This is a genomic window from Streptomyces sp. NPDC041129 (assembly GCF_055592265.1).
Window position 1 is genome coordinate 1 of record NZ_JBVIYV010000002.1, and the last position, 55,456, is coordinate 55,456.

54 protein-coding genes (1 of these 54 cut by a window edge) are annotated in these 55,456 nt (G+C 71.8%); 34 read left to right on the forward strand and 20 right to left on the reverse strand.

The genetic code is table 11. The features are described 5' to 3' along the window. The first annotated feature begins 112 nt into the window (after positions 1-112). The 9 genes from ACZ6B1_RS08100 to ACZ6B1_RS08140 all read left to right on the forward strand — a co-directional run bounded on the left by ACZ6B1_RS08100 (position 113) and on the right by ACZ6B1_RS08140 (position 7,857). On the forward strand, positions 113-757 hold the full coding sequence (locus ACZ6B1_RS08100) for an HAD family hydrolase (RefSeq protein ID WP_468776089.1): 645 nt from the start codon (positions 113-115) through the stop codon (positions 755-757). A gap of 93 nt (positions 758-850) precedes the next feature. Beyond that, on the forward strand, positions 851-1,591 hold the full coding sequence (locus ACZ6B1_RS08105; protein WP_468776090.1) for a VC0807 family protein: 741 nt from the start codon (positions 851-853) through the stop codon (positions 1,589-1,591). Positions 1,592-1,671: 80 nt separating this feature from the next. After that, on the forward strand, positions 1,672-2,886 hold the full coding sequence (locus ACZ6B1_RS08110) for an MFS transporter (RefSeq protein ID WP_468776091.1): 1,215 nt from the start codon (positions 1,672-1,674) through the stop codon (positions 2,884-2,886). Then, positions 2,837-4,009, forward strand: a complete 1,173-nt coding sequence (locus ACZ6B1_RS08115) for an acetoin utilization protein AcuC (RefSeq protein WP_468776093.1) — start codon at positions 2,837-2,839, stop codon at positions 4,007-4,009. Before ACZ6B1_RS08110 ends, ACZ6B1_RS08115 begins: the two co-directional genes overlap by 50 nt. 85 nt (positions 4,010-4,094) lie before the next feature. Continuing rightward, positions 4,095-4,910 (forward strand): phosphatase, encoded by an 816-nt coding sequence (locus ACZ6B1_RS08120; protein WP_468776095.1) that lies wholly within the window; start codon positions 4,095-4,097, stop codon positions 4,908-4,910. Between the two features lie 129 nt (positions 4,911-5,039). Next, positions 5,040-5,252: a helix-turn-helix domain-containing protein gene (locus ACZ6B1_RS08125; RefSeq protein ID WP_159045100.1), complete on the forward strand. Its 213-nt coding sequence runs from the start codon at positions 5,040-5,042 to the stop codon at positions 5,250-5,252. 133 nt (positions 5,253-5,385) lie between these two features. Further along, positions 5,386-5,484, forward strand: a complete 99-nt coding sequence (locus ACZ6B1_RS08130; RefSeq protein ID WP_003948845.1) for a 30S ribosomal protein bS22 — start codon at positions 5,386-5,388, stop codon at positions 5,482-5,484. Positions 5,485-5,725: 241 nt separating this feature from the next. Next, a complete protein-coding gene (locus ACZ6B1_RS08135) occupies positions 5,726-6,787 on the forward strand; it encodes an NAD-dependent epimerase/dehydratase family protein (RefSeq protein WP_468776097.1) in 1,062 nt (353 codons plus the stop codon). Positions 6,788-6,801: 14 nt separating this feature from the next. After that, complete coding sequence (locus ACZ6B1_RS08140; protein ID WP_468776100.1) at positions 6,802-7,857, forward strand: lysophospholipid acyltransferase family protein; 1,056 nt, start codon at positions 6,802-6,804, stop codon at positions 7,855-7,857. Positions 7,858-7,953: 96 nt separating this feature from the next. Here the strand turns inward: ACZ6B1_RS08140 and ACZ6B1_RS08145 are convergent, their stop codons facing one another. From ACZ6B1_RS08145 to ACZ6B1_RS08155, 3 genes are all read right to left on the reverse strand, one after another. Next, positions 7,954-9,180 (reverse strand): DUF5667 domain-containing protein, encoded by a 1,227-nt coding sequence (locus ACZ6B1_RS08145; RefSeq protein WP_468776102.1) that lies wholly within the window; start codon positions 9,178-9,180, stop codon positions 7,954-7,956. Between the two features lie 234 nt (positions 9,181-9,414). Continuing rightward, complete coding sequence (locus ACZ6B1_RS08150; protein ID WP_468776104.1) at positions 9,415-10,194, reverse strand: ECF subfamily RNA polymerase sigma factor, BldN family; 780 nt, start codon at positions 10,192-10,194, stop codon at positions 9,415-9,417. Positions 10,195-10,496: 302 nt separating this feature from the next. Continuing rightward, a complete protein-coding gene (locus ACZ6B1_RS08155; protein ID WP_468776106.1) occupies positions 10,497-11,417 on the reverse strand; it encodes an HAD family hydrolase in 921 nt (306 codons plus the stop codon). Between the two features lie 94 nt (positions 11,418-11,511). Here ACZ6B1_RS08155 and ACZ6B1_RS08160 point away from each other — a divergent pair, with 94 nt between their 5' ends. The 8 genes from ACZ6B1_RS08160 to ACZ6B1_RS08195 all read left to right on the forward strand — a co-directional run bounded on the left by ACZ6B1_RS08160 (position 11,512) and on the right by ACZ6B1_RS08195 (position 19,757). After that, positions 11,512-11,808: a glutaredoxin family protein gene (locus ACZ6B1_RS08160; protein ID WP_468776108.1), complete on the forward strand. Its 297-nt coding sequence runs from the start codon at positions 11,512-11,514 to the stop codon at positions 11,806-11,808. 243 nt (positions 11,809-12,051) lie between these two features. Further along, entirely contained in the window at positions 12,052-12,816 is a 765-nt protein-coding gene (locus ACZ6B1_RS08165) for a redox-sensing transcriptional repressor Rex (protein ID WP_468776110.1), read from the forward strand. Then, on the forward strand, positions 12,813-14,528 hold the full coding sequence (locus ACZ6B1_RS08170) for a glutamyl-tRNA reductase (RefSeq protein ID WP_468776112.1): 1,716 nt from the start codon (positions 12,813-12,815) through the stop codon (positions 14,526-14,528). Before ACZ6B1_RS08165 ends, ACZ6B1_RS08170 begins: the two co-directional genes overlap by 4 nt. Then, a complete protein-coding gene (gene hemC, locus ACZ6B1_RS08175) occupies positions 14,525-15,484 on the forward strand; it encodes a hydroxymethylbilane synthase (protein ID WP_468776114.1) in 960 nt (319 codons plus the stop codon). Before ACZ6B1_RS08170 ends, hemC begins: the two co-directional genes overlap by 4 nt. Beyond that, positions 15,481-17,187 carry a bifunctional uroporphyrinogen-III C-methyltransferase/uroporphyrinogen-III synthase gene (locus ACZ6B1_RS08180; RefSeq protein ID WP_468776116.1) on the forward strand — a complete coding sequence of 569 codons (1,707 nt, stop codon included), beginning with the start codon at positions 15,481-15,483 and terminating at the stop codon, positions 17,185-17,187. Before hemC ends, ACZ6B1_RS08180 begins: the two co-directional genes overlap by 4 nt. Positions 17,188-17,603: 416 nt before the next feature. Beyond that, positions 17,604-18,038: a VOC family protein gene (locus tag ACZ6B1_RS08185; RefSeq protein ID WP_468776118.1), complete on the forward strand. Its 435-nt coding sequence runs from the start codon at positions 17,604-17,606 to the stop codon at positions 18,036-18,038. 82 nt (positions 18,039-18,120) lie between these two features. Beyond that, complete coding sequence (hemB, locus tag ACZ6B1_RS08190) at positions 18,121-19,113, forward strand: porphobilinogen synthase (protein ID WP_468776120.1); 993 nt, start codon at positions 18,121-18,123, stop codon at positions 19,111-19,113. A gap of 278 nt (positions 19,114-19,391) precedes the next feature. After that, a complete protein-coding gene (locus ACZ6B1_RS08195) occupies positions 19,392-19,757 on the forward strand; it encodes a DUF805 domain-containing protein (protein ID WP_468776122.1) in 366 nt (121 codons plus the stop codon). A gap of 123 nt (positions 19,758-19,880) precedes the next feature. Here ACZ6B1_RS08195 and ACZ6B1_RS08200 read toward each other — a convergent pair whose 3' ends face one another. The 3 genes from ACZ6B1_RS08200 to ACZ6B1_RS08210 are packed head-to-tail and all read right to left on the reverse strand — an operon-like array spanning position 19,881 to position 21,745. Then, a complete protein-coding gene (locus tag ACZ6B1_RS08200) occupies positions 19,881-20,729 on the reverse strand; it encodes a DUF4253 domain-containing protein (RefSeq protein WP_468776124.1) in 849 nt (282 codons plus the stop codon). Positions 20,730-20,777: 48 nt separating this feature from the next. Beyond that, on the reverse strand, positions 20,778-20,963 hold the full coding sequence (locus ACZ6B1_RS08205; protein ID WP_468776126.1) for a DUF397 domain-containing protein: 186 nt from the start codon (positions 20,961-20,963) through the stop codon (positions 20,778-20,780). After that, entirely contained in the window at positions 20,960-21,745 is a 786-nt protein-coding gene (locus tag ACZ6B1_RS08210; RefSeq protein ID WP_468776128.1) for a helix-turn-helix domain-containing protein, read from the reverse strand. The genes ACZ6B1_RS08205 and ACZ6B1_RS08210 overlap by 4 nt, the downstream gene beginning before the upstream one ends. Positions 21,746-21,887: 142 nt before the next feature. Here ACZ6B1_RS08210 and ACZ6B1_RS08215 point away from each other — a divergent pair, with 142 nt between their 5' ends. Further along, positions 21,888-22,331: an ATP-binding protein gene (locus tag ACZ6B1_RS08215; RefSeq protein ID WP_468776130.1), complete on the forward strand. Its 444-nt coding sequence runs from the start codon at positions 21,888-21,890 to the stop codon at positions 22,329-22,331. Positions 22,332-22,361: 30 nt separating this feature from the next. On the opposite strand, the gene argS is transcribed toward ACZ6B1_RS08215, so the two are convergent. After that, positions 22,362-24,125 (reverse strand): arginine--tRNA ligase, encoded by a 1,764-nt coding sequence (gene argS / locus ACZ6B1_RS08220; protein ID WP_468776132.1) that lies wholly within the window; start codon positions 24,123-24,125, stop codon positions 22,362-22,364. A gap of 140 nt (positions 24,126-24,265) precedes the next feature. Between argS and lysS the strand changes: the two genes are divergently transcribed. Further along, positions 24,266-26,005: a lysine--tRNA ligase gene (gene lysS, locus ACZ6B1_RS08225; RefSeq protein WP_468776134.1), complete on the forward strand. Its 1,740-nt coding sequence runs from the start codon at positions 24,266-24,268 to the stop codon at positions 26,003-26,005. Positions 26,006-26,071: 66 nt separating this feature from the next. Here lysS and ACZ6B1_RS08230 read toward each other — a convergent pair whose 3' ends face one another. The 3 genes from ACZ6B1_RS08230 to ACZ6B1_RS08240 form a co-directional block, all read right to left on the reverse strand. Continuing rightward, entirely contained in the window at positions 26,072-27,328 is a 1,257-nt protein-coding gene (locus tag ACZ6B1_RS08230) for a DUF2637 domain-containing protein (RefSeq protein WP_468776136.1), read from the reverse strand. Between the two features lie 99 nt (positions 27,329-27,427). Then, the gene (locus tag ACZ6B1_RS08235; protein ID WP_468776138.1) at positions 27,428-28,330 is read right to left on the reverse strand and encodes a DUF3558 family protein; all 903 of its coding nucleotides are present in this window, start codon (positions 28,328-28,330) and stop codon (positions 27,428-27,430) included. 128 nt (positions 28,331-28,458) lie between these two features. Further along, a complete protein-coding gene (locus tag ACZ6B1_RS08240; RefSeq protein WP_468776140.1) occupies positions 28,459-29,298 on the reverse strand; it encodes a DUF3558 domain-containing protein in 840 nt (279 codons plus the stop codon). A gap of 217 nt (positions 29,299-29,515) precedes the next feature. On the opposite strand from ACZ6B1_RS08240, the gene ACZ6B1_RS08245 reads away from it, so the two are divergent. After that, on the forward strand, positions 29,516-30,709 hold the full coding sequence (locus tag ACZ6B1_RS08245) for an RtcB family protein (RefSeq protein ID WP_468776142.1): 1,194 nt from the start codon (positions 29,516-29,518) through the stop codon (positions 30,707-30,709). A gap of 29 nt (positions 30,710-30,738) precedes the next feature. Here the strand turns inward: ACZ6B1_RS08245 and ACZ6B1_RS08250 are convergent, their stop codons facing one another. From ACZ6B1_RS08250 to ACZ6B1_RS08265, 4 genes are all read right to left on the reverse strand, one after another. Further along, positions 30,739-32,364, reverse strand: coding sequence for an alpha/beta hydrolase (locus ACZ6B1_RS08250; RefSeq protein ID WP_468776144.1), 1,626 nt, complete (start codon positions 32,362-32,364; stop codon positions 30,739-30,741). A 148-nt stretch (positions 32,365-32,512) separates the two neighbouring features. Continuing rightward, positions 32,513-32,659 carry a hypothetical protein gene (locus ACZ6B1_RS08255; RefSeq protein WP_358928494.1) on the reverse strand — a complete coding sequence of 49 codons (147 nt, stop codon included), beginning with the start codon at positions 32,657-32,659 and terminating at the stop codon, positions 32,513-32,515. Beyond that, positions 32,659-33,435 (reverse strand): SDR family NAD(P)-dependent oxidoreductase, encoded by a 777-nt coding sequence (locus ACZ6B1_RS08260; protein WP_468776145.1) that lies wholly within the window; start codon positions 33,433-33,435, stop codon positions 32,659-32,661. Before ACZ6B1_RS08260 ends, ACZ6B1_RS08255 begins: the two co-directional genes overlap by 1 nt. 52 nt (positions 33,436-33,487) lie before the next feature. Beyond that, entirely contained in the window at positions 33,488-33,826 is a 339-nt protein-coding gene (locus tag ACZ6B1_RS08265; protein ID WP_468776147.1) for a YnfA family protein, read from the reverse strand. Between the two features lie 114 nt (positions 33,827-33,940). On the opposite strand from ACZ6B1_RS08265, the gene ACZ6B1_RS08270 reads away from it, so the two are divergent. From ACZ6B1_RS08270 to ACZ6B1_RS08300, 7 genes are all read left to right on the forward strand, one after another. Then, positions 33,941-34,411 (forward strand): hypothetical protein, encoded by a 471-nt coding sequence (locus tag ACZ6B1_RS08270; protein WP_468776149.1) that lies wholly within the window; start codon positions 33,941-33,943, stop codon positions 34,409-34,411. A gap of 107 nt (positions 34,412-34,518) precedes the next feature. Further along, positions 34,519-34,998, forward strand: a complete 480-nt coding sequence (locus ACZ6B1_RS08275) for a MarR family transcriptional regulator (RefSeq protein WP_468776151.1) — start codon at positions 34,519-34,521, stop codon at positions 34,996-34,998. 97 nt (positions 34,999-35,095) lie between these two features. Then, positions 35,096-36,181, forward strand: a complete 1,086-nt coding sequence (locus tag ACZ6B1_RS08280) for an LLM class flavin-dependent oxidoreductase (protein ID WP_468776153.1) — start codon at positions 35,096-35,098, stop codon at positions 36,179-36,181. 8 nt (positions 36,182-36,189) lie between these two features. Further along, positions 36,190-36,786, forward strand: coding sequence for an FMN reductase (locus ACZ6B1_RS08285; RefSeq protein WP_468777439.1), 597 nt, complete (start codon positions 36,190-36,192; stop codon positions 36,784-36,786). A 97-nt stretch (positions 36,787-36,883) separates the two neighbouring features. Beyond that, positions 36,884-37,618 carry a response regulator transcription factor gene (locus ACZ6B1_RS08290; RefSeq protein ID WP_468776155.1) on the forward strand — a complete coding sequence of 245 codons (735 nt, stop codon included), beginning with the start codon at positions 36,884-36,886 and terminating at the stop codon, positions 37,616-37,618. Continuing rightward, on the forward strand, positions 37,618-39,048 hold the full coding sequence (locus ACZ6B1_RS08295) for a sensor histidine kinase (RefSeq protein ID WP_468776157.1): 1,431 nt from the start codon (positions 37,618-37,620) through the stop codon (positions 39,046-39,048). The genes ACZ6B1_RS08290 and ACZ6B1_RS08295 overlap by 1 nt, the downstream gene beginning before the upstream one ends. A 28-nt stretch (positions 39,049-39,076) precedes the next feature. Continuing rightward, the gene (locus ACZ6B1_RS08300; protein ID WP_468776159.1) at positions 39,077-39,658 is read left to right on the forward strand and encodes a GNAT family N-acetyltransferase; all 582 of its coding nucleotides are present in this window, start codon (positions 39,077-39,079) and stop codon (positions 39,656-39,658) included. On the opposite strand, the gene ACZ6B1_RS08305 is transcribed toward ACZ6B1_RS08300, so the two are convergent. The 3 genes from ACZ6B1_RS08305 to ACZ6B1_RS08315 form a co-directional block, all read right to left on the reverse strand. Next, positions 39,627-41,405 (reverse strand): phosphatidylglycerol lysyltransferase domain-containing protein, encoded by a 1,779-nt coding sequence (locus ACZ6B1_RS08305; RefSeq protein WP_468776161.1) that lies wholly within the window; start codon positions 41,403-41,405, stop codon positions 39,627-39,629. The genes ACZ6B1_RS08300 and ACZ6B1_RS08305 overlap by 32 nt on opposite strands. Before the next feature lie 98 nt (positions 41,406-41,503). Continuing rightward, positions 41,504-41,785, reverse strand: a complete 282-nt coding sequence (locus ACZ6B1_RS08310; protein ID WP_468776163.1) for a hypothetical protein — start codon at positions 41,783-41,785, stop codon at positions 41,504-41,506. Between the two features lie 192 nt (positions 41,786-41,977). Further along, entirely contained in the window at positions 41,978-42,478 is a 501-nt protein-coding gene (locus ACZ6B1_RS08315) for a hypothetical protein (protein ID WP_468776164.1), read from the reverse strand. A gap of 215 nt (positions 42,479-42,693) precedes the next feature. On the opposite strand from ACZ6B1_RS08315, the gene ACZ6B1_RS08320 reads away from it, so the two are divergent. The 7 genes from ACZ6B1_RS08320 (at position 42,694) to ACZ6B1_RS08350 (ending at position 52,083) form a co-directional block, all read left to right on the forward strand. Further along, on the forward strand, positions 42,694-44,121 hold the full coding sequence (locus ACZ6B1_RS08320) for a chloride channel protein (RefSeq protein ID WP_468776166.1): 1,428 nt from the start codon (positions 42,694-42,696) through the stop codon (positions 44,119-44,121). Beyond that, positions 44,118-45,083 (forward strand): cyclase family protein, encoded by a 966-nt coding sequence (locus tag ACZ6B1_RS08325; protein ID WP_468776168.1) that lies wholly within the window; start codon positions 44,118-44,120, stop codon positions 45,081-45,083. Before ACZ6B1_RS08320 ends, ACZ6B1_RS08325 begins: the two co-directional genes overlap by 4 nt. Positions 45,084-45,195: 112 nt before the next feature. Next, positions 45,196-46,776: a GMC oxidoreductase gene (locus ACZ6B1_RS08330; protein WP_468776169.1), complete on the forward strand. Its 1,581-nt coding sequence runs from the start codon at positions 45,196-45,198 to the stop codon at positions 46,774-46,776. A gap of 169 nt (positions 46,777-46,945) precedes the next feature. Then, on the forward strand, positions 46,946-47,785 hold the full coding sequence (locus ACZ6B1_RS08335) for an SDR family oxidoreductase (protein ID WP_468776171.1): 840 nt from the start codon (positions 46,946-46,948) through the stop codon (positions 47,783-47,785). A 36-nt stretch (positions 47,786-47,821) separates the two neighbouring features. Continuing rightward, positions 47,822-49,243, forward strand: coding sequence for a cytochrome ubiquinol oxidase subunit I (locus ACZ6B1_RS08340; RefSeq protein ID WP_468776173.1), 1,422 nt, complete (start codon positions 47,822-47,824; stop codon positions 49,241-49,243). After that, positions 49,240-50,280: a cytochrome d ubiquinol oxidase subunit II gene (locus ACZ6B1_RS08345; RefSeq protein WP_468776175.1), complete on the forward strand. Its 1,041-nt coding sequence runs from the start codon at positions 49,240-49,242 to the stop codon at positions 50,278-50,280. Before ACZ6B1_RS08340 ends, ACZ6B1_RS08345 begins: the two co-directional genes overlap by 4 nt. A 36-nt stretch (positions 50,281-50,316) precedes the next feature. Next, the gene (locus ACZ6B1_RS08350) at positions 50,317-52,083 is read left to right on the forward strand and encodes a cation:proton antiporter (RefSeq protein ID WP_468776177.1); all 1,767 of its coding nucleotides are present in this window, start codon (positions 50,317-50,319) and stop codon (positions 52,081-52,083) included. A gap of 12 nt (positions 52,084-52,095) precedes the next feature. On the opposite strand, the gene ACZ6B1_RS08355 is transcribed toward ACZ6B1_RS08350, so the two are convergent. The 3 genes in view from ACZ6B1_RS08355 to ACZ6B1_RS08365 are tightly spaced (at most 53 nt apart) and all read right to left on the reverse strand, a layout consistent with a single transcriptional unit that may run on beyond the window. Continuing rightward, positions 52,096-53,934: a glycoside hydrolase family 15 protein gene (locus ACZ6B1_RS08355; protein WP_468776178.1), complete on the reverse strand. Its 1,839-nt coding sequence runs from the start codon at positions 53,932-53,934 to the stop codon at positions 52,096-52,098. A gap of 53 nt (positions 53,935-53,987) precedes the next feature. Then, positions 53,988-54,956 carry a DUF389 domain-containing protein gene (locus ACZ6B1_RS08360; protein WP_468776180.1) on the reverse strand — a complete coding sequence of 323 codons (969 nt, stop codon included), beginning with the start codon at positions 54,954-54,956 and terminating at the stop codon, positions 53,988-53,990. 23 nt (positions 54,957-54,979) lie between these two features. Beyond that, positions 54,980-55,456, reverse strand: partial view of a gluconokinase gene (locus tag ACZ6B1_RS08365; protein WP_468777441.1) — the 3' portion only. It continues 12 nt past the right edge of the window; the window shows 477 of its 489 coding nt (coding positions 13-489); its start codon lies beyond the right edge, outside the window — the gene reads right to left on this strand; the stop codon is at positions 54,980-54,982.

Genomic DNA, 55,456 nt, shown 5'->3' on the forward strand with positions numbered 1-55,456 from the left:
CTGCAGGGGGGACCCTGTGGGAGAGTAGGACGCCGCCGAACAATCTTTGGGAAAACCCCCGCATCGAAAGATGCGGGGGTTTTCTGCGTTCAGGGTCCTTTAGGGTCTGGGTATGCGCTATGACCTCGTCATCTTCGACAACGACGGCGTTCTCGTCGACAGTGAGCCGATCTCCAACCGGATCCTGGCCGCCCATCTGACGGAACTGGGGCACCCGACGACGTACGAGGACTCCATCCGGGACTACATGGGGTCCGCGATGCACCGGATCCACGACCTGGTCCTGGAGCGGACGGGGCAACGGCTCCCGGACGACTTCGACGATGTCTTCCACGCCCGTGTGTTCGCCGCCTTCGAGCGGGAGTTGCGGCCCGTCCCCGGCGTCGGCGGAGTGCTGGAGAAACTGGCCGCGGACGGAGTCCCGTACTGCGTGGCTTCGTCCGGGAGCCACGAGCGGATCAGGGTGGGGCACCGGACGACCGGGCTCGACCGCTGGTTCACCGAGGACAGGATCTTCAGCTCCCAGGACGTCGGGCGGGGCAAGCCGGCACCCGACCTCTTCCTGTACGCGGCCGAGCGGATGGGCGTCACACCCGAGCGCTGCCTTGTCATCGAGGACTCCCCGCTGGGCATACAGGCGGCCGTGGCGGCCGGGATGGACGTGTACGGGTTCACCGCGATGACCCCGGCGGCGCGGCTCACCGGCGCCGACCAACTCTTCTCCACCATGGGGGAGTTGGCCGACCTGCTGATATGACCGGCGACACCAGTCGGTGGCTGACATTTGTCATGCCGACCTCCGGATGATCGTTTCTACCGCCAGCCCCCGACCGGCGGCGAAGCTGGGAGCATGACGAAGACCACGGGGAACCAGGACCGGACCGAGAACCCGAGCCGCGAGCAGAACCCGAACCTGCTGCGGACGTTCAAGCCGCTGCTGGTGGACGTCGCGTTGCCGATCGGCGCGTACTACCTCCTCAAGGAGGCGTTCGGGATGAGCACCTTCGGGGCGCTCGCCTGGAGCAGCGTGGTGCCGGCCGTGCGGACCGTGTGGGGCGTGGTCAAGGAGCGCACGACCAACGCGCTCGCCCTCCTCACCCTGGTGGTGAACGTCGTGAGCCTGGTGGCCGGTTTCGTGTCCGGCGACCCGCGGCTGATGCTCGCCAAGGACGGCGCGGTCAGCAGCGCCCTGGCGATCGGGATCCTCGTCTCGGTGGCGCTCGGCAAGCCGGCCATGACCGCCGGGATGAAGCCCTTCCTCGTCAAGGGCGACGCCGACCGCGAGGCCGCCTGGGCGCGGCTCGCCTCGGGCACGGCGGCCGGCTCGGACGCCTTCCGGCGCAAGGAGCGGACCTTCTCGCTGGTGTGGGGCACGGCCCTGCTGCTGGAGTGCGTCGCCCGGGTCGTCGGTGCCTACACCGTCCCGGTCGACACCATGGTCTGGCTCGGCACGGTCATCATCGCGGTGGTGCTGACGGCGGCGTTCGTGGTCGGCGGTGGCCTCGCGGCCGAGCCGATGGCACGGCTGCTCACCGCCGAGGCGGCGGCGGACAAGGCCGCTCGGCGGCCCGAAGTGGCCGTCGCCGCCTGACCGCCGGCCGTCGAAGCTGAAGGAAATTCACCTTTGGCTGGATCTACCCACAGGTAGCCAGGGGCCCTACGCTCGCCGCCATGACTGATGTGCTGCGGCGCGGCAGGGCCTCACTGGCGTTCAGCTTCTTCGCACAGGGCGTCGCGTTCGCTCTGCTGGTGACGCGCATCCCGGCCATCCAGGACCGCTACGGAATCTCCGACGCGCTGCTGCCGGTCTTCCTGGCCGCCGTCCCGATCCTCGCCGGAGTCGGCAGTGTGACGACCGAGCAGCTCGTGAAGCGGATACCGCCCAGCCGGCTGCTGCGCTGGTCGCAACCGCTGGTGCTGCTGGCCCTGGTGGGCGTCGGAGCCGGTGACCGGTTGGCCGGACTCGGCGTGGCCCTGGCGGTGTTCGGGCTCGCCGTGGGCGCGCTGGACGCCTCGATGAACATGCTCGGGGTGAGTCTGCAGCGGACGTACGGGCGCAGCATCATGCTGAGCTTCCACGCGGTCTACAGCCTGGGCGGGATCGTCGGCGCCTCGCTGGCCTGGGCCGGGGCGCACTGGCATCTCGCGCTGTGGGTGTCGTACCTGCCGGTGGTCGCCGTGCTGCTGCCGGCGGCGCTGGTGGGCAGCCGGTGGTACGTCGACGGGGCCGCGGAGCCTGCGGCGGACCTGGCGGCGGGGCCGGGCGGGGGTCTCGTCTTCAAGCTGCTGCTGCCGCTGTGCCTGGTGATGACGTTCGCGTACATCGGGGACTCGACCGTCTCCAACTGGAGCGCGAAGTACCTGAAGGACGTGCTGGGCAGTTCGGAGCAGCTCGCGACCGTGCCGTACAACGTGTACATGGTGACCACGCTCGTCGGGCGGTCCATCGGGGACTTCGGGGTACGGCGGTTCGGCGCGGCCGCGGTGGTGCGGCTCGGGGCGCTGGTGGCGGCCGCCGGTTTCGCGGTGGTGGCCGTGGCGCCCGACGCGTGGCTGGGGATGCTCGGGTTCACCCTGCTGGGGCTGGGGCTGTGTGTACTGGTGCCGCAGACCTTCGCGGCGGCGGGCCGGCTGTTCCCCGGGGCCTCGGACGCGGCCATCGCGCGGCTCAACGTCTTCAACTACGTCGGCTTCCTCGTCGGCTCGCCGCTGGTGGGTGCGCTCGGGGACGCCTGGAGCTACCGCGGGGCCATGCTCGTGCCGATGGTGTTGGTGCTGGTGACGCTCGTGTACGCCAGGTCGTTCGCGGCTCAACCGGACCGATACGGTGGCGGGCATGAGCGGCCGCGCACAGCTGATGTGGGACGAGGCAGTAACGGGCTATGACTTCGGCCCGGACCATCCGATGGATCCGGTCCGGCTGGAGCTGACCCGGAAGCTGGTCGGTGCCTTCGGGCTCGACCGGGAGCTGCGCGTCGTCGCGGCGAAACCGGCAGGGGAGTCCACGCTGCGGCTGGTCCACCGCCCGGACTACATCGACGCCGTGAAGGCCGCGTCCGCCGATCCGCGTTCGGCCCGCGGGGCGTACGGGCTCGGCACGGAGGACGATCCCGCGTTCGCCGGGATGCACGAGGTGTCCGCGCTGATCGCGGGGCAGTCGGTGGGGGCGGCGGAGGCGGTGTGGCGCGGGGACGCGCTGCACGCGGTGAACTTCGCCGGCGGACTGCACCACGCGATGCCGGGCGGTGCCTCGGGGTTCTGCATCTACAACGACGCGGCGATGGCCATCGCGCGGCTGCTGGAACTGGGCGTCGAGCGGGTCGCCTACGTGGACGTCGACGTGCACCACGGGGACGGCGTGCAGGCGGCGTTCTGGGAGGACCCGCGGGTGCTGACGGTCTCGCTGCACGAGCATCCCCGCACGTTGTTCCCGCAGACCGGGTGGCCGGAGGAGACCGGCGCGGGCGCGGGCGAGGGGACCGCCGTGAACGTGGCCCTGCCGGCCGGGACCGGGGACGCGGGATGGGTGCGGGCGTTCCACGCGGTGGTGCCCGAACTGCTCGCCGAGTTCCGTCCCCAGGTGCTGGTGTCGCAGCACGGGGCCGACACGCACTTCGAGGATCCGCTGGCGCATCTCGCGGTGTCGCTGGACGCGCAGCGGGCGGTGCAGACGGCGTGCCATGAGCTGGCGCACGAGTACGCGGACGGGAAGTGGGTCGCGCTGGGCGGTGGCGGCTACGCGGTGGTCGAGGTGGTGCCGCGATCGTGGACGCATCTGGTGGGGATCGCGGCCGGGCGGGAGGTCGATCCGGCGGCGGAGATCCCCGAGGGGTGGCGGCAGGAGGTGTTCGCGCGGACCCGGCAGTTGGCACCGCAGCGGATGACCGACGGGCGGTGGCCGGTGTCGTTCGCCCCGTGGGAGTCGGGGTACGACCCCGCCGATCGCCTGGACCAGGCCGTCCTCGCCACCCGCCGTTCGGTGTTCCCGCTGCGCGGGCTGCTGCCCTGAGTGTCGGGGGCACCCACTGGGCCAACCGTGCGGTGTTCCCCCGTTCCGCCACCGCGCCGCCCCCCGGTGCGTCACCATCGCACCCGTGTTGACCGCCGATGGCCTTCGTGCGCACCTGCTGGCCGCTCGGCTGGCCGGTGAGATCGGGACCTCCCGTGAGGCCAGTCTGCGCCGGTACCGGCTGTTCGCGGCCCGGGACCCACGGGTGCTGATCGGAATCGACCCCGAGTCGCCGTGGGGGCAGCGGGAGCTGCTCGCGCTGATGGCGCAGAGGTGCGGGGTTTCGGCCGACCCCCGGTGCACCTCCGGCCCGGATGTGATCGATCCGGAACGGACGCTGGCCGCGCTGGACGCGTTCGCGGAGCGGATCCGGAGCGTGGCCCGGCGGGGCGCGCCCGTGCTGTTCGGCACCGGGCATCCGCATCGGCTGCTCGGGTTCTACGGCGGCTTGGCGGACGCGCTGTCGGCGGAGGGGTGTAAGGTACTCACCCCCGCGCAGGGTCACTGTGTCGACATATTGACCCGGTTCGGTCTACGCACGTACCGCCTGGACTACGTCCGCGGTGTTGCCCTGGTGCGGGAACCGGGCAGCGGGCGCCCCGGTTGTGAGCCGGGTGCGCACTGCCACTCACCGCTCCCGGTTCGGGTCGTCCTGGCCGCCGCGGCCGAGGCCGGCGGACCGCTGCCGGAGCTGGTGATCGGTGACCACGGATGGGTCTGCGGTGCTGGTCAGCTGGGGTTCGAGGCGATCGGCCTGGCCGACACCGACGATCCGGCGCTGTTCGTGGGGGAGGCGGAGGGCGTCGTGTCCGTCGTCGTTCCGGTTGACGACGGGGTGCCGTCTGGTCACTATCTGCCGCTGGCCCGCTACGTGCTCAATCGAGCCCGTCTGTCACAGTAGGCCGTTGATGGGTGCACCTCTTCCCCACTCGCATCACCCGCCCCTACATTGGGGAGTGAGCACGCAACGACGAAGAGTCACCGGAAGGGGAAGCCGGTGGCCGTCGAGTGCGGAAGGTTCAGGTGTGTCATGGCTGCAGCTGGCGAGAGGCCTCTGAACGAGGTTCAGTTCCTTACCGTGGCGGAGGTCGCCTCGGTGATGCGAGTGTCGAAGATGACCGTGTACCGGCTGGTGCACAGCGGTCATCTGCCCGCGATCCGGGTGGGGCGGTCCTTCCGCGTCCCGGAGCAAGCGGTACACGAGTACCTCCGCGAGAGTTATGTGGGGGTGGAGACGGTCTGACGGCGCTCGGGGAGACCCCGGGCAACCCCTCGATTACAAGCTCGGCGCTCGACCGGGTAGGCTGACCCCTCGTAGGTCGTGTGGGCCCATGGCGCCCAAACAACCGAGTGATGAGAAGTGAGCGAGGGTAGTCGTGGGCTCTGTTATCAAGAAGCGGCGCAAGCGGATGGCCAAGAAGAAGCACCGCAAGCTGCTCAAGCGCACGCGCGTTCAGCGCCGCAACAAGAAGTAAGCGGCGCCGCGAGAGCGTGTCCTGTGGCCCCCCACCTGTACAAGGTGGGGGGCCACAGTCGTGCCCGGCCCCGGGTCGTGATCGGCGCTCCGGCGGCGTCGGCATATTCCGGCTGGGAAAATTCCGTCACTTCACGCATCGGGTGGTCATCACAGCGCAACATCAACCCGCTAAGTTTGCCGACACGGGGAACGCGGCAGGGACCAGGTCCCGCACGAGGTCGGGAAGGAAGGCGCTGATCTTGGGGAAGGTCGTGCTCGTCACCGGAGTGGCCCGGCAGCTGGGCGGCCGGTTCGTACGGCGGATCCAGCGGGACCCGGACGTGGACCGGGTGATCGCCGTGGACGCGGTGCCGCCGGCGCACCATCTGGGCGGGGCCGACTTCATCCAGGCCGACATCCGGCAGCCCGGCATCGCCCGGGTGCTCGCCGAGACGGGCGCCGACACGGTCGTCCACCTGGACGTGACCGGCACCGCGCTGGGCGGCGGCAGCCGGGCCACGGTCAAGGAGACCAACGTCATCGGCACCATGCAGCTGCTCGGCGCCTGCCAGAAGTCGCCGACCGTGCGGCGGCTGGTGGTGAAGTCCAGCACCAACGTCTACGGGTCCGCGCCGCGCGATCCCGCCGTGTTCACCGAGACGACCCCGGCCAAGTCGCTGCCCAGCGGCGGGTTCGCGAAGGACACGGTGGAGGTCGAGGGGTACGTCCGCGGCTTCGCGCGGCGGCGGCCGGACGTCGCCGTGTGCGTGCTGCGGTTCGCCAACATCCTCGGGCCGGTCGCGGACACCCCGCTCGCCGACTACTTCGCGCTGCCGGTGCTGCCGACCGTGTTCGGCTATGACCCGCGGCTGCAGTTCGTGCACGAGGACGACGTCATCGAGGTGCTGCGGCTTGCCTCCCACGAGCCGCGCCGGGGAACGCTGAACAGCGGCACCTTCAACATCGCCGGGGACGGCGTGCTGCTGCTCTCGCAGTGCTCGCGGCGGCTCGGGCGGCCCACCGTCCCGTTGCTGCTGCCCGCCGTCACCTGGGCCGGTTCGCTGGTGCGTACGCTGGGGATGACGGACTTCTCGCCGGAACAGATCCGGCTGCTCACCCACGGCCGGGTGGTGGCCACGAACCAGATGCGCGAGACGCTGGGCTTCCAGCCCAAGTACACGACGGCGGAGACGTTCGCGGACTTCGCGAGCGGCCAGGGCCCCGGCCTGCTGCCGCCGGAGGCCCTAGCGGGGGCCGTGGACCGGGTCGCCGCGCTCGCCGCGAAGAGCAGCGGGCACCTCCCGACGCAGAGCGCCAACTGAGGAGCGCAGCAACGATGGCGGACGCCAAGGTCATTCCGTTCGACGACGACCGGTCCCGCGGGAGCGCCGCCCAGCGGCCGTCGCGGCGCCGTGGCGGGGGGAGCCGGCGCGGGGCGGCCGGGGAGGCCGGGCCGGTTCGTGAGGTCCAGCCCCTGCCCACCAGGGCGGCCGTGCAGGATGATGTCCCGGTGACCGGGGAGGCGGGACCGCCCGCCGAGCCGCACGACGACGGCGGTCTGGAGCGGCGCATCGCGAGCGGCCTGTCGTTCCTGCGCCGCAGGCTCGCCGGGGACTACGAGGTCGACGACTTCGGCTACGACGAGGAGCTGACCGACCAGGTCCTGATGTCGCTGTTGCGGCCGGTGTACGAGAAGTACTTCCGGGTCGAGGTGAAGGGCGTCGAGAACATCCCGGCCGAGGGCGGGGCCCTGATCGTCGCCAACCACTCCGGGACGCTGCCGCTGGACGGCCTGATGATGCAGGTCGCCGTGCACGACCACCACCCGGCCGACCGGCATCTGCGGCTCCTCGCGGCCGACCTGGTGTTCGTGCTGCCGGTGGTCAACGAACTCGCCCGCAAGCTGGGCCACACCCTCGCCTGCGCGGAGGACGCCGAACGGCTCCTCGCGCAGGGGGAACTGGTCGGCGTCATGCCGGAGGGCTTCAAGGGCATCGGCAAGCCGTTCAGCGAGCGCTACAAGCTCCAGCGGTTCGGCCGGGGCGGTTTCGTCTCCACGGCCCTGCGGCAGGGGGTGCCGATCATCCCCTGCTCGGTCGTCGGCGCCGAGGAGATCTACCCGATGCTCGGCAACGCCAAGACCCTGGCGCGGCTGCTGGGCTTCCCGTACTTCCCGCTGACGCCGACCTTCCCGTGGCTGGGGCCGCTCGGGGCGATCCCGCTGCCCACCAAGTGGACCATCCAGTTCGGCGAGCCGATCCCCACGGACGGCTATCCGCCGGAGGCGGCCGACGACCCGATGCTCATGTTCAACCTGACCGACCAGGTCCGCGAACAGATCCAGCACACGCTGTACAAGCTGCTGGTGCAGCGCCGGTCGGTGTTCTTCTGAAGGCTGTTCTGCCGGCTGCCCCGGTGACGGTTCGGTGGCACGGCGACGGGGGCGCCCCTGCTCGGAAAGGGGCGCCCCCGTCGCTGTCGTACCGCGCTAGTCCGCGTCCTGGCTGTCGATGCCCAGGCCGGGCAGCAGGCCCGGGAGGAGCGGCGGGAGGGTGACGTCCGGCGCGCTCGTCGGGGACTTGCCGGCGGTCGGGGAACCGCCGTCGCCGCCGATCTTCGGCGGGTCCAGCAGGCCGCCCGTGCTGCCTCCGATCAGGCTGTCGTCGCTGTCGCGGGTGGCCGAGCCGGAGGGGCTGCCGGAGCCGGTGTGCCGCCCCGCGGAGGGCGTGCCGCCGGTGCTGGGCGCGGTCGGACGGTGGCTGCCGGAGGAGCCGGTGGACGCCTCGCCGGAGCCCTGTCGCTTGCCGTCGCCCGTGGACGCGGGCGGCTGCGGCAGCAGGGACTGCAGCGGGGCGACCTCTTGGTCTATGGCGTCGAAGACCGACGACACCTGCTGTTTGACGTCGCCGAGCTGCATGGGCAGCTTGTCGCTCAGCGCGCTCCAGGCGTCCCGGTGGGACCGGGAGAAGCTGGAGAGCGCCTGGATGGGCCCGAGGGAGTCGGGATCCCGCTGGTAGGCCTCGTGCAGCAGGCGGTGGCCCTCGGTGACGTCGTGCCGCATCCCGGACAGGGTGCGGCGGATCTCGCCGAGGGACTCGTGGTCGAGCTGCCGGCCGCCGCGGGCGCGCTCCATCAGCCGGCGGGCCTCGCTCAGCCGGGTGGAGGCCTGGTCGAGGTACGTCTGGCCGCGCTGGTCCTCGCCGTCGCTCAGGTAGTTGAGCCTGAAGTCCTCGATGCCGCGCTTGAGGCCGTACAGCGAGTCACCGGGCAGCGCGTCGGAACTCGCGGCGGCGACTCCGCCGAAGGCCCCGGCGGCCACACCGACGCTCAGCCCGCCGGCCGCGAGCCCCTTGGTCAGTTTGGAACGCGGCCGGAGCTTGCCCAGCGGCTTCGCCCGGTGCGCCCCGCGCCCGTGGGAGCGCTGCTCGGGTACGGCTGTGTCCGCCGCCCCGCCCTCCTGGAGCATGGCCTCCATCGCGGCCACCAGCTGGGCGCGCTGGACGACCTTGACCTCGGGGTCGAGCTGCGGCCTGGGCAGCGCGCCGAGGTCCGCCGCCAGGGCCAGGAGCTCGCCCCGCTCGGACTGTTCCTCGGTGGTCGGCGGCGATCCCGCCGCCGCTGCGGACTGCTCGGCCGCCGTGTCCCGGTCGGACTGCTCCTCCAGGGCCTGGGCGAAGGCGTTCGCCCGCCGGTGCGCCGATACGTTCGCGATCACTGGCGGCACCTCCTCTCGTCATCACGGTCGACTCCCCAGGGGGTCCTGAGGGTTGCACGCCCACGACCTCTTCCACACGATCGAGCGATGGGTCGGCCAGGGCGTGACCACAGGGAGCCTGTATCCCGCACAACGAGCGGTCCGGCACTTGGGTTACGGACGGCGGATGATCGGGGCGGAAAGTCAACGAGCCGCAACACGTAGTGAGTTGGTGGTAGCTGAGCGTGTCGGGTGTCAGCGGGCGTCGTCCGGCAGGAGCCGGGCGAGGGTCCGCACGGCGCGGTACTGGAGGGTCTTGATGGCGCCTTCGTTCTTGCCCATCACCCGGGCGGTCTCGGCGACCGAGAGGCCCTGCAGGAAGCGCAGGGTCACGCACTCCTGCTGCTGGGGGTTGAGCCGGCGCACGGCGTCCAGCAGTGCGGCGTTGGAGAGGGATTCCAGGACGGAGTCCTCCGGGGAGCGCTCGACCTCGTTGGCGTCGAGCATCTCGCCGGTGGTGACCTCGAGCCGGAACCGGCTGGACTTGAAGTGGTCCGCCACCAGGTTCCGGGCGATCGTCACCAGCCAGGCGCCGAAGTCGCGGCCCTGCCAGGTGAACGTGCCGATCCTGCGGAGCGCCCGCAGGAAGGTCTCGCTCGTCAGGTCCTCGGCGGTCGCCTTGCCGCCCACCCGGTAGTAGATGTACCGGTACACCGTGTCGCTGTACTGGTCGTAGAGGCGGCCGAAGGCTTCGGCCTCGCCGGCCTGGGCGCGCTCCACGAGGTCCATCATCCGGGCGCTGTCGCTGTCCGCGGCCGGACGGCGGGCGGTGGCCGCGCCGGTGGCGCGGCCGCGTCTGCCGACCGTGGCGCTGCCCTCGGCCAGTGCGTAGCACGGGCCGAGGGGGGCGGCGGTGGCGAAGGCGGGGACGGCGTACGCGGTGGGGACGACGCCGCGCAGCGTCTCTTTGACCGCCGCGACCGTCGCGCGCAGCGTAGCCAGGCCCGAGGCGTCAACCCCGACGTGTGGGTACACGGGACTCCCAGAGGCAGAGCTTCCATCACGTGCAGTGCGGAACCGTTCACCCGTCGTGGCGACGGAGGGGTACCGGATTGCGTCTGAGGAGAATAACGCTTCGTGCAGGCACTGCTACACCGAGTTGCTCAAATCATCGGTTGCGTCGCTTCTGTTACCGATTGACGGTCTATCAAGCGTCGCAAACTGATCGCTTGTTGATCGGGAAAGGGCGTGTTTCGGCGAAGTGCGGGGCGTGTTGGGGGCGGGGCGGCATAATCCGGGTTCGCGCCACCATCCAGGCGTGTCGCCGCCGGCAGGCCCTAGCGCCGGCGCCGGCTCAGCGCGATGGCCGCCGCGGTGCCGCCGGCGACCGCGCCGACGCCCGCCGCCGCCGGGATGCCGACCTTCGCGGCCTTGCGGCCGGTGCGGTAGTCCCGCAGCCGCCAGTCCTGCTCGCGGGCGTGCCTGCGCAGCTTGGTGTCCGGGTTGATGGCGTACGGGTGCCCCACGAGCGACAGCATCGGGATGTCGTTGTGGCTGTCGCTGTAGGCGGCGCAGCGGTGCAGGTCGAGGCCCTCCGCCGCCGCCAGGGCCCGTACCGCCTCCGCCTTGGCCGGGCCGTGCAGGGGCTCGCCCACCAGCGCGCCGGTGTAGACGCCGGCGACCGACTCCGCGACGGTGCCCAGTGCGCCGGTCAGGCCGAGGCGGCGGGCGATGACCTGGGCGATCTCCACGGGGGCCGCGGTGACCAGCCACACCTTCTGGCCCGCGTCCAGGTGCGCCTGGGCCAGGGCCCGGGTGCCGGGCCAGATGCGGTCGGCCATGTACTCGTCGTAGATCTCCTCGCCGATGGTCTCCAGCTCGGCGACCCGGTGGCCCTTGACGATGGAGAGCGCCGAGTCGCGCGCCTCCTGCATGTGCTCGGGGTCCTCGACGCCGGCCAGCCGGAACCACGCCTGCTGCCAGGCGAACCTGGCCAGGTCGCGCGTCTCGAAGAACTTCCGCTTGTACAGGCCGCGCCCGAAGTGGAACAGCGCGGCGCCCTGCATCACGGTGTTGTCGAGGTCGAAGAAGGCGGCAGCCCTGTCGTCGCCGAGGACCGGGAACTCCGGTTCCCGTTCGGCGGCCTGCGGAACTTCCCGCGAGGACTTGCGGGCGGCCTCCGCCGAGGCCTCGCCTGCCAACACGCTCCGCGCCGTGGCGGAGCGCCTACGGGGAGTGAGCCATCCGAGAGCGGCCATGGCGTGAGCATAGCCAGTCCGTTCGGCGGTTCCGGAGCCGCGAGGTTCGAAGGGTGTGAACTCTCCACGACGGAGCCGTTAAAGAGGCGGGAGAATGGCCGGCATGAGCCCCCTCTTCCGGCGTAAGGCCGCCCCCTCGGAACGGTCGGTCACGCTCATCCGCAAGCCCGGCTGCCATCTGTGCGACGACGCGCAGGCCGTGATCGAGAAGGTCTGCGGGGAACTCGGTGTCCCCTGGGAGCAGAAGGACATCACCCAGGACCGGCAGTTGCACGACCAGTACTGGGAGCAGATCCCGGTGGTCCTCGTCGACGGCAGCCAGCACACCTTCTGGCGGGTGGACGAGGCCCGGCTGCGCAAGGAGCTGACCGGCGGCCGATCCGGAAACTGACCGACCAGTACAACGAAGGTGCGGAGGTCGCTTAGGATCGTTGGAGTTTTTGTCTCGGGGGCGGGATTCACGAGGAGTGTCGACGTTTTGCCCCCAGGAATGACATGCGTGACCCCGGTCACGTTGGCCGGGCAAATCGGACACCATCTTTGTGCACGCGTTCACAAAGGCATAGCCTGCAGTGGACGGGGCGGTCTGGGGACGTATGACCGCCTGCAGCCCCGCTCTACCCGCAGGAGCACCGTGGCAACTGGCCGAACTCACCGACCGGCGACCCGCAGCCGAGGGATTCCCGAGGCCACCGTCGCCCGGCTTCCGCTGTACCTCCGCGCGCTGACCGCACTGTCGGAGCGCTCGGTCCCCACGGTCTCCTCCGAGGAGCTGGCCGCGGCGGCGGGAGTCAACTCCGCGAAGCTGCGCAAGGACTTCTCGTACCTGGGCTCCTACGGAACGCGTGGTGTCGGCTACGACGTGGAGTATCTCGTCTATCAGATCTCCCGTGAACTGGGCCTGACCCAGGACTGGCCGGTTGTGATCGTCGGTATCGGTAACCTCGGCGCCGCCCTCGCCAACTACGGCGGGTTCGCCTCCCGCGGTTTCCGGGTGGCCGCGCTGATCGACGCCGATCCGGCGATGGCCGGGAAGCCGGTCGCCGGCATTCCGGTGCAGCACACCGACGAGCTCGAGAAGATCATCAAGGACAACGGCGTCTCGATCGGCGTGATCGCGACCCCCGCCGGTGCCGCCCAGCCTGTCTGCGACCGGCTCGTGGCCGCCGGTGTCACCTCGATCCTGAACTTCGCGCCGACCGTGCTGACCGTCCCGGACGGGGTCGACGTCCGCAAGGTCGACCTCTCCATCGAGCTGCAGATCCTCGCCTTCCACGAGCAGCGCAAGGCCGGCGAGGAGACCGCCGCCGGGGACGGCGCGCTGCCCGCGGCCACCACCCGTGACGCCTCCGGCGACCAGGGACCCGACGGGGACGTGCCCGCCGTGATGCCGGCATGAGTCTCCTCGTCGTCGGGCTGAGCCACCGCAGTGCCCCGGTCAGTGTCCTGGAGCGGGCCGCGCTGAGCGCGGACGCCCAGGTCAAGCTGGTCCAGGACACGGTCGCGGCCGAGCCGGCCACCGAGGCCGCGGTGCTCGCCACCTGCAACCGCATCGAGCTGTACGCCGACGTGGACAAGTTCCACGCCGGTGTGGCCGAGCTGTCCACGCTGCTCGCCCAGCACAGCGGTGTCGGCCTCGAGGAACTCACCCCGTACCTCTACGTGCACTACGAGGACCGGGCCGTCCACCACCTGTTCTCGGTGGCCTGCGGCCTCGACTCGATGGTCGTCGGCGAGGGGCAGATCCTCGGCCAGATAAAGGACTCCCTGGCCCGCGCCCAGGAACTGCACACCGCGGGCAAGCTGCTGAACGACCTGTTCCAGCAGGCCCTGCGGGTCGGCAAGCGCGCCCACTCCGAGACCGGCATCGACCGGGCCGGCCAGTCGCTGGTCACCTTCGGCCTGGAGCAGCTCGCCGCGGGCGGTGCCGTCGGGGAATGGGCCGCGGGACGCAGGGCGCTGGTCATCGGCGCCGGGTCGATGTCCTCGCTGGCCGCCGCGACGCTGGCCCGCGCCGGGGTCGGCGAGATCGTCGTCGCCAACCGCACCTTCGAGCGCGCCGAACGCCTCGCCCACATACTCACCGAGGGCGACGACACCGCGGTGTCCGCGCGCGCGGTGCGGATGGACGCCGTGCCGGGCGAGCTGACACGTGCCGACGTCGTCGTCTCCTGCACCGGGGCGACGGGCCTGGTGCTGACGGCGGACTCGGTCGCGCAGGCGGTGGAGGGCCGGGCCGGGGGCGCCGCCGTCGCCTCCGTGGCCGAGGCCGACGCCCGTACGGCCGCGCACACCGCGCCGGCGGCCACCGCCACCGGTACGGCCGCCGCCGAGGAGAACTGCCCGCTGGACCTGGCCGCCGTACAGGGCTCGACCGGCTTCTCCGTGCACGGCGAGGCCGCCGTGGCCGGCCTGGACGCGGCCACCCTCGAGCAGCACGGGGCCTGGGTCGCGGGCGGCACCATGGACCGCCGGGACACCGCCCGGCGCAGCCCGGAGGCCGACGCCGAGCTGATCACCGCGCTCGCCGCGACCGCCGCCACCGCCGGCCGCATCCCCGAGCTCCGCAAGCCCGAACCGGTCGCCGTGATCCCGCGCCCGGCCCCGGCCCTGTTCCTCCTCGACCTCGCCATGCCCCGCGACATCGACGCGGCCGTGCACCGGCTGGCCGGGGTGCGGCTGGTGGACATCGAGTCCCTCGCCGAGGCCTCCGCCGACGCGCCGATGGCGGCCGACGTGGACCAGGTCCGGCGTATCGTCTCCGACGAGGTCGCGGCCTTCGGCGCGGCACAGCGGGCGGCGCACATCACGCCGACCGTGGTCGCGCTGCGCACCATGGCCGCCGACGTCGTCGCCGGTGAGATCGCGCGGCTCGACGGCCGCCTGCCCGACCTGGACGAACGCCAGCGCGGCGAGATCCGGCAGGCCGTGCACCGGGTCGTCGACAAGCTGCTGCACGCGCCGACCGTCCGGGTCAAGCAGCTCGCGGCCGAGCCCGGCGGCGCCGGGTACGCGGACGCGCTGCGCACCCTGTTCGACCTCGACCCCCAGACGGTGGCCGCCGTCTCCCGGGCCGGGGACAGCACAGACAAGAAGGACCGACCGGCATGACACAGAAGGCTTTGAGACTGGGGACGAGGCGGAGCAAGCTCGCCATGGCCCAGTCCGGGCAGGTGGCGGACGCCGTCCGCCGGGTGACCGGGCGCCCCGTCGAACTGGTCGAGATCACCACGCACGGCGACGTCTCCCGCGAGCACCTCACGCAGATCGGCGGCACCGGCGTGTTCGTCACGGCGCTGCGCGACGCGCTGGTCGGCGGCGAGGTGGACTTCGCGGTTCATTCGCTGAAGGACCTGCCGACCACGCAGCCCGAGGAACTGGTCCTGGCCGCCGTACCGGTGCGCGAGGACCCGCGCGACGTGATCGTCGCCCGGGACGCGCTGAAGTTCACGGACCTGCCGCGGGGTGCCCGCATCGGCACCGGGGCACCGCGCCGCATGGCGCAGCTCAACGCGTACGCCCGCGCCCACGGACTGGACATAGAGACGGTCCCGATACGCGGCAACGTCGACACCCGGATCGGTTTCGTGCGGGACGGTGAGCTGGACGCGGTCGTCCTCGCCGCCGCCGGACTGAACCGCATCGGCCGGATCGACGAGGTCACCGACTTCCTGTCGGTCGACACGGTTCTGCCCGCCCCCGGCCAGGGGGCCCTGGCGATCGAGTGCACCGCGGACGCCGCGGACCTCATCGCCGCGCTCGGCGAGCTCGACGACCCGTTCACCCGGGCCGCCGTGACCGCCGAACGGTCACTGCTCGCCGCCCTGGAGGCCGGTTGCAGCGCACCTGTGGGCGCGTTGGCCGACCTCCTGGCCGACGGGCAGATTGTCAAGGAAATGCGCCTGCGCGGCGTCGTCGGCACGACCGACGGCACCCGCACGGTGCAGCTGTCCACCACCGGTCCCGTGCCCCGAACGCACGACCAGGCGATGGCACTCGGGCGCGAACTCGCCACCGAGATGCTCGACCAGGGCGCGGCCGGTCTGATGGGGGAGCGAGCACATTGAGCCCCACCACCCTTCCCACCGGCCTCGAACACGGGCACGTCACCTTCCTGGGTGCCGGACCCGGGGATCCGGGGCTGCTGACTCTGCGCGCCGTGGAGGCGCTGTCGAACGCGGATGTCCTGATCGCCGAGCACGAGGTGCTCGATGTGATCCGGACGCACGCCCGGCAGGGCGTGTCCGTCGTGCCGATGGACGCGGACTCCTCGGTGTCACCGCCGGGCACGGGCGCGCCGCAGCTCACGGTCGTTGACGGTGCGTCAACAACCGCTGCGGTCCCGACTCCTGCCCGGGATGCGGCTCATCTTGTCATGGAGGCCACGCGGGGCGGCAGGCGGGTCGTCCGTGCGGTGTCCGGCGACCCGGGACTTGATACGTACGCGGCCGGGGAAATGCTCGCCTGCGCCGCCGCCGGTGTGCCCTTCGAGGTCGTACCGGGTGTGGCGGCCGCCGTCGGCGTCCCCGCCTACGCCGGTGTGCCGCTGCGCGACCCGCACGGCGCGGACGTCCGGTTCGTGGACGCCCGTACCGCCTCCGACCGCTGCTGGACGGAGGTGGGAGCCTCCGACGGCACGGTGGTGGTCTCCACGACGCTGGACTCGGTGGCCGCCGCGGCCGGCGAACTGGTGTCCGCGGGCCGCAAGCCGGACACCCCGCTGACCGTCACCGTCGCCGGCACGACGACCCGGCAGCGCACCTGGACGGCGACGCTCGGCACCATCGCGCAGACGCTGAAGCAGGCGAAGGTCCTGCCGTCCCCGGACGGCGGCCGGCCCGTGATAGCCGTGGTCGGCGAGCGAAGCGCAGCCGCCCAGCGCGACCAGTTGTCGTGGTTCGAGTCCAAGCCGCTGTTCGGCTGGAAGGTGCTCGTGCCGCGTACGAAGGAGCAGGCGGCGTCGCTCTCCGACCAGTTGCGGTCCTACGGCGCGGTGCCGCACGAGGTCCCGACGATCGCGGTGGAGCCCCCGCGCACCCCGCAGCAGATGGAACGCGCGGTCAAGGGCCTGGTCACCGGCCGGTACGAGTGGATCGCCTTCACGTCCGTCAACGCGGTCAAGGCGGTGCGCGAGAAGTTCGAGGAGTACGGCCTGGACGCCCGCGCCTTCGCGGGCATCAAGGTCGCCGCGGTGGGCGAGCAGACGGCGAAGGCGCTGATCGCCTTCGGTGTGAAGCCCGACCTGGTGCCGAGCGGTGAGCAGTCGGCGGCCGGCCTCCTGGAGGACTGGCCTCCGTACGACCCGGTCTTCGACCCGATCGACCGCGTCTTCCTGCCCCGGGCCGACATCGCCACCGAGACCCTGGTGGCCGGTCTGATCGAGCTGGGCTGGGAGGTCGACGACGTCACGGCCTACCGGACCGTGCGGGCCTCGCCGCCCCCGGCGGAGACCCGCGAGGCCATCAAGGGCGGTGGCTTCGACGCGGTGCTGTTCACGTCGTCCTCGACCGTCCGGAACCTGGTGGGTATCGCCGGCAAGCCGCACAACGTCACGGTGATCGCCTGCATCGGTCCGGCGACGGCCAAGACGGCCGAGGAACACGGTCTGCGCGTCGACGTGATGGCCCCCGAGCCGTCGGTCCACAAGCTGGCCGAGGCCCTGGCCGACTTCGGCGTGAAGCGCCGGACGGCCGCCCTGGAGTCCGGCGACCCGGTGACCCGCCCGAGCGAGCGCCGTCCGGGCGCGCGGAGGCGTCGCTCGACGACGTGAGCGTGGTGAGCGGTGAGGTGACGGGACGTGCCGTGCGGGCGCGTCCCGTCGCTGTGTTCCGCACCCTGCCCGGCGCGTTGTGTGCATGCCATGAGCGGGCGCATGAGTGAGCACGCCGGGTACGCGGGGATCGTCTTTTGAACGGCGGCGCCGCGGCCCGGGTGCGCGCCTGGCACACCTGGCTCGGCGGAGCCGGCGCCCGCCTGCGCTGACCGGCGGCGAGGAAATCCGCCGCCTTCGGCGTCCGCCGCATCCGGCAGCGGCCGAACGGGGGAATCACTGGCGGGCGCCCCGTTCCGTGACCTTCCCCGAGGCGGGACGGGGAGCCCGCCCGGCGCCGTCGGCCACGAGCCACCCGCGTCAACGAGTGTGAAATCGTGGTGAGTTGACTGACGATCGGCTGTTAAGGTGCGCCGATGTCATCGATCAGGCAGATCCAGGTCACCTTCGACTGTGCGGAACCCGAGCGCGTCGCCCGCTTCTGGTGCGAGGTGCTGGGGTACGTCGTACCGCCGCCACCGGAGGGGTTCGCCACCTGGGACGACTACCACCGCTCGCTGCCGCCCGAGGAGCAGGGCTCCTGGTTCGCGTGCCTCGATCCCTCGGGTGCGGGCCCGCGGCTGTACTTCCAGCGCGTTCCCGAGGGCAAGGTCGCCAAGAACCGGGTGCATCTCGACGTGCGGGCCGGCACCGGACTCGTCGGTGAGGAACGCCTCGCCACGCTCAAGGCCGAGTGCGCACGACTGGTCGCGCTCGGCGCGGTCTGCGTGCGTGTGCTGCCCGCCGACGACGACAACGAGTCGTGCATCGTGATGCAGGACGTCGAGGGCAACGAGTTCTGTCTCGACTGAGCATCCACGCGGCCAGGCCCCGGGCCCGGCGCCGACGGCCCGTCGGCAAAGGTGCCCCTGGGGCGGGCGTAGCGTAGAAGCCATGACGAAGTACGGATCTTTTCCCGGTACGCGTCCCCGGCGGCTGCGGACCTCGCCCGTCATGCGGCGCATGGTCGCCGAGACGCGACTGCACCCCGCCGACTTCATCCTGCCGGCCTTCGTCCGTGAGGGCGTCGCCGAGCCGGTGCCGATCTCGGCCATGCCCGGGGTCGTCCAGCACACCCGCGACAGCCTGAAGAAGGCCGCGCTGGAGGCGGTGGAGGCCGGGATCTCCGGGATCATGCTGTTCGGGGTGCCGGAGGAGGGCAAGAAGGACGCCCAGGGCACGGTCGGCACCGACCCGGACGGGATCCTCCAGGTCGCGCTGCGCGACGTGCGGGCCGAGGTGGGCGACGACCTGCTCGTCATGTCCGACCTGTGCCTGGACGAGTTCACCGACCACGGCCACTGCGGGGTGCTCGACGCCGAGGGGCGGGTCGACAACGACGCCACGCTCGAACGGTACGCCGAGATGGCCCAGGTGCAGGCCGACGCGGGTGCCCATGTCGTCGGACCCAGCGGGATGATGGACGGGCAGATCGGCGTCGTCCGGGACGCGCTCGACCAGATCGGCCGGGAGGACGTCGCGATCCTCGCCTACACCGCCAAGTACTCCTCCGCCTTCTACGGCCCCTTCCGCGAGGCCGTCGGCTCCTCGCTCCAGGGTGACCGCAAGACGTACCAGCAGGACCCCGCCAACTGGCGCGAGTCCCTGCGGGAGCTGGAGCTGGACCTCGCCGAGGGCGCCGACATGGTGATGGTCAAGCCGGCCGGACCGTACCTCGACATCCTCGCCCGGGTCGCCGACGCCGTGGACGTGCCCGTCGCCGCCTACCAGATCTCCGGTGAGTACTCGATGATCGAGGCCGCCGCCGAGAAGGGCTGGGTCGACCGGGACCGCGCCATCCTGGAGACCCTGACCGGCATCAAGCGGGCCGGGGCGCGCAGCATCCTCACCTACTGGGCGACCGAGGCGGCCCGGAAGCTGCGCTGACGGACACGGTTGGAGATCGTTCCGGTACCGAAACGGCGGCGGCCCGGCTGCGGTGTGCTGTCGTTTCGGCAACGGAACGAGTTCGGATCCGCGAATTTCCGGTGATGATCCGGCGGGCACTCCGTGATCATGGGTGTTTCTGTCCTGAAAACGATGTTTGAAGCCCGTCCGGCCACACAGCTCCGTGTGTATGACGCGCTCCTGCCAACCCCTTAATGTCTGCGCCTGGCCTGATCCATTTCCGGGATGGGCTGAACGTCGATCCCTGGGGGGATGTCATGAGCTGGTTCCTCGCCGCACTCAAGAAGTACGCCGTCTTCAGCGGCCGCGCGCGCCGCAAGGAGTTCTGGCTGTTCTCGCTGTTCGCGTACCTGATCTACATCGTGCTGGGCGGCATCGGCGCCGCGACGAAGACGCCGGCCCTCATGGCCGTCGCGGGCATCGTCGTCCTCGCGCTCCTGCTGCCGGCCTGGGGTGTGACGGTGCGCCGTCTGCACGACACGGGCCGCTCCGGCTGGTGGATCCTCTTCGGCATCATCCCGCTCGTGGGCCCCATCACCCTGCTGGTCTTCTACTGCCTGGACGGCGAGGCCGGCGCCAACAAGTACGGCCCGAACCCGAAGGAAGCCCCGGTGCTCGTCTGACGCCCCGCCCGCGGCACCCGTGCCGCGCCTTCGGCACACGCCGTCCTGAGGCCGCCCGGCCAGCGTTGTCCGGGCGGCCTCGGGCATGTCCGGGCAGTGCTCACCGGTGAGCGGCGCCGGGGGTCAGTCCCACCAGAAGAACCAGCTCGGCTCGTCGACGAGGTTCTTGGCGTAGGCACGCAGGCCGCCCGGCCCGCCCTGGGAGATGTTGTCCGGGCAGAAGGCGAAGTGCTCCGCCGCCACGGCCTCGGCGTCGGCCAGGGTGCTCGGCGGCGCGGCCACCGACAGCACCAGGACGTCGAAGCCGAGGGCCACGACGCGTATGCCGAAGCGGTCCTCCCAGGAGCGCAGGACCGCGCACAGGCGTGCCACGTCGTTCTCGTGGTTGAGCGGGCCGGTCCAGCCGATGGCGGCCGGGATGTCGGCGGAGCGCCGGGACGGGACGAGGGCCAGGCGCGTGTCCTTGAGCCACGTACCTTCGGCGAGCGAGTCGGCCACCTGCGCGGCCCTCGTGCCCGGGTCGGCGCTGAGCACGCCGGCCGGGGCGAGGCCCGGCCACGCGGCCCCGAACGGCTCCAGCAGGTCGGCCAGTTCCTCGTCGAACCCGGCCTCCGGACCGGCTCCGGGGTCGTCCTCCTCCCCTTCGTCGCCCCAGTACTCCGCGAGGACCTCCTCCGGGTCGTGGTCCCCGGGGTAGGACATGTCACCGGGCATCAGCTCCCAGTCGTCCGGTCCGCCCTGGGTGCCGCCCAGCTCCACGAGGACGGGCAGCAGTCCCGCCCGCGAGGCGGGCGCGCCCAGGGCGGCCCAGGTGCCGGGCGCGGCCTGCTTCTCCGCGTGCCACAGCAGGGGCTCGTGCCAGGGGCCGTCGTCCGTGGTGTCGACCAGCCTGCCGGGCGGGAGCCGAAGACCGAGGGAACGCCCGCTGGGGTCGGTCGCCAGAGAGGGCAGCGGGTTGGGAAGAGTCGCCATGACGGTGACTCTAGGAGCCACCACTGACAACGCCGTTGACCAGCAACGTCACTTGAGGGACGACGTGAAGGCGGCCCACGTCGCGGGGGAGAGGCACAGCGTGTGCTCGTCGGCGGGGGGCTGCTGCTTGGAGTCGCGGATGTGGATCGCCTGGGGGGAGGCGGCCACTTCGAGGCACTGGCCGCCTTCGCTGCTGCTGTAGGACGACTTGAACCACTGAAGTGCGGTGTTCATTGCTCTCCTAGCAGACGGTCCAGCAGGCTTCTTGAGTCCTCTACGGTGAGGGCCTGAGTCCGCAGCATCGCATACTTGCGCGCCAGGATGGACACCTCGTCAGGGTCGGAAACCCACTGGCTACCGCGTTGCGATTCGGTGTAGGCCAAGTGCTGGTGATCGGGTGTCTCCAGGAGCGTGAAGGGGCCTGCGTCGCCCGCGTGGAGTGCGCGGTCCAGGGGCAGGACTTGGAGCGAGAGGCAGGCCAACTCAGAGTATTCACGCAGGAATCGCAACTGCTCCAGATGTACCGCCCTGCCTCCGGTGGGCCAGCGCAGTGCCGGTTCCCAGATGACGAAACTCAGCGTCGGCGGCTCCTTGCGATGCAGGATCTCCCGGCGCTTCACTCGAGCGTCAGCCTTTGTCTCCAGTTCGTCTGCTTCGTAGGCCGGGACGCGACCACTCAGCAGCGCACGGGCATACGCCTTGGTCTGCAGCAGCCCCGGAACCACCAGCGCGTCGTACCAGGACAACGCGATGGCCACCCGCTCCTGGTCCATGTACTCCTCGGCCCACAGCGGGAACTGGTCGACCTCCGGCAGGTTGGCCACGCCCGCGGCCAGCGTCCCCTTGGTGCCGAGGAAGTCGTCGAAGATCTCGGCGATGTCGGGCTTCAGGGTGCGCCGGCCCTGTTCGATCGACGCGATCGTCTCCTCGTTGATGTTCAGCGCGGCGCTCAGGCCCGACTGGCTCAGGCCCGCCGCCCGGCGTGCGGTGGCGAGTTGGCGGCCCAGCATCCGCATGGCCGAGTGGTTCCTCCGTGTAGGCGTCATACCGCTGAACTCCCCAGGCCCGGCCGTACACGACCCCGTACGAACCCGTACAAACACGTTGTACGGGATTACCCACTGAACGAGACTAGTCACTCTGCGCGATCTTCGTCCCGTGAACGCACAGACCGAACTTGCCTACCAGCGTGACCAGTTCTACGGCCGGAGCCGCCGCTCGGTGCCCGCCGCCAGACGGTTCACCGAGTGGTCGCTGACCTACTGGGGGCTCGCCGGATGGCCGCGGGCGGAGGACGTGACGCTCTGCGTGAGCGAGCTGGCGACGAACGCGCTGGTGCACGGGGTACCGCCGGGACGGGGCTTCCTGCTGCGGCTGCGGTATGACGGGGCGCTCGTACGGGCCGAGGTGCACGACAGCGGGGCCGGTGCGCCGCGCGTCGTGGAGGAGGCCGGGGGAGAGCAGGACGAAGGCGGGCGTGGACTGCTGCTGGTATCCGCCCTGGCCGACAAGTGGGGCGTCGGTATGCGGGCCCCGGGGAAGCTGGTGTGGTGCGAGTTCGCCACGGCCGGTAAACCGGACGGCGGCCCGTCCTCGCGGTGAGGACAGGCCGCCGTGGCGCGGGCGTCGCCGTCAGAGCTTCTCGGGCGTCCTGATGCCCAGCAGGGCCATGCCCTGGTGCAGGGTGCGGGCCGTCACGTCGCACAGGAAGAGGCGGTTCTCCACCAGTTGCGGCGTCTCGGCCTTCAGCACCGGGCACTTGTCGTAGAACGACGTGTAGTGCGACGCGAGCTGGTACAGGTACGCGGCCAGCTTGTGCGGGGCGTACTCCGCGGCCGCCTCGCGCACCGTCTCCGCGAACGCGTCCACGTGCAGGCCCAGCGCGCGCTCGGCCTCCGCCAGTTCCAGCTCGGGGTGCGCCGCCGGGCGGACCTCGCCGGCCTTGCGCAGGATGGACTGGATACGGGCGTACGCGTACTGCAGGTACACGCTGGTGTCGCCGTTGAGCGAGACCATCTGGTCCAGGTCGAACTTGTAGTCCCGGATCGCCGACGTGGACAGGTCCGCGTACTTCACCGCGCCGATGCCCACCTGGGTGCCGCGCTCGGCGATCTCCCGCTCGGAGAGGTCCTGGGCCTTCTCGCGGACCACGGCCGACGCGCGCTCGATCGCCTCGTCCAGCAGGTCGACCAGGCGGACCGTCTCGCCCTCACGCGTCTTGAACGGCTTGCCGTCCTTGCCGAGGACCGTGCCGAACGCGAGCTGCTGCGCGTTGACGTCCTCGTTGAGCCAGCCGGCCCGGCGGGCGGTCTCGAAGACCATCCGGAAGTGCAGGGCCTGGCGGGCGTCGACGACGTACAGCAGCGTGTCCGCCTTCAGGTTGAACACGCGGTCGCGGATCGCGGAGAGGTCGGTCGCCGCGTAGCCGTAGCCGCCGTCCGACTTCTGCACGATCAGCGGGACCGGGTTGCCGTCCGGGCCCTTGATGTCGTCGAAGAAGACGCACAGCGCGCCCTCGGAGCGGACCGCGACGCCGGACTCCTCCAGGAGCCGGCAGGTCTCCGCGAGCATGTCGTTGTAGCCGGACTCGCCGACGATGTCGGGGTCGCGGATCTCCATGTCCAGCTTCTCGAAGACGGAGAAGAAGTAGATCTTCGACTCGTCCACGAACTTCTGCCACATGGCGAGGGTCTTCGGGTCGCCCGCCTGGAGGTCGACCACCCGGCGCCGGGCCCGCGTCTTGAACTCCTCGTCGGAGTCGAACAGCCTGCGCGCGGCCTTGTAGAGGCGGTCGAGGTTCGACATCGCCTCCTCGCCGGTCACCTGGGCGTCCTTGTGGTCCAGCTCGTGCGGGTGCTCGTCCAGGTACTGGATGAGCATGCCGAACTGGGTGCCCCAGTCGCCGATGTGGTGGCGCCGGACCACGTTCTCGCCGGTGAACTCCAGGAGCTGGACGACCGCGTCGCCGATCACCGCGGAGCGCAGATGGCCGACGTGCATCTCCTTCGCCACGTTCGGCTGGGCGTAGTCGATCACCGTCGTGCCGGGGTTCACGGCGTGCGGCACGCCGAGGCGGCCGGCGTCGTCCGCGTACCGCGCGGCCAGGTTCGCGGTGATCGCCCGGTCGGAGACCGTGATGTTCAGGAAGCCGGGTCCGGAGACCTCGATGTCCTTGATCACGTCACCCGACTCGACCCCGGCGACGACCTGGGTCGCCAGCTCCCGCGGATTGGCCTTGGCCTTCTTGGCGAGCGCCAGGATGCCGTTGGCCTGGAAGTCCGCCCGGTCGCTTCGTCGCAGCAGCGGGTCCGCGTCGGCGGCCTCCGGCAGGGTGGCCGAGAGGGCGGACGCGAGGCGCTGCTGGACGGAATCGCTGAGGGACGTGACCGAGGCCATAGGAAGGGGTGCCGTTCTCCTCGTGGGGATGGATAGACCCGGTCAGTATCCCATGGGGGGCAAAGGGGTTTTCCCGGTCGCGAAACGGTCTGGGAGAATGAGACGGTCACCCCGTCCAAGAAGCGTTCAGAAAGAAGGACGTGCCGATCGTGGCTCAGAGCACCGAGACCGCCGACTGGGTCTCCCGTTTCGCCGATGACGTCATCGAGGAGTCGGAGCGACGGGCCCCCGGCAAACCGGTGGTCGTCGCGTCCGGTCTTTCCCCGTCCGGCCCGATCCACCTCGGCAACCTGCGCGAGGTCATGACCCCGCACCTGGTCGCCGACGAGATCCGCCGCCGCGGCCACCAGGTCCGGCACCTGATCTCCTGGGACGACTACGACCGGTACCGCAAGGTGCCGGAGGGCATCGCGGGCGTCGACAAGTCCTGGGCCGAGCACATCGGCAAGCCGCTGACCTCGGTTCCGGCGCCGAAGGGGTCGGCGTACCCGAACTGGGCGGAGCACTTCAAGGCCGCGATGATCGCCTCGCTGGCCGAGCTGGGCGTGGAGTTCGACGGGATCAGCCAGACGGAGCAGTACACCTCCGGCGTCTACCGCGAGCAGATCCTGCACGCCATGAAGCACCGCGGCGACATCGACGCGATCCTCGCCCAGTACCGCACCAAGAAGGCCCCGGCCAAGAAGCAGCAGAAGCCGGTGGACGAGGCGGAGCTGGAGGCCGAGGAGGGCTCGGGCGCCGCCGCCGAGGACGACGGCAGCTCCGGCGCCGCCGGCTACTTCCCGTACAAGCCGTACTGCGGCAACTGCGAGAAGGACCTGACGACCGTCACCTCCTACGACGACGACAGCACCGAGCTGGCGTACACCTGCACCGCCTGCGGCTTCACCGAGACGGTCCGGCTGAGCGAGTTCAACCGCGGCAAGCTCGTCTGGAAGGTCGACTGGCCGATGCGCTGGGCGTACGAGGGCGTGGTCTTCGAGCCGAGCGGCGTCGACCACTCGTCACCCGGGTCCAGCTTCCAGGTGGGCGGGCAGATCGTCGGGATCTTCGGCGGCAAGCAGCCCATCGGCCCGATGTACGCCTTCGTCGGCATCTCCGGCATGGCGAAGATGTCGTCCTCGCGCGGTGGCGTGCCCACCCCGGCCGACGCGCTGCAGATCATGGAGCCGCAGATCCTGCGCTGGCTTTACGCCCGGCGCCGGCCGAACCAGTCCTTCAAGATCGCCTTCGACCAGGAGATCCAGCGGCTCTACGACGAGTGGGACAAGCTGGCGGCCAAGGTCGCCGACGGTTCCGCGCTGCCGGGCGACGTCGCCGCGTACACCCGGGCCGTGGGCACGGCCGCCGCCGAGCTGCCGCGGACCGCGCGTCCGCTGCCGTACCGCACGCTCGCGTCCGTCGCCGACATCACCGCCGGGCACGAGGACCAGGCGCTGCGCATCCTCAGCGAGCTGGACCCCGAGCAGCCGCTGGGCTCGCTGGACGAGGCGCGGCCCCGGTACGACAAGGCGGAGGCGTGGATCAACACCCACGTCCCGGCCGACCAGCGCACCATCGTCCGCGACGAGCCCGACGCCGAGCTGCTGAAGTCCCTCGACGAGGCCTCCCAGCAGTCGGTGCGGCTGCTGCTCGACGGGCTCGCCGAGCACTGGTCGCTGGACGGCCTGACCCACCTCGTCTACGGCGTGCCCAAGGTGCAGGCCGGGTTCGCGGCCGACGCCACGCCCAAGGAACTGCCGCCGGAGATCAAGACGGCCCAGCGGTCGTTCTTCGCCCTGCTGTACCACCTGCTGGTCGGCCGGGACACCGGGCCGCGACTGCCCACTCTGCTGCTCGCCGTGGGCCAGGAGCGGGTGCGGGCCCTGCTCGGCGAGTAGGCGAAGCGGACACAGAAGAGGGGCCCTCGTCAGAGGGCCCCTCTTCTGTGTCCTCGTGCGCCGCCGTCAGGCGATGTGATCCTCTTCCATCTCCGCCGTGTGGCGCTGCTGGAAGCGTTCCGCGAGATCCTTCAGGGTGCTGGGGCTCAGCGTGTTGCCGTACGTCGCCTCGATGTTGTCACCGAGCACGCGGGGCGTGGGGTAGCTGCCGTCGATCGACTGGCGGAAGACCTGGTAGTACGCGTCCTCGTCCGGCTCCGGGGGGCCGCCGCCCTCGCCGAGCTCGCGGGTGCGGTTGGGGCCCACCGGGATCGGGAAGCTGCCGGTCTCCTCGGGGGAGGGCTGCTGGAACTGCTCCACCGGCTGCTCGTCGTACCAGCCCTCGTACTCCTCCTCCGGGACGTACTGGGGGTCCGGGACGGGGTTGTACGCGGGGTCGTAGCCGCCGTGGTAGTCCACCTCGCGCGGAGTCTGGAACCAGGGGCTCTCCTCGTCCACGGGGGGCTCGGGGTGCCGCTGCCCGGGAGGTCCCGGCTGCTGCGGCACGGGTGCCGCCACGGCGGCACGGCCGCCCGCGGCCGCGGAGGCGGGAGCGGTGGCGTCGGGAGCGGTCAACTGCGGCTGCGGCTGGGGCTGCGGAGTCGCCGGTATGAGCAGCGGTTCGATGCCCGCCGCCGCCAGGCCCGCCGGGGCCGTCTCCGCGAGGGGGACGCCGTAGCGGGCCAGCCGCAGCGGCATCAGGGACTCGACCGGGGCCTTGCGGCGCCAGGCACGGCCGAAGCGGGAGCGCAGCCGGGCCTGGTACACCAGGCGCTCCTGCTCCAGCTTGATCACCTGGTCGTAGGAGCGCAGCTCCCACAGCTTCATGCGGCGCCACAGCAGGAACGTGGGCAGCGGGGAGAGCAGCCAGCGGGTGATGCGGACGCCCTCCATGTGCTTGTCCGCCGTGATGTCCGCGATCCGGCCGATGGCGTGCCGGGCCGCCTCCACGGCGACCACGAACAGGATCGGGATCACCGCGTGCATGCCCGTGCCCAGCGGATCCGGCCAGGCGGCGGCGCCGTTGAAGGCGATCGTCGCCGCCGTCAGCAGCCACGCCGTCTGGCGCAGCAGCGGGAAGGGGATGCGGATCCAGGTCAGCAGCAGGTCCAGGGCGAGCAGGACGCAGATACCCGCGTCGATGCCGATCGGGAACACATAGGAGAAGTTCCCGAAGCCCTTCTTGAGAGCCAGCTCACGGACTGCCGCGTAGGAACCGGCGAAGCCGATGCCGGCGATGATCAGCGCGCCGGACACGACCACGCCGACGAGTATGCGGTGCATCCGAGTCAGCTGCATTGGCGCGGCCACTCGTAATCCCCTCCCATTGCGTGTTGTTGCGCGCAACAGAGTGGCACACGTGTGCGGCGCACGTGACCCGGGTCAGTCCTTCTTCGCGGCCGACTTGGACGGAGAAGCGCTGGATGAGGGTGACTTGGACGCCTGCTTCGAGGGCGACTTCGAGGCGGACCTGGACGGCGACGCGGTCCCGCCCGAGGACGCGCCGGAACCGGAGCCTCCGTTGTTGGCGGCCGAGACGGACGCGACGGCCTCCTTGACGGCCTTCTGCGCGTCCTTCGCCAGGTCGTCCGCGCTCGGGGTCTTCTCGCCCGCGAGGCCGGCGCCGTTGTAGTCGAGCGTGACGACGACGTTCTCGACCCGGGCGACCACCGTCTGCTGCTTGAAGGTGCCCTCCTTCTTCTTCAGGTCGTAGCGCACCAACGTCGCCTCGGCGCCCGTCCCGGCGACCGGCTCCGTCCTGGTGTTCTTCGCGCCGGAGACGCTCTTGGCGTCCTCGACCTGCTGAGTGAGGTAGGCGTGCGCCTGCTCGTCACCGGAGCCCCGGCCGGCATCCGAGTCGAAGCGCAGCATGGAGACGTTCAGCCAGCGGAACTGCGAGCCCTTGACCCCGTTGTTGTCCAGGCTGTTCCAGGAGCAGGAGGAGCGGGTGGCGGTGTCGTCGCTGCTGCCCTCCTTGCCCGACTTGGCGCCCTTGGGGACCAGATCGGTCAGGGTCTTCTTCGACAGCGCAGCGCACGGCTCGGGGAGCTTGTGGTAGGCGGCGGGCCGCACGCTCGGGGACGCGCTCGCCGACGGCGTCGCCGAACCGCTGCCGGCCGTCGGTCCCGCGCTCTCGCCGCCCTTGTCCGTGGAGTCGCCGGAGTCCGAGGAGCAGGCGGCGGTGATCAGCACCGCGGGAACGGCCGCTGCGCAGACAAGGGCGCGGCGCAGACGCTTGGCTCGCTGGTCATGGGCACGGTCGTTTCGCTGAGCTGCTCGCTGCATGGTTCCTTCACTCGTGACACTCGGTGTTCGTGCGGGTTCCTGCGGGCCCCCACGGTACGCGGTGAAGGAGCTGTGCGGTTTCCCTTCGCGCGCTTCGCGGGCGGTACCTCAGCGGCCCGCGGGGGCCGTCATCCGCCCAGCGCGTCGGCCAGTTGGGAGGCCAGGTTCCGGGCCCTGTCCTGCAGTTCCTTGCTGTCCGGGACCGCTCCCGTCGCCATCGGCTGCTCCTCGTACTCGATGGTGACGACGACGTTGGACGTGCGGAACACCACAGTCACCGTCCGCTGTTCGGCCGTCGAGCCGGAGGTGTTGAGCTGGTCGTCCAGATACGCCTCGTCACCGAGATCGGGCAGCACCCGGGGCTGCAGCTCGGCCGGCGGTGCGCCGGCGGCGCCGGAGGAGGACTCCGGGGCGGACCCGGAGGGGGACTCCGAGGCGGACGGGGAGGCGTCGTCGCCCGTGCTCGCCGTGGGGGTGGGAGTCGTCGGGGTGGCGGTGGGGGAGGCGGGGGCGCTCGGCTCGGGCAGGTCGGCCGCCGTCTGCTGTTCCAGGAACAGCTTCTGCGCCTGGTCGTCGTCGCTGACCGCGTTGTCGTACGACACGACGCGCTCGAAGTCGACCGCGAGCCGGTCGGTGGCGGCGCCGGACGACGCCTTCCAACGGCAGCCCACCTTGCGGTCGGTGTTGTAGGTGAGCGTCGCCTCGCCCTGGTAGGCCTTCTCCCGCTGGTCCTGGTCGGCGATCTGCGCGATGCCGGGCAGCAGGCTGTCGAGCGCGTCGTGGTCCACCGCCCCGCACGGCTCGGGGAGGCTGCGGTACTTGCCGGGCTGGGCGGCGGGCGTGGCCGTACCGGCGTTGCCCGGGTTGGCGTCGTCGGTGGGGCCGCTGTCCCCCGAACCGCTCGTGCAGCCGGCCAGCAGCGCCACGAGGAGGGCGGCGGTGCCGGTCACATACGCCTTCCGCTGCACGGTCGGGCTCCTCTCGACGGGTCTCTGCTCGCTTGGGTGATCCAGTGTCCCCGCTGGTTATTCGCTTGCCGCCGCGGGGCGCTCACTGGAGACAATGTGTACCGCACGCACTGCCGTGAACGACGGCCCTCTGTCCTTTTTCGTAGACCTTGTTGCCGCTTTTGCGTTTTGCTGTTCTTAAGACTTTTGTTGTCGTTTCCGGGGGAATGAGGAACCCATGTCGTACGTGGAGATGCCGGGCGCGAAGGTGCCGATCCGGATGTGGACCGATCCGGCGACGGTGGAGGACGTGGCCCTGCGCCAGCTCCAGAACGTCGCCACCCTGCCGTGGATCAAGGGCCTGGCCGTGATGCCGGACGTCCACTACGGCAAGGGCGCGACCGTCGGCTCGGTCATCGCGATGCAGGGCGCGGTGTGCCCGGCCGCGGTGGGCGTGGACATCGGGTGCGGGATGTCGGCGGTGCGGACCTCGCTGACCGCGAACGACCTGCCGGGCGACCTGTCCCGGCTGCGGTCGAAGATCGAGCAGGCGATCCCGGTGGGGCGGGGGATGCACGACGAGCCCGTGGAGCCGGGGCGATTCCACGGACTCGCCACCGCGGGCTGGGACGAGTTCTGGGGGAGGTTCGAAGGGATCGCGGAGGCGGTGCGGTTCCGGCAGGAGCGAGCGGTCAAGCAGATGGGAACGCTCGGCGGAGGCAACCACTATGTCGAACTTCTACTCGATTCGGGCGGTGCCGTCTGGCTGACGCTGCACTCGGGCTCTCGCAACATCGGCAAGGAACTCGCCGAGTACCACATCGGCGTGGCCCAGCGGCTGTCGCACAACCAGGGCCTGGTCGACCGTGACCTCGCCGTCTTCGTCTCGGACACCCCGCAGATGGCGGCGTACCGCAACGACCTGTTCTGGGCGCAGGAGTACGCGAAGTACAACCGCACGCTGATGATGGCGCTGCTGAAGGACGTGGTCCGCAAGGAGTTCAAGAAGGCGAAGCCGGTCTTCGAGCCGGAGATCTCCTGCCACCACAACTACGTGGCGGAGGAGCGGTACGAGGGCATGGACCTGCTGGTCACCCGCAAGGGCGCGATCCGGGCCGGCTCCGGCGAGTACGGGATCATCCCGGGCTCGATGGGCACCAGTTCTTACATCGTCGAAGGCCTCGGCAACGAGCAGGCCTTCAACTCCGCCTCGCACGGGGCCGGCCGGCGTATGAGCCGCAATGCCGCCAAGCGGCATTTCACCGTGGGGGATCTGGAGGCGCAGACGAAGGGCGTGGAGTGCCGTAAGGATTCCGGCGTGCTGGACGAGATTCCGGGCGCCTACAAGAACATCGACCAGGTCATGGAGCAGCAGCGCGACCTTGTCCGAGTCGTCGCGAAGCTCAAGCAGTTCCTGTGCGTGAAGGGCTGATTGTTTGAGGCTGGGCCACTGACGCCCGATCAGGAGCGGCCGCGGGCCAGTCCTCCGCCGCCCGTGGCGATGGCGCCGACCGGGGTGGGGACGGGGAACGGGGCCGTGTCCTGTCGGCAGGTCGTGCCGGCCGGGGGGAGCGTGCCGTCGATCAGGTAGCGGCTCTCGTACCGGGCGACGCAGGCGCTGGGGTTGTCCAGCGCGGTGTGGCCGTAGCCGTCGACGGTGAGCAGCCGGGCGTCGGCCAGTTCGCCGGCCAGGGCCCGCGCGCCCGCGTAGGGGGTGGCGGGGTCGTAGCGGGTGCCGACCAGCAGCAGCGGGTGGGCCGTCGGGCGGTTCCAGGGGCCGCTGTAGCGGTCGGCCGCGACGGCCGGCCAGGGGGCGCAGCCCGCGGCGGCCCAGGCCCAGACGCGTCCGGCGTCGCCCGCCCTGGCGGCGGCCCGCTTCTCCAGCGCGGGGTAGGCGCCGGGGTCACGCGGATTGGGGCTCTCTCCGCAGAGCACCGCGGCGGCCTGCTCGTCGCCCAGGTACGGGTCCGGGTGCGGGACCGGCGGCGCCGCCGGGCGCTGCGCCTGCTCCGGGGTCCGGCCCTGCCAGAGGCGCTGCAGGGCGCGGGCGATGTCGGTCCATCCGGGATCGACGACGTAGAGGCCGCTCACCACCGCCGCGGCGGTGAGGCCGTAGGTCCAGTCGCCCACGGGGTGCGTCCGCAGCCGCCGCATCAGCTCGTCGAACTTCGCCCGGGTGGCCTGCGCGCCGCCCGCGGAGAAGGCGCAGCGGGCGGTGGTGGTGCTCCCGCACAGGGTGAGGAAGCGTTCCAGGACCTCCGCCGCGCTGCGGTCCGAACCCAGCCGCAGGAACGTCGTGAGCGGGGCGTCGCCGAGGGCGCCGTCCGCGTACGCCCGTGCGTCGACGTTGCTGTCGAGGGCCATGGCGCGGACCCTGCCGGGGAAGAGGTTGGCGTAGGTGGCGCCCAGGAACGTGCCGTAGGAGACGCCGAGGTAGGTCAGCCGCGGTTCGCCCACCGACTGCCGGAGCAGGTCGAGGTCGCGGGCGGAGTCCGTGGTGGACACATGGCGCAGCAGTTCGGGGTCGCGCCGCTCGCAGCGCCGGGCCAGGTCGCGGTAGGCGGCGAACGTGTCCGCCTGCTCCTTCGTGCCCACCGGTACGCCGACCGGTTTGCCCGCCGTCCACGCGGTGGCCTCCTGCCGGGTGGCGAAGCAGTCGACCGCGGTGCTGCTGCCCACGCCGCGCGGGTCCCAGCTCACGACGTCGAACCGCTCCCGCACCTCACGCGGGAAGAGCTCGTAGGTCTGCGGCATCTGCACGGTGCCGGGGCCGCCGGGCCCGCCGGGGTTGAAGAACAGGGTGCCGACGCGCCGTCCGGTGCCGGTGGCCCGGTGCCGGATGACGGCCAGTTCGACGGTGCGGCCGCGGGGGTCGTCGTAGTCCAGCGGCACCGTCGCGTTCGCGCAGTCGAAGGGGCTGCCGGGGACGCAGGGCTGCCAGTCCAGGCGCGGGACGGGCACCGTGGGGGCCGGCGGTCCGCCGGCCACCGCGTGGTCCGTTCCGGTCAGGACCGTCGAACAGGCGACCATCACCGCGACGACCGCGGTCCAGCATCTGCGCCCCGGTATGACCCCGGCCGTGTCCATGCCGTCTCCCTTCACGGCCGGGCGTCCGGTGGCGCTCACGCGACGGACTCCGGACGCCGGCGGCCGTCCGGTCCACGACATCGCGAGGCGCGGGGGTGGGCCAGCCGGCCGCGTCCGAATGGCGGAAACCGGGAAGGGCGGGCGCGGGCTACTTCGCGTGGCGCACAGCGTAGATCATGACGAACGCCACGAAGTGGATGCCGAAGAGGAAGTAGGCGAGGAAGTACCAGACCTGGCGTTCGTTCCTCGTCTCCTCGGCCAGGCGGCGCTTCTCCAGGGAGTCCTCGTCGGGCATCACGACTCCCTGTGGACCTTGGTGTTGGACGCCTGGGCGCGCGGGCGCAGCACGAGGAGGTCGACGTTGACGTGGCTGGGGCGGGTGACCGCCCAGGTGATCGTCTCCGCCACGTCGTCGGCGGTGAGGGGTTCGGCCACGCCCTCGTAGACCTTCGCCGCCCGGTCGGTGTCGCCGCCGAAGCGGGTCAGCGCGAACTCCTCGGTCTTCACCATGCCGGGTGCGATCTCCACGACGCGGACCGGCTTGCCGACGATCTCCAGGCGGAGGGTCTCGGCGAGGACGTGGGCGCCGTGCTTGGCGGCGACATAGCCCGCGCCCCCCTCGTAGGTGCCGTGGCCGGCGGTGGAGGACACCACGACCACCACTCCGTCGCCGCTCGCCTCCAGCCTGGGCAGCAGCGCCTGGGTGACGTTGAGGGTGCCGATGACGTTCGTCTCGTACATCGTGCGCCAGTCGGCCGGGTCGCCACTGGCCACCGGGTCGGCGCCGAGGGCACCGCCGGCGTTGTTGACCAGGACGCCGATCGTCCGGAAGGCCGAGGCGAACTCGTCGACGGCCGCGCGGTCGGTGACGTCGAGCTGGTAGGCGGCGGCCGAGTGGCCGGCCGTGTTCAGCTCCTCGGCCAGCGCCTCGATGCGGTCCTTGCGGCGGGCGGTGAGGACTACGCGGTAGCCGGCCCGGGCGAGCTGCCGGGCGGTGGCGGCGCCGATACCGCTGCTCGCACCGGTGACGACGGCGATGCGGGAGGCGGCGGACGGGGCGGCGGTGGCCATGGGCTGCTCCTGGGACTGCGTCGGGTCGGTTCCGTCCAGCGTAGGTGAGCCCTCAGGCGCCGTTCCGGGGCGCCCACATGATGACCGCCATCCCGGCCAGGCAGATCAGCGCGCCGGTGATGTCCCAGCGGTCGGGGCGGTAGCCGTCGGCGACCACGCCCCACAGGATCGAGCCGGCCACGAAGATCCCGCCGTAGGCGGCGAGGATGCGGCCGAAGTGGGCGTCGGGCTGGAAGGTGGCGACGAAGCCGTAGGCGCCGAGGGCGAGGACGCCGCCGGTGATCCAGAGCCAGCCGCGGTGTTCGCGTACCCCCTGCCAGACCAGCCAGGCTCCGCCGATCTCGAACAGGGCGGCGACGACGAAGAGGGCGGCGGAGCGGAGGACCTGCATGACGGCAGCTTCGCACGCGGCTGTGGTGTCACCTGTTGGAGGGCGCCTGCCGGGCCGTTCGCGTGGCATACATCCGTAACGCGGACACGGACGGCAAGCGCGAGGTGGGACGGCATGCGGATGAGGTCGTGGGTGCTGGGTGCGTGCGGTGCACTGGTGGTGGCCGGGGGCGGGGCCGGGCCGGCCGGGGCGGTCCCGGAGCCCGAGGCCGATCTGGCGCTGCACGGGAGCGCCGTGATGACCGGGGACCGGGTGGAGGTCTCCCTCACCCCGCGCAACGGTGGGCCCGCCGCGACGCCGGACGCGAGCGTGCGTCTGCGCTGGTCGGTGCCGCTGGCAGAGGTCCAGCGGCTGCCCCAGGGGTGCGCGAGGACGGACGAGCGGACGGTGGTGTGCGGGATCGGCGCGCTGGAGGTGGACGCGGCGGGGGAGCGGCTCACGGTGGCGGTGCGGCTGAAGGAGCAGCCGGCCGAGGTGACGCTGGAGGTGGACACCGCCTGGCTCGGCGGCGCCGTCGACCGGGACCGGACGAACGACCGGCTGAAGGTGCTGGTCCTCGACACCGGGGACGCGTACGCCTTCTGACACGGCCGGGGCGCTCGCCTGCCGGTACCGGGGAGGCGTTCGCCTGCCGGGCGTCCGGATCCGTGGTCGTACGATCACTGCACCACGCGGACGAAGGGGAGTGCGGCATGGCCGGGAAGGGGACCGGGCGGTCCGGGCTGCTGGCGGAGCTGTCCGTGGTGTCCCGGCGGTACATGGCCTCATACGCCCTGTTCAACCAGGCCGTGGCGGACCGGATCGGGCTGCACCCCACGGATCTGCAGTGCCTGAACCTGCTCACGCTGGAGGAGGCGCCGGTCACCACGGGCCGGGTCGCGGAGCTGACGGGACTGACGACGGGTTCGGCGACCCGGCTGGTGGACCGCCTGGAGCGGGCGGGCTACGTGGTGCGGCGGCGGGACGAGGTGGACCGGCGGCGGGTGCTGGTGGCGACGGTGCCGGAGCGGATCGCCGAGTTCGGGCGGCTGTGGGACTCGCTGGCCGGTGACTGGTTCTCCCTCTTCGACGAGCTGGACGACAGCGAGCTGGCGGTGATCGTGCGGCACATGGAGCGCACGGTGGACTTCGGCTGGGAGCAGATCGCCCGGCTGCGCGAGCGGCGCGGCTGAGCCGGCCCGGGGGGCGGCGGGGGGGGGGGGGGAATAGCGGCGGGGCGGGGACCGTTCCAGGGCTATAGTTGAACAGTAAACAACCTGGAGGGTGGCCATGCAGTTCGGGATCTTCACCGTCGGCGACGTCACGCCGGACCCCACCACGGGGCGGACGCCGACCGAGCGCGAGCGGATCAAGGCCATGGTCGCCATCGCGCTCAAGGCCGAGGAGGTCGGGCTCGACGTCTTCGCCACCGGCGAGCACCACAACCCGCCGTTCGTGCCCTCGTCCCCGACGACGATGCTCGGCTACATAGCCGCGCGGACCGAGCGGCTCGTCCTCTCCACCTCCACCACCCTGATCACCACCAACGACCCGGTGAAGATCGCGGAGGACTTCGCGATGCTGCAGCACCTGGCCGACGGGCGCGTGGACCTGATGATGGGGCGCGGCAACACCGGGCCGGTGTACCCGTGGTTCGGGAAGGACATCCGCCAGGGCATCGACCTCGCCATCGAGAACTACGCCCTGCTGCACCGGCTGTGGCGCGAGGACGTCGTCGACTGGGAGGGCAAGTTCCGCACCCCGCTGCAGGGCTTCACCTCCACCCCGCGGCCCCTGGACGGCGTGCCGCCGTTCGTCTGGCACGGTTCGATCCGCTCGCCGGAGATCGCCGAACAGGCCGCGTACTACGGCGACGGCTTCTTCCACAACAACATCTTCTGGCCCGCGGACCACACCAGGCGGATGGTCGAGCTGTACCGGAAGCGGTACGCCCACTACGGGCACGGCACGCCCGAGCAGGCGATCGTCGGGCTCGGCGGCCAGGTGTTCATGCGCCGCAACTCGCAGGACGCGGTACGGGAGTTCCGGCCGTACTTCGACAACGCGCCGGTGTACGGGCACGGTCCGTCGCTGGAGGACTTCACCGAGCAGACCCCGCTGACGGTGGGCTCGCCGCAGCAGGTGATCGAGAAGACGCTGTCCTTCCGCGAGTACGCCGGGGACTACCAGCGCCAGCTCTTCCTGATGGACCACGCGGGACTCCCGCTGAAGACGGTCCTGGAGCAGCTCGACCTGCTGGGCGAGGAGGTCGTGCCCGTGCTGCGCGAGGAGTTCGCGAAGGGGCGCCCGGCGAACGTGCCGGAGGCGCCGACCCACCAGACCCTGCTCACCGCGAAGGAGGCGGCCACCGTATGAACGACTCCCTGAAGCTCGTCGTGGTGTCGGCGGGACTGGGCGTGCCCTCCTCGACCCGGCTGCTGGCCGACCGGCTGGCCGCGGCGGTGGAACGGCGCGGGCCGGTGGACGTCCAGGTCGTCGAGGTGCGGGACCTCGCGGTCGAGATCGCGCACAACTTCACCAACGGGTTCGCCGGGAAGGCCCTGGCCGCCGCGCAGGACGCGGTGGCGGGGGCCGACGGGCTGATCGTCGTCACGCCGGTGTTCAGCGCCTCGTACAGCGGGCTGTTCAAGTCCTTCTTCGACGTGCTGGACAAGGACGCGCTGACCGGCAAGCCGGTGCTGATCGCCGCCACCGGGGGCACCGGCCGGCACTCCCTGGTGCTGGAACACGCGCTGCGGCCGCTGTTCGCCTACCTGCGGGCCGTGGTGGTGCCCACCGGTGTCTACGCCGCCTCGGAGGACTGGGGAGCCGAGGGGCTGGCCGAGCGGATCGAGCGGGCCGCGGGGGAGCTGGCCGGCCTCATGGCGGGGCTGTCCGCGGCCGGGGCGGCGCCCGTAGGCGGGCCGCGGGTCGTGCCGTTCGAGGAGCAGCTCGCACGGCTCGGCGCCGCCGGCGCCTGACACGGCCGCCGCCGTGACGGTGAGAGCGCGGTAAAAAGGGTGATCGTCGGCCCGCCCGGCCCGGCCGAACCGCCCGAGGCCTTGGCAGACTGGGGACGTGCCCCAGACTGTGCTGCTCGCCGAAGACGACCGTGCCATCCGTCATGCCCTCGAGCGTGCCCTGACGCTCGAGGGCTACGAGGTGACGGCCGTCGCCGACGGGGTCGAGGCGCTGGCCCAGGCGCACCGGACCCCGCCGGACGTCCTGGTGCTGGACGTGATGATGCCGGGCATCGACGGGCTCCAGGTCTGCCGGGTGCTGCGGGCCGAGGGCGACAGCACCCCGATCCTCATGCTCACCGCCCTGGTGGAGACCGCCGACCGCATCGCCGGTCTGGACGCAGGCGCCGACGACTACGTGGTCAAGCCGTTCGACGTGGAGGAGGTCTTCGCCCGGCTGCGGGCGCTGCTGCGCCGCACCAGTCCGGTGCCGGCGGGCGGGGCAGGCGCGACGCCCGCCGGTGACGGCGGCCGGGACGCGCAGGCCGCCGACCGGCAGGTGGGCGCCGCGAACATCCGGATGGACCTGCAGGCCCGCCGCGCCTGGCGGGGCGGGCGCGAGCTGGAGCTCACCCGCACCGAGTTCGAGCTGCTGGAACTGCTGGTCCGCAACGCCGGGATCGTGCTCGACCACTCCACCATCTACGACCGGATCTGGGGCTACGACTTCGGCCCCGGCTCCAAGAACCTGGCCGTCTACGTCGGCTATCTGCGCCGCAAGCTGGACGAGCCCGGCGCCCCGCAGCTGATCCACACCGTACGGGGCGTGGGTTACGTGCTGCGGGAGGACTAGTGGGCCGCGGCCGGCGGCCCGGGGCCGGGCCCCGGCCCAGGCTGGTCTCCCTGCGGACCACCTTCGCGGTGTCCTTCGCGGCCGTCACCGCCGCCGTGACGATCCTCGTCGGCATCCTGTCCTACAGCTCCGCCGCACGCCTGGTCCGGGTCGACCAGCAGTCGGTGTTCACACAGGTCGTGTCCGACGTGCGGGACGAGGTGCGGCAGCACGAGATGGTCCCGGAGGACTTCTCCTCCTCCCGGCCCGGCCACGATCTGGTCCGGCCGGCCCGGACCGATGTGCAGGTGCTGGGCGCACGGGGTGAGATCGTCGACCACGGCAGCCCGGTGCTGCCGGTCACCGCCCGGGACCGGGCCGTGTCCGGGGCGCGGACGGCCGGCCGGGTGGTCGAGCACAAGGACGTCCGGGTCGGTGAGGACCTGTTCCGCATCGCCACCGTCTCGCTCGGCGACGGCAAGGGCGCGGTGCAGGTCGCCCAGGAGTTCAGCGACACCGAGGACCTGCTGCGGGCGCTGCAGCAGCGGACGCTGATCCTGATGTCGGCGGTCGTGGTCGCCGCGGGCCTGTTCGGCTGGTGGCTGGCCCGCCGGATCACCCGGCGCCTGATCGTCCTCACCTCCGCCGCCGAGGACGTGGCCCGCACCCGCCGGCTGGGCATCGAGGTGCCCGTCGCCGGGCTGGACGAGGTGGGCCGGCTCGGCCGCGCCTTCGACCGCATGCTGGGCCGCCTCGCCCAGTCCGAGGAGGACCAGCGGCGGCTGGTCCAGGACGCGGGGCACGAGCTGCGGACGCCGCTCACCTCCCTGCGTACGAACATCTCGCTGCTGCGCAGGATCGACGAGCTGCCGCCCGCCGCCCGGGAGGAACTCGTCGCCGACCTCGGCCAGGAGGCCCGGGAACTGACCGACCTGGTAAACGAGCTGGTCGACCTCGCGGCCGGGCAGTCCGACAGCGAGCCGCCGCAGCAGGTGGACCTGGCCGACATCGCCGAGGACGTGCTGGGGCTGGCCAAGCGCCGTACCGGCCGGGAGATCGTGCTGCGCGTGAGCGGCGACACGCGCACCGACGGGCGGCCCGGGATGCTCCAGCGGGCGCTGTCCAACCTGGTCGAGAACGCGGCCAAGTTCGACCGGGGCGGCCAGGAGCCGATCGAGATCGCCGTCACCGGTCCGGCGCGCCCGGGGACGGTCCGGGTCGAGGTGCTCGACCGGGGGCCCGGGATCGCCGAGGGCGACCTGATCCGTATCTTCGACCGCTTCTACCGGGCCGCCGACGCGCGGTCCCTGCCGGGGTCGGGCCTGGGCCTGTCCATCGTCCGTGAGGTCGCCATGGCCCACGGCGGGGCGCCGTTCGCCTACCGGCGGGAGGGCGGCGGAGCGGTCATCGGGTTCACCGTCGGGGGCGGGATCGTGGGGGACGGTGCGTGAGGGCTCCCGGGTGTATACGTTGCCCGTCATGCCTGAACTCGGTTCCGCAGCCTGGCCACCAGCCCCGATCCGCACCGAGCGGCTCGTGCTCCGCGAGCCCGAGGCCCGGGACCGTGCGGCGATCATCGACCTCTTCAGCTCGCCGGAGGTGGGCGCCCACATCGGTGGCCCCCGGCCGCGTGACGAGCTCGAGCGCCAGATGCCCGAGACGCCCGAGAGCCGCCCCGGCCGATTCGTGGTCGAGCTCGACGGAGCGATGATCGGCACCGTCGAACTCAACCGGCGTGACGCGGAGCACCGCAGCCGCGTGGGTCCGGACGCCGGGGAGGCGGAACTCGGCTACATGTTCCTGCCGCGGGCATGGGGCCGCGGCTACGCCGCCGAGGCGTGCGCGGCGGCGCTCGGCTGGTTCGCCGGCGCGCTTCCCGGCGAGCCGGTGGTGGTCTGCACCCAGACCGCCAACGACCGCTCGATGCGCCTCGCGGCGAAGCTGGGGTTCGCCGAGGTGCTGCGGTTCGAGGAGTGGGGCGCCGAGCAGTGGATGGGCGTGTGGTCCCCGGGCGACGGGCCCGGCGGCGCTACGGCCGGCCCCTCAGCACCGGCAGGGTGAGGAAGCCCTCCGCGCGGGCGCTGGCCAGGCCGATGCGGGGGATGTCGCTGCTCTTGGCGAACAGCAGGAAGCGGGGTTCCCACAGCGGGCGGTACTTGGCGTTGGCGCGGTAGAGGGACTCGATCTGCCACCAGCGGGAGAAGAAGGTGAGGACCGAGCGCCACAGGCGCAGCACCGGGCCGGCGCCGAGGCGGGAGCCGCGTTCGAAGACCGAGCGGAACATGGCGAAGTTCAGGGACACCCGCTGGATGCCCGACTCCTCGGCGCGCAGCAGGAGTTCCACCACCATGAACTCCATCAGGCCGTTCTCGCAGGCGCGGTCCCGGCGCATCAGGTCCAGCGACAGGCCGTGTCCGCCCCAGGGGACGAAGCTGAGCAGGGCCCGGGGGACACCGTCCGCGTCACGGCACTCCAGCATCACGCAGCGGCCGTCACCGGGGTCGCCGAGGCGGCCGAGGGCCATGGAGAAGCCGCGCTCGGTGGTGCCGTCGCGCCAGTGGTCGGCTCGGTCGACGAGGAGGGCCATCTCGTCGTCGGGGATGTCCTCGTGACGGCGGACACGGACGGTGTAACCGGCCCGGAGGACCCGTTTGTGGGCCTGACGGACCGCCCGCATGGCGCGGCCCTCCAGGGTGAAGTCGGCCAGCTCGACGATCGCCTCGTCACCCAGTTCGAGGGCGTCCATGCCGTGCCGGGAGTAGACGGTGCCCGCGTCCTCGCTCGCGCCCATGACGGCCGGGGTCCAGGCGTGCCGGCGGGCCTCGGCGAGCCAGGCGTCGATGGCGCCGGGCCAGGCCTCGGGGTCGCCGATGGGGTCGCCGGAGGCCAGGCTGACCCCGCCGACGACGCGGTAGGTGACGGCCGCCTTGCCGCTCGGCGAGAAGATGGCGGCCTTGTCCCGGCGCAGCGCGAAGTAGCCGAGGGAGTCGCGTTCGCCGTGCCTGTCGAGCAGCGCGCGCAGCCGCCGCTCGTCCTCCGCGCCGAGCAGGCACGCGCCGCGCGGGGAGCGGAAGCAGGCGTAGAGGACGAGGAGGAAGGTCGCGGCCATCAGGAGGTTGACGGTCATGTCCGCCCAGCGGGGGGAGTCCACGGTGTCGACGCGGTCGGCGAGCGGGCCGACGCTGATGCCGCGCAGCAGGGTGTAGGAGATCTCGTCCTTGAGGGTGGCGCCGGGGATCCGGTTCGTCTCGCGCACCAGCAGCGTGCCCAGCGTGGCCCCGACCAGGGCGCCGCCGGTGCCGACGGCGAGGGCGAGGCGCGGGTTGGAGCGGTCGCCGATGGCGTCGAACTCGCGCCTGCCGAGCAGCAGGGCGGCCACGAAGAGGCCGGTGAGGGCGGCGGAAAGCCAGTTGAAGACGTGCTCGCGGTACGGGGCGCGGGTGAGCGCGAGGACGTAGAGGCAGAAGAGCGGGCCGGCGAGGAGGAGGTTGAAGACCCAGGCCGCTCGTTTGCGGCGGCGCATCACCGCCGCGAGGAAGAGGGCGAGGAACGCCGAGACCAGGCCGGCGGTGGCCAGGTAGGGGGTGAAGAACGAGCCGACGTTGTGCTCGTGCACCTCCTCGCGGAAGGGCAGGGAGAGCACCGCGAGGATGTTGAGCGCGGCCTGCAGCCGCAGGTACCAGACGGTGGCCGCCGCCGCCCGCTTCCTCAGCCGGCCGTCACCGGCCGGCGGGGCGGGGGAACCGGGGCGGGGGGCGTGCTGGGCGGGAGCCTGTGGGGCGGCCGGGCTCGGCTGTCGTGCGGGCATGGTGACGGGCACCTTGGGGGAGGGGACGGGGCGACGCCGACCCTACAGCTCGTAGGGTAACGCGCGTGCAAAGGTGCGCACATGCGGTGCACAGGTTCTCATCCGGGGTTGTCCGCGCCGCGCCGGGCCGCCGCCAGGGTCCAGGCGAGGTTGCCCGCCGCGGCCCCGGCCGCCACCGCGGCGACGATCACCCCGCCGGTGGCGAGGCCGTCGCTGAACAGGTGCGGACGCCGGTCGAGGCTGTGCAGACCGAAACCGCACAGCTCGTAGACGCCTACGGCGGCGACGACGAGGCTGACGACCAGCACGGTCAGCGTCGGGGCGAGTCCGCGTACGGCGAGCCGTGCGGCCGGGGCCGGTTCCGTTTGTGTGTCCCGCATGGTGTCCCCCGGTGAACAGACGTGTGGCCGTTGGTGTTCGGGGGCCCACGATATGGCCGGGAAAGCGGCCGTCGTCGCACGGGACGTGTCGGCTATGTCTCGTCGGCCCGGGTGCGGCGGGCGTTCGAGCGGGCGGGCCTGGCGGACCGCCTGGGACTGGACTGAGCCCGGCCCGCTCGCCCGGGCTCACGTTCAGTACCGCAGCGCCGCGTTGACGACCGTGTGCACATCGCCGGTCAGCTTGCGGTTGCTCCGGGCGGTGGCGTCGCCGGTTGAACCGGCCGCCACGTCCTTGAGCGTCACCACGGTCACGTCCTGCAACTTGCCGTTCTTGTCGGTGAAGTTGACCTGGACGGCGAAGGACTTGGCCGAGGACGCCGTGTTCCTGGCGCTCACCTTGACGGTGACCTTGCCGTCGCTTCCGGCGGCCGGGGTGCCGAGCGTGACGTCGTCCTTGGCCTTCACCCCGTTCTTGACGCCGTCGAGCTTCTGCCGGGCCTCCGCCGAGGCCGAGGCAAGAGCGTCGGACCCCTTCGAGGCGAGCGAGGAGGCGGCGGAGGAGGCCGCCGAGGCCGCCTTGCTGGCGGCGCCCGACGTGTTCCCGGAGTCGCCGTCGGAGCAGCCCGCCGCCGCGAGCGCGACGACCCCGGCGAGGACCACGCCCGCCGCTCCCCGTGTCCGTCTGCCAGTCATGGTCCGCCTCCAGAGATCCCCGAATCGGGCTTTCCTCCCAGTGAAGGGGCCGTCACCACGAACTGCATCCGGAACGCTTCGAGGGGCCTCGATCCACGGCGCCTCCGGGAGTGCGGGGCCGGCGGGCGGGTGCTGCAATGGCTGGAGGAGGGGGGCGCTGCCGGGCACGGGCCCGTGAGCGCGACATCCCCGGCCGACACGGGAGGAACGGTGTCGTGACGCCGCCGGATCCGTCCACCGCACCCGCCGCCGGCACCCAGCCGGAAGAGGCCGACCGACTGCGCGAGTTGCTGCGCTCCCGCCCCTACCAGAGAGCGCTCGTGCTGTCTGCGGTCATCGGCGTCCCCGTCTCGCTGGCCGCCTTCTTCTTCCTCGCCGGGCTCCACGAACTCGAACACCTGCTGTGGGCCGCACTGCCCGCCGAGTTCGGCTGGAGCGTCCCCCCGTGGTGGTGGCCCCTGCCGCTGCTGACGATCGCCGGTCTCGCCGTGGGCCTCGTCGTCACGCGGCTGCCGGGCGCCGGCGGACACGTCCCCGCCGGAGGCCTGCACACGGCGGGGATGGCCCCGGCCGCCCTGCCCGGGGTGATCCTCGCCGCGCTGGCGAGCCTGCCGCTCGGCGCCACCCTCGGCCCCGAGGCCCCGCTGATCGCGCTCGGCGGCGGCCTGGCGCTGTGGTTCAGGAACCTCGCCCGGACCCCGAAGGCACCGCAGAGCACGGCACTCCTCGGCGCGGCCGGCGCCGCCGCCGCCCTGTCCGCGATCTTCGGCAACCCGCTGATCGCCGCCGTCATCCTGATCGAGGTGGCCGGGGTGGGCGGCCCGCAGCTCTTCGCGGTCATGCTGCCGGCGCTGCTGTCCAGCGGGATCGGGGCGCTGGTGTTCACCGGCTTCGGCCGCTGGACCGGCTTCGCCACCGGCACCCTCTCGGTGAGGGTGGGCGCCCCCTTCCCCCGGCTCGACGCCGGGGACGTGCTCTGGTCGGTGGTGATGGCCGTCGCCGTCGCGTTCGCCGTCCACCTGACGCTGTCCGCCGGGCGCCGGGCCGCGGTCTTCGTCGCGGGCCGGCCGGTCGTCCACACCGCACTGTGCGCCCTCGCCGCCGGAGCGTGTGCCGCGGTGTACGCGCTGGCCGTCGACCGGTCCCCGGCCGACGTCGCCTCCTCCGGCGAGGCCACCCTGGCCCGGCTGGCCGCCGACCCGCACGCCTGGGGCGTGGGAGCCCTGGTCGCCGTACTGCTGTGCAAGGGCCTGGCCTACGCGCTGTGTCTCGGCAGCCTGCGCGGCGGACCCGTCTTCCCCTCGCTGTTCCTCGGTGCCGCGGCGGGTGTGCTGCTCGCCCCGCTGCCCGGCCTCGGCGTCGTACCCGGGATGGCGGCGGGCATGGCGGCCGCGTCGGCGGCCGCGCTGCGGCTGCCGGTCAGCAGCGTGGTACTGGTCGTGCTGATACTCGGCAGCGCCGCCATGATCCCCGTGGTGATCCTGGCCGCCGTGGTCGGCTTCGTGACGGCCGAGCTGCTGCCGGCCGGCCGCCCCGTGCCGCCGGTGGGCAGGCCCGCCGGTCCACCGGACGCCCGGCCCGCCGCCACCTGGGACGACGACGCCGAGCGCGATGCCGGGCCGCGGCGAAGGAGTGCGCGATGACCTCGTACGAGCGGCCCGGCCCCGCGCCCCCGGCGACACCGGGCACCCTGACCGAAGCGGCCTTCCGGGACCTGTACCGGCGGCTGCGGGAGCAGGCCAGGGAGGCGGCGGGGCAGGGGCAGGGCGCCCTCGACCGGCTCACCCCCGAGCGGGTGGTGGCGGCCGCCGCCGGGGTGCGGTCCGGGCGCACCGTGTCGCTGGCCGCGCCCGTCGAGACCGCGACCGGCCCGGACAGCCCGGAGCCCGCGACCCACCGGATGACCGCACCGGCCCGGCAGGAGCGGGACGGGCCCGGGCTGCACTTCGCCCGCGACCGGTTCGCCATGAACGTGCACGGTGACGTCGACAGCCACCTCGACGCGCTGTGCCACGTGATCTTCGACGGAGAGCTGTACGGCGGTGTCCCGGCGAGCACCGTGACCCCGGACGGCGCCGGAGCGCTCACCCTCGACCTGGTGCGCGACGGCCTGGTCGGCCGCGGCGTCCTGCTGGACATCCCGCGCCTGCGCGGCGTGCCGTGGCTCGAACCGGGCGAGCAGGTGACGGCCGATGACCTCGCCGCGGCCGAGACCGCCCAGGGCGCGGGGGTCGGGCCGGGCGACCTGCTGCTGGTCCGGGTGGGCCACCGGCTGCGCCGCCGCCGTCTCGGCGCCTGGGACGTGACCCGGGCCAGGGCGGGCCTGCACCCGGAGGCCATGGGCTTCCTGGCCGAGCGGCAGGTGTCCGTCCTGGGTTCGGACGGCAACAACGACGCGGCGCCCAGCGCCGTGACCGGAGTCCCGTTCCCCGTGCACGTCCTCGCCGTCAACGCCATGGGACTGCATCTGCTCGACTATCTCGACCTGGAGGAACTGGCCACGGCGTGCGAGGAGACGGGCCGCCGGCACTTCCTGTGCGTGGTCGCCCCGCTCCGGCTGCCCGCGGCGACCGGCTCACCGGTGAACCCGATCGCCGTGCTGTGACCGGCCGCCCGGCGCGGGTCCGCTCCGGGTGCCGCGTCACCGCGTGGCGCGTACGTTCGAAGGGGGCAAGTCCGCAACGGCCGCGGACCGAACAGCAAGGACGGTGGTTGCCGTGGACGTCCACAACTCCTACGACGTCATCGTCATCGGCACCGGTGCCGGCGGCGGCACGCTCGCCCACCGGCTCGCTCCCTCCGGCAAACGCGTACTCATCCTCGAACGCGGTGACTACCTCCGGCGCGAGCGTGACAACTGGGACTCCACGGCCGTGTTCGTCAAGGCCAAGTACCGGGCCCCGGAGTTCTGGCTCGACCGGCACGGCGAGGAGTTCCCGCCCGAGGTCAACTACTACGTCGGCGGCAACACCAAGTTCTACGGCGCCGCCCTGTTCCGGCTGCGTACCGAGGACTTCGGCGAACTGCGCCACCACGACGGCATCTCGCCCGCCTGGCCCATCGGTTACGACGATCTGGAGCCGTACTACACCCAGGCCGAGCACCTCTACCTGGTGCACGGACGGCATGGCGAGGACCCCTTCGAAGGGCCGAGCAGCGCCCAGTACGCCCACCCTCCGGTCGAACACGAGCCGCGCATCGAGCAGTTGAGCCAGGACCTGGAGAAGCAGGGACTGCACCCCTTCCACCTGCCGATCGGGGTCGACCTCACCCAGGACGAGCACGGCCGCGCCACGCACGCCAGCGCCTGCATCCGCTGCAACCGCGTGGACGGCTTCCCCTGTCTGGTGCGCGGCAAGTCCGACGCCCAGGTGATCTGCGTGGAGCCGGCTCTCGCCCACCCCAACGTCGAGATGGTGACCAACGCCCGGGTGACCAGGCTGGAGACGGACCCCACCGGGCGCAGCGTCACCACCGTCGTCGCCCGGCTGCCCGGCGACGAGGAGGCCCGGTTCTCGGCCGACGTGGTGGTCGTGGCCTGCGGGGCCGTCAACTCCGCTGCCCTGCTTCTCGCCTCGGCCAACGACCGGCACCCGCGCGGCCTGGCGAACAGCTCGGACGTGGTCGGCCGGTACTACATGCGCCACAACAACCTGGCGCTGATGGCCATCTCCAAGGAGCCCAACGACACCCAGTTCCAGAAGACCCTCGCGCTGCACGACTGGTACCTGGGCGCGGACGACTTCGAGTTCCCGCTGGGCGGGATCCAGATGCTCGGCAAGTCCGACGCCGAGCAGATCCACGGCCAGGCCCCGCGCTGGGCCGGAGCGGTGTCGCCGGACATGCCCTTCGAGGTGCTGGCCCATCACGCCGTCGACTTCTGGCTGTGCGGCGAGGACCTGCCGCAGCCGGACAACCGGGTCACCCTGGAGAGCGACGGCCGGATCCGGCTCACGCTCGACGAGTCCAACAACGTCGCCGGCCTGAAGCACCTGCGGCACAAGCTGCAGCACATGCTGGGCCGGCTGGGCATGCACGAGCACCAACTGCTGTCCCGCAGCATCTACCTGCACAAGGGCATGCCGATCGGGGCCACCGCCCACCAGGCCGGCACGGTGCGCTTCGGCACCGACCCGGCGTCCTCGGCGCTGGACCTCCACTGCAAGGCCCACGACCTGGACAACCTGTACGTCGTCGACACGAGCTTCTTCCCGAGCATCGGCGCGGTCAACCCGTCCCTGACGGCCATGGCGAACGCCCTCCGGGTGGGCGACCACCTGCTGGAGCGGCTGGGCTGATCCAGCGGCCGGTGGTGGCAGGCATCCGACCGGGCGAAGATCCTCAGCCGCGCAGCGCAACGAGGTCCGCCCGGCCGTGCCGGTCGTGCGCACCGGTGCTTGGCTGAGGGGGAACCTCCGGGCCCACGGCCCGGCCGGGCCGGGCACGCAGGGCAAGGAGCAGGGCATCGTGAGTTCCACCGAGGGCGCACCGCGGGGCGTGATCCCCGCACATCTGCTGAAGGGCCAGAAGGCACTGGTCACCGGCGCGAACTCCGGAATCGGCAGGGCGACGGCCGTCGCCCTGGGCCGGGCCGGGGCCGAGGTCGTGGTGAACTACGTGGCCGGCCGCGAGGAGGCCGAACAGGTGGTCGAGGAGATCACCGCCCTCGGGGTCAAGGCCGCCGCGTACGAGGCGGACGTCTCCAAGGAGGACCAGGTCGTCGCCATGATGGACCGGATGGTCCAGGAGTTCGGCACGATCGACATCCTGGTCGCCAACGCGGGACTGCAACGGGACGCCGCCCTCACCGACATGACCCTCGCCCAGTGGCAGAAGGTCCTCGACGTCAACCTCACCGGGCAGTTCCTCTGCGCCCGCGAGGCGACCAGGGAGTTCCTGCGCCGCGGCGTGGTCCCGGACGTGTCCCGGGCGGCCGGGAAGATCATCTGCATGAGCTCGGTGCACCAGCTCATCCCGTGGTCCGGGCACGTCAACTACGCGTCCTCCAAGGGCGGCGTGCAGATGATGATGGCGACCCTCGCGCAGGAACTCGCCCCGAAGAAGATCCGGGTGAACGCGGTCGCCCCCGGAGCAATCAAGACCCCCATCAACCGCGGCGCCTGGGAGACCCCCGAGGCACAAAAGGACCTCCTGCGGCTGATCCCCTACGACCGGGTCGGCGACCCCGAGGACATCGCCAACGCCGTCGTGGGCCTCGCCTCCGACCTCATGGACTACGTCGTCGGGACCACGCTGTACGTCGACGGCGGCATGACCCTGTTCCCGGGCTTCGCCACCGGCGGCTGACCCGCCTCACCCGCGTAGGCCCCCGGAAAGGCGCACATGCACACGGTCCTGTCACTGGCGGACGTGCCCCCGCAGACCCTCCCGGCCCGCTCGATGATGGCCTTCACCCTGGCCTCCCACATCATCCTGGTGCCGCTGGGCGTCGCGCTCCCGCTGATCACGCTCATCATGCACGGCTACGGGCTGCGCCGGAACGACGCGACCGCGCTGCTGCTGGCCCGGCGCTGGTCGGCCGTCATGGCGGTCCAGTTCGCCATCGGCGTCGTCACCGGCACCGTGCTGTCCTTCGAGTTCGGGCTGCTCTGGCCAGGCATGCTCGGCCGGTGGGGCGACGTCTTCGGCATCGGGTTCGGCGTGGAGGCCTGGGCCTTCTTCCTGGAGGCCGTGCTCATCGCCGTCTACCTGTACGGCTGGCGCAGGCTGCCCACCCGTACCCACTTCCTGCTCGGACTGCCGCTGCCCTTCGCCGCCCTGCTCGGCGCCTTCGGCATCCTGGCCGCGAACTCCTGGATGAACACCCCCCGCGGCTTCACCCTCGACTCCGCCGGCAACCCCGTGGACGTGAACATCTGGAAGGCGATCTTCACGCCCATGTTCGGCCCGCAGTACTGGCACTTCGTCGTCGCGATGTTCGTGACGGCCGGTTACGTCGTGGCCGGTGTCTACGCGACCGGATGGCTCCGCGGCCGCCGGGACCGCTACCACCGCCTCGGCTTCACCGTCCCCTTCACGCTCGCCGCGGTCTTCACCCCGGTGCAGTTCGTGCTCGGCGACTCCATCGCCCGGCAGGTCTTCCACAAGCAGCCGGTGAAGTTCGCCGCCATGGAGATCGTCTGGAAGACCGACACGCACCAGCCGGAGTACCTCTACGGCCGGCTGCACCCCAACGGCAGCATCTCCGGGGGCATCCGGATCCCCCAGCTCGACTCGATCCTCGCCGGCTTCCGGCCGGACACGAAGGTCACCGGTCTCACCTCGGTGCCGGCCGGTGACCGGCCGACGGCCGCCCAGGCCACCATCGCCCACTTCGCCTTCGACACCATGGTCTTCATCGGCTCGCTGCTGATCCTGCTCGCCCTCTGGTACGCCCTCGTGTGGCTGCGCCGCCGCCGGCTGCCGGCCTCCCCGTGGTTCTACCGCGTCGCCGCGTGCGCCGGCGTGGCCTCCGTGGCCGCCGTCGAGTGCGGCTGGATCACCACCGAGGTGGGCCGCCAGCCGTGGATCGTGTACCAGAACATGCGCGTCGCCGAGGCGGTGACATCGACCCGCGCCGGCGGCCTGTGGCTCATGTTCGGCCTGGTGATCGTGGTGTACGTCGTCGTCTTCGGATCGTTCCTCGTGGTCCTGCTGAAGATGCGCACCCGCTGGCGGAAGGCGGACGCCACGGGCGGGCCGCCGCCGGAGACACCGGAGACCGACACACCGTACGGGCCGCGTTCCGCCGGGAGGTTCCTGTGATCGCCGGGGTCATCGCCGTCGTCCTGCTGCTCGCCGTGGCGGCCTACGCCTGCGGCGGCGGCACCGACTACGGCGCCGGTTTCTGGGACCTGACGGCGGGCGGGGCCGAACGCGGCAAGCGCCCGCGCTGGCTGATCGACCACGCGATGGCTCCCGTCTGGGAGGTCAACAACGTCTGGCTGATCTTCGTACTGGTCATCATGTGGACGGGGTTCCCCGTCTTCTTCCAGCAGGTGTTCGTCACGATGTGGCTGCCGCTTGCGCTGGCCGCCGTGGGCACCGTGCTGCGCGGCGCCGGTTTCGCCCTGCGCAAGCCGGTCCGCAGGCTGGCCGGGCGGCGCCTGTACGGGGCCATGTTCGCGGTCGCCTCGCTCCTGACGCCGTTCTTCCTGGGCGCCGCCGCCGGGGGAGTCGCCTCGGGCCGGGTGACCTCGACGACGACCGCGTCGACGCACGCCTGGGCCAATCCCACCTCGCTGCTGTTCGGGCTGCTCGCCATCGCGGCCACGGCGTCGCTCGGCGCCGTCTTCCTCGCCGCGGACGCCCGGCGCTTCGCCGCGCCGGACCTGGACGGCTACTTCCGGCGCCGGGCACTGGGTGCCCTGGCCGCCCTCGCCGTGCTCGCCGTGATCACCCTGATCGTCACCCACGGGGACGCCCCGCACGTGTGGCACGGGCTCACGCACGGCGTCGGCCTGTTCTTCGTCGTCGTCGCGGCAGCGGGCACCGCGGCCACCGGTTGGCTGCTGACGCGCCCGTCCGGGGCCTGGTCCCGGGTGACGGCGGTCGGCACGGTCGCCTCGGCCATCCTCGCCTGGGGCATGGCCCAACGCCCCTATCTCGTGCCGACCTCGCTGACCGTCGCCGAGGGCGCGGGCGCGCACACCACACTGCGCTGGCTGGGCCTCGTCACCCTCGTCGCCCTGGTGCTCGTGATCCCCGCGGTCGCCCTGCTGTACTGGCTGGACACGCACGGCGAGCTGGAGAGTCTCACCGACGCGGACCTGCGGAGTGCCGGCACCGGTGACGAGGGCTGACCCGGTGGCCGGCCCGCGGCCGGGGGCGGGGGCCGGGTGAGCGAGGACGACATCCTGCTGGGCCTCGGGCTGACCGTGGCCCTGGCGGTCGGGTGCCAGATCCTCGCGAGCCGGCTGCGGATCCCGGCCCTGATCCTGCTGCTGCCCGCCGGGTTCACCGCCGGGGCCCTGACCGACGACGTCCACCCCGACCTGCTCCTGGGCCCGGCGTTCTCCCCGCTCGTCTCCCTGTCGGTGGCGATCATCCTGTACGACGCCGGGCTGGGCCTCGACCTGCGCCATCTCAAGGGCGCGACCCGTGCCGTGGTCGTCCGGCTGATGGTGCTCGGCGTGGTGCTCACCTGGGGGACCGTCATCGGCACGGCACCGGCCCTGTTCGGGGTGCCGGTGGCCGTGGCCAGCATGATCGGGGTCATCCTCGTGGTGTCCGGGCCGACCGTCGTCGGGCCCCTGCTGGAGCACGTCCGGCCGTCGGACGGGGTGCGCCGCGTCCTGATGTGGGAAGGCTCGCTGATCGACCCCGTCGGCGGCATCCTCGGCGCGGTCGTCTTCCACTCCATCGTCTCCGGCGGACTGCGCAGCGGGCACTTCCGCTTCGGCGCGTTCTTCGCCGGCATCACCCTCGGACTCGTGGGCGGGGCGGTCGGCGCCGCACTGCTCTGGTTCACCCTCCGGCGGCTCAGGCTGGGCGAGACGCTGGGCACGCTGGCCCAGCTCGCCACCGTCGTCGCAGTGGCCGCGGGCTGTGACATGGCCTACGACGACACCGGTCTCATCGCCGCGATCGTCACCGGGCTGACCGTCGCGAACCTGCGAGGCCTCGACATGCCGGCACGCCGGCCGTTCTTCGAGACCCTCGTACAGCTGATCATCGGCCTGCTGTTCATCTCCATCTCGGCCACCGTGACGCCGGAGTCCGTCGTCCCGGTGCTGCTGCCCACGCTCGCGCTCGTCGCCCTGCTCATGCTCGTGGTCAGGCCGCTGGCGGCCGTGTTGTCCACCGTCCGGACGGGGCTCGCCGCGGGCGAACGCGCCTTCACCGGCTGGATGGCACCGCGCGGCATCGTGGCCGCGTCCACCGCCACCACCTTCTCCGCCTCGCTCACCGCCGCGGGACTGCGCGGCGCGGGCAAGATCCTCCCCGTCACCTTCCTGGTGATCGTGGGAACCGTCCTGGTCTACGCGCTCACCGCGAAACCCGTCGCCCGCAGGCTCGGTGTCAGCCGGCCGGCGCGGGCGCGCCCGCTGCTGGTGGGCGGCGATCCATGGGTGGTCGATCTCGCCCGGACGCTGCGCGCCGCGGGTGCCGACGTGCTGATGTGGGCGGGCGGCTCGCACGAGCGTGAGCGGATCGAGGCGGCGGGGCTCGAACTGGTCACCGGGGAGCTGATGGCCAGGGTCACCGACCCGCGGACCCGGCTGGAGGGCGTCACCTCGGTCTTCCTGCTCACGGCCGACGACGACTTCAACGCGCTCGCCTCGATCGTGATGGGGGACAGCGTCGAGGGCCCGGTCTACCGGGTCGGGCCGCCGCCCGGCGGTGAGGGTGTGGTCGCCCCCTACACGGCCGGTCACACGCTCTTCGGCGGACGGCTGGTCCGGCACGCCGTCGCCGACCGTCACGGGCGGGGCGCCCGCTTCCACGTCCAGCCGGCGTCCGCGCCCCGCCCGCCCGGGTACGACGCCCTGTTCGTCGTACGGCGGGGCGGCGGGCTGGAGCCCGTCACCGAAGCCGTGCCGCTCGCCGGCGCGGCACCGGACGACACCCTCGTGCTCCTCGGCCCTGCGCCACCGACGGGCTGAACCCGCGCCCGGCTACCGGGACGTCAGGGCGTCGTTCAGGGTCAGCGCCGCGTCGATCAGGGCAAGATGGGTGAACGCCTGCGGGAAGTTGCCCAGTTGACGGCCCGTCGGATCGATCTCCTCCGAGTACAGGCCCAGATGGTTGGCGTACCCCATCATCTTCTCGAACACCAGCCGGGCCCGGTTGGTGCGTCCGGCCCGCGCCAGCGCGTCGACGTACGTGAAGGTGCACAGCGAGAAGGTGCCCTCCGAACCGCGCAGGCCGTCCGGCGACGCCTCGGGGTTGTAGCGGTAGACCAGGCTGTCGCTGACCAGTTCCCGCTCCATCGCGTCGAGCGCCGACGTCCACATCGGATCCTCGGGGATGATGAACCCGACCGTCGACATGCGCAGCAGCGAGGAGTCGAGCACGTCGCTTCCGTAGTGCTGCACGAAGGCCCCGCGTTCCCCGTTCCAACCCCTGCTCATGACCTGCTCGTAGATCGCGTCGCGTTCGCTGCTCCAGCGTGCGGTCGCGCCCGGCCGGCCGTGCGACTCGGCGAGCCGCAGCGCGCGGTCGAACGCCACCCACGACATGACACGGCCGTAGGTGAAGTTCTGGCGGCCGCCGCGGGTCTCCCACAGGCCCTCTCCCGCCTGGTCCCAGTGGTCGACCAGCCATTCGAGGTTGGTGAGCAGCGAGAGCCAGCCCTGGTGCCCCAGCCTGATCCCGTGCCGGTGCGCGAAGTAGATGCTGTCCAGTGCCTCGCCGTAGATGTCCAGCTGGAGCTGGGTGGCGGCGCCGTTGCCGATCCGCACCGGGGCGGAGCGGGCGTACCCCTCCCAGTGCTCGAGCAACTCCTCCTTCAGGTCGGAGGACCCGTCGACCCGGTACATGATGTTGAGTGGGCCCGAGTCCCCGTCGCTGCCGGCCCGTTCCCGTACCCGGTCGTTCAGCCAGTTGAGGAACGCCTTCGCCTCCTCGGTGAACCCCAGCCCCAGCAGGGCGTACACGGAGAAGGAGGCGTCCCGGATCCAGGTGAAGCGGTAGTCCCAGTTGCGTTCGCCGCCCAGTTGCTCGGGGAGCGCCGCCGTCGGGGCGGCCACCAGGGCACCGGTCGGGGCGTACGTCATGAGCTTCAGGGTGATGGCCGAGCGCTCCACCGTCTCCCGCCAGCGCCCGGAGTACTGCGACTGGCTCAGCCAGGAGCGCCAGTACCTGATGGTCTCGTCGAACAGTTCCTGGTACTGCGCGAGGCGGATCTGGCGCGGTGGTCCGTCGGCGGCCGACTCCAGCACCAGACCGCGCTGCTGGCCGGCTTCCAGGGTCAGCGTGAAGTGCAGGTCGTTACCCCGGTCCGTGAGGACGTCCACCAGCCGCTCGTCCTCCGGCTCGCGGATGGGGTGCACGGTGAGTACCGCGCCGTCCTCAGCCTCGAACAGGGCGCCGTGCTCGGTGATGTGCAGCCGGTGGGCCGTCCGGCCGTAGTTGAACCGCGGAGCGATCTCGACCTCGAACGTCATGGTGCCGCGCACACAGCGCACCAGGCGGACCAGCCGGTGGCAGTCCGTGGCCGCCTTCCCGGTCACCGGCATGAAGTCCAGGACCTCGCCCGCTCCGGCCTCGGTCATGAACCGGGTCACCAAGATCGCCGTGTCGGGGAGGTAGAGCTGCTTGGTCGCGTACATCGTGTGCGTCGGCCGCACCGTGCAGTGGCCGCCCTTGTCCTTGTCGAGCAGGGCGCCGAAGACGCTGGGCGAGTCGAACCGGGGGAGGCAGAGCCAGTCGACCGTTCCGTCCGTGGTCACCAGGGCCGCCGTCTGCAGGTCGCCGAGCAGGCCGTGGTTCTCGATCAGGGGATAGTCGTCCATCGGGGTACCCCTTCCGGCAAGCGATTCACCCGAACGGCCCTCCTGTGATCAGCCTAGGACGGACCGCCCCCACCCGCGCTCCGGTCGGCGGCGGCCCGGCGGGCCGCGCGGCGCCACAGACGGCGCTGCAGGCGCAGGGTGAGGACGCCGACGACCACCAGGACGACCACGTTGAGCAGCAACTGCAGCAGCGAGCCCCGGGCCTGCCCCCAGTCGGCGAAGGCCAGCGAGACGGCCATGTCCGAGGCGGCGGGGATCGTGGTCACGGAGATGAACACACCGAGCAGGGCGCTGCCGCGTGCCTCGGCGAGCGAGACGATGCCCACGATTCCCGCGAGCACGGCCACGGCGACGGAGAAGAAGTCCGGTGTGTCGATGAGGTGGGAGACGGGCCGCAGCCCGAGCTCGAAGGCCGTGGACTGCATGCCGAAGGCCCGCGCCAGCGCGGCGAATCCCAGCGTGACGACGATGGCCAGCAGGAACCCGGCCGTCAGGGCCCGTGTTCCGTCCCGGACCCGGTGGCGGTTACGGCGGTCGAGTCCGAGGGCGATGCTGGTGATCGCGTTGTACTCGGGGCCGACCACCATGGCCGCCACGATCAGGATCTGCGAGTTCGTCATGATGCCGACCGAGCCGATGATCCCGGCGACGACCAGGAACAGGTAGAAGGAGGGGGGATAGGTCCCGCCCGCCCGGATGTGCGCCTCGACCGACGCCCACAGGGGCGCCTGGACGAGCGCGCCCGGCTGCTCGGCCTCCAGCCGGTCGGCGTGCCGCGAGAACATCATGTCGACGTCGTCGACGGCGATCGACCCCGCGTGGTCGACGCCCAGCCCGCGCAGGTCCTCCAGCACCCCGTTGGCGGCGCCCTTCACCACGTCGCACTCGACCGCGTCACCCTCCGGAACCCGCGCCGCCCGCACCACCACGACGTTGAGGACGCGCTCGTGCGAGGCGAGCAGGCCGACGACCGGCGGGGTGAGCGACGGCGGCATCACCATGCGGAAGTGGATCAGGTCCATCCGACCCTCCTGGAAGGCGCCCGCTAGCGGTCCGGCCCGCACACGGAACGCAGCGCGGCCCGCACGACCTGGGCCGTGCCGCCGGACGCGTCGATGGTGACGCCCGGCTCGTCGGAGTGCAGCGGATCGAGGGTGGCGTACTGGCTGTCGAGCAGCTCCGGAGGCATGAAGTGCCCCTTGCGTCGCGCGATGCGCCGCGCGGCCACCTCACGGTCGAGCGCCAGGTACACGAACCACACGTCCGCTCCGGTACGCCGGAACTGGTCGCGGTACGCCCGCTTGAGAGCGGAACAGGAGGCGACGCCCCCGTGCCCGCTCGACGCGGTGACGCGGATCCACTCCGTGAGCGCCGCCAGCCAGGGCCGCCGGTCGGCGTCGTCGAGGGGGTGCCCCGACGCCATCTTGGCGCGGTTCGCGGCGGGGTGGAGGTCGTCGCCCTCCAGGAACGGCACGCCGAGCCGCTGCGCGAGCCGCGCTCCGACGGTGGACTTCCCGGACGC

Excerpts from the sequence above, each read along its gene's own strand:
- ACZ6B1_RS08100 (WP_468776089.1), top strand. The coding sequence starts at position 113 with ATGCGCTATGACCTCGTCATCTTCGACAACGACGGCGTTCTCGTCGAC.
- ACZ6B1_RS08105 (WP_468776090.1), top strand. The coding sequence starts at position 851 with ATGACGAAGACCACGGGGAACCAGGACCGGACCGAGAACCCGAGCCGC.
- ACZ6B1_RS08110 (WP_468776091.1), top strand. The coding sequence starts at position 1,672 with ATGACTGATGTGCTGCGGCGCGGCAGGGCCTCACTGGCGTTCAGCTTC.
- ACZ6B1_RS08115 (WP_468776093.1), top strand. The coding sequence starts at position 2,837 with ATGAGCGGCCGCGCACAGCTGATGTGGGACGAGGCAGTAACGGGCTAT.
- ACZ6B1_RS08125 (WP_159045100.1), top strand. The coding sequence starts at position 5,040 with ATGGCTGCAGCTGGCGAGAGGCCTCTGAACGAGGTTCAGTTCCTTACC.
- ACZ6B1_RS08140 (WP_468776100.1), top strand. The coding sequence starts at position 6,802 with ATGGCGGACGCCAAGGTCATTCCGTTCGACGACGACCGGTCCCGCGGG.
- ACZ6B1_RS08155 (WP_468776106.1), bottom strand. The coding sequence starts at position 11,417 with ATGGCCGCTCTCGGATGGCTCACTCCCCGTAGGCGCTCCGCCACGGCG.
- ACZ6B1_RS08160 (WP_468776108.1), top strand. The coding sequence starts at position 11,512 with ATGGCCGGCATGAGCCCCCTCTTCCGGCGTAAGGCCGCCCCCTCGGAA.
- ACZ6B1_RS08170 (WP_468776112.1), top strand. The coding sequence starts at position 12,813 with ATGAGTCTCCTCGTCGTCGGGCTGAGCCACCGCAGTGCCCCGGTCAGT.
- hemC (WP_468776114.1), top strand. The coding sequence starts at position 14,525 with ATGACACAGAAGGCTTTGAGACTGGGGACGAGGCGGAGCAAGCTCGCC.
- ACZ6B1_RS08185 (WP_468776118.1), top strand. The coding sequence starts at position 17,604 with ATGTCATCGATCAGGCAGATCCAGGTCACCTTCGACTGTGCGGAACCC.
- hemB (WP_468776120.1), top strand. The coding sequence starts at position 18,121 with ATGACGAAGTACGGATCTTTTCCCGGTACGCGTCCCCGGCGGCTGCGG.
- ACZ6B1_RS08195 (WP_468776122.1), top strand. The coding sequence starts at position 19,392 with ATGAGCTGGTTCCTCGCCGCACTCAAGAAGTACGCCGTCTTCAGCGGC.
- ACZ6B1_RS08200 (WP_468776124.1), bottom strand. The coding sequence starts at position 20,729 with ATGGCGACTCTTCCCAACCCGCTGCCCTCTCTGGCGACCGACCCCAGC.
- ACZ6B1_RS08205 (WP_468776126.1), bottom strand. The coding sequence starts at position 20,963 with ATGAACACCGCACTTCAGTGGTTCAAGTCGTCCTACAGCAGCAGCGAA.
- ACZ6B1_RS08210 (WP_468776128.1), bottom strand. The coding sequence starts at position 21,745 with ATGCGGATGCTGGGCCGCCAACTCGCCACCGCACGCCGGGCGGCGGGC.
- argS (WP_468776132.1), bottom strand. The coding sequence starts at position 24,125 with ATGGCCTCGGTCACGTCCCTCAGCGATTCCGTCCAGCAGCGCCTCGCG.
- ACZ6B1_RS08230 (WP_468776136.1), bottom strand. The coding sequence starts at position 27,328 with ATGCACCGCATACTCGTCGGCGTGGTCGTGTCCGGCGCGCTGATCATC.
- ACZ6B1_RS08235 (WP_468776138.1), bottom strand. The coding sequence starts at position 28,330 with ATGCAGCGAGCAGCTCAGCGAAACGACCGTGCCCATGACCAGCGAGCC.
- ACZ6B1_RS08245 (WP_468776142.1), top strand. The coding sequence starts at position 29,516 with ATGTCGTACGTGGAGATGCCGGGCGCGAAGGTGCCGATCCGGATGTGG.
- ACZ6B1_RS08250 (WP_468776144.1), bottom strand. The coding sequence starts at position 32,364 with ATGGACACGGCCGGGGTCATACCGGGGCGCAGATGCTGGACCGCGGTC.
- ACZ6B1_RS08255 (WP_358928494.1), bottom strand. The coding sequence starts at position 32,659 with ATGCCCGACGAGGACTCCCTGGAGAAGCGCCGCCTGGCCGAGGAGACG.
- ACZ6B1_RS08260 (WP_468776145.1), bottom strand. The coding sequence starts at position 33,435 with ATGGCCACCGCCGCCCCGTCCGCCGCCTCCCGCATCGCCGTCGTCACC.
- ACZ6B1_RS08265 (WP_468776147.1), bottom strand. The coding sequence starts at position 33,826 with ATGCAGGTCCTCCGCTCCGCCGCCCTCTTCGTCGTCGCCGCCCTGTTC.
- ACZ6B1_RS08270 (WP_468776149.1), top strand. The coding sequence starts at position 33,941 with ATGCGGATGAGGTCGTGGGTGCTGGGTGCGTGCGGTGCACTGGTGGTG.
- ACZ6B1_RS08275 (WP_468776151.1), top strand. The coding sequence starts at position 34,519 with ATGGCCGGGAAGGGGACCGGGCGGTCCGGGCTGCTGGCGGAGCTGTCC.
- ACZ6B1_RS08280 (WP_468776153.1), top strand. The coding sequence starts at position 35,096 with ATGCAGTTCGGGATCTTCACCGTCGGCGACGTCACGCCGGACCCCACC.
- ACZ6B1_RS08300 (WP_468776159.1), top strand. The coding sequence starts at position 39,077 with ATGCCTGAACTCGGTTCCGCAGCCTGGCCACCAGCCCCGATCCGCACC.
- ACZ6B1_RS08305 (WP_468776161.1), bottom strand. The coding sequence starts at position 41,405 with ATGCCCGCACGACAGCCGAGCCCGGCCGCCCCACAGGCTCCCGCCCAG.
- ACZ6B1_RS08310 (WP_468776163.1), bottom strand. The coding sequence starts at position 41,785 with ATGCGGGACACACAAACGGAACCGGCCCCGGCCGCACGGCTCGCCGTA.
- ACZ6B1_RS08315 (WP_468776164.1), bottom strand. The coding sequence starts at position 42,478 with ATGACTGGCAGACGGACACGGGGAGCGGCGGGCGTGGTCCTCGCCGGG.
- ACZ6B1_RS08325 (WP_468776168.1), top strand. The coding sequence starts at position 44,118 with ATGACCTCGTACGAGCGGCCCGGCCCCGCGCCCCCGGCGACACCGGGC.
- ACZ6B1_RS08340 (WP_468776173.1), top strand. The coding sequence starts at position 47,822 with ATGCACACGGTCCTGTCACTGGCGGACGTGCCCCCGCAGACCCTCCCG.
- ACZ6B1_RS08355 (WP_468776178.1), bottom strand. The coding sequence starts at position 53,934 with ATGGACGACTATCCCCTGATCGAGAACCACGGCCTGCTCGGCGACCTG.
- ACZ6B1_RS08360 (WP_468776180.1), bottom strand. The coding sequence starts at position 54,956 with ATGGACCTGATCCACTTCCGCATGGTGATGCCGCCGTCGCTCACCCCG.